Origin of the sequence: Halorubrum sp. T3 (genome assembly GCF_000296615.1) — an archaeon.
GTDB lineage: Archaea > Halobacteriota > Halobacteria > Halobacteriales > Haloferacaceae > Halorubrum > Halorubrum ruber.
Genome location: NZ_JH815329.1, coordinates 57672 through 113665 on the forward strand (window position 1 = coordinate 57672; position 55994 = coordinate 113665).

A 55994-nucleotide genomic window follows, 5' to 3' on the forward strand; every position below is an offset into this window, starting at 1 on the left:
GCTCGAAGTCTCCCTCGACATCAAGGACGAGCGCCTCCTCGACCCCGATGAGGACGAGCTCGAGGATGGCGACATCGAGGACTTCTACCAGACCGTGACCGCTCAGTTCAGCGTCGTGGAAGCCACTGGCGAGTTCGACACGCCTGTGGAAGTCACGGACGCTGAAGAGCAGGTCATCACCGGCACGACGAACGTCGCGCCCGGCAACACGCTTAACATCCGTGCCCGCTCGGCCGACGACGTCACGCCCGGATTCGTCGTCTCGCAGTCCGGCGTTGAAGTCTCGGCCGACGGCACGTTCACTGCCGACGAGATGGACTTCAGCGACGCCTCTGTGGGCAACAACTTCACCGTCCGCACTCAGAACTCTCCGTTCGCGGAGGAGGCTGAGGCCGACGGTACGGTCGTCGAATCGGTCGACGACGGCGAGGGTGAGGCGACCTTCGAGGTCTCCGACCTGAGCCCGCAGGAAGCCACCGCGACCGCTGGTGACTCGGTTGACGTCTCGGCGACGATCGAGAACACCGGCGACGCGGAAGGCACGCAGGACGTCGCGCTCACGCTCGACGGCGAGGAGCTCGACACGACTGAGGTCACGCTGGAATCCGGCGCGACCCAGACGGTTGAGTTCACCGCCGACACGTCCGGCCTCGAGGCCGGCGACTACGAGCACGGCGTCGCGACTGACGACGACGAGGCAACCGGCACGCTCACCATCGAAACCGACGGAGACGGCTCCGACGGTAGCGATGGGTCCGACGGCTCCGACGGCTCCGACGGTAGTGACGGGTCCGACGGCTCCGACGGTAGCGACGGGTCCGACGGCTCCGACGGTAGTGACGGGTCCGACGGCTCCGACGGTAGCGACGGGTCCGACGGCTCCGACGGTAGTGACGGGTCCGACGGCTCCGACGGCTCCAGCGAAGACGGCACGCCCGGCTTCGGTGCGCTCGTCGCCCTCGTCGCGCTCATCGCCGCTGCGCTGCTCGCGACCCGCCGCAACGACTAACGTCGTTGTCTAACGGTCGCGACTCGTAGCCTCGCAACCATCGGCCCACGCGGGCCGACCCACACGCGGTTTTTCTTTATCGCGCTCGACTGCTGAGCGACAGCGAGCGGCGGCGCTCGCGCTCGTCGTGATCGGGTGTCGTGTTCTGACGCCGAGTTCGCTCGTCGCTTCCGAGCAGAACGACTCGTGACCCGGTTCGGGATCTGGGATTTCTCCGGGCGGACGCGGATTTAAGAACGTCGGCGGGCAAAGACGCGGTATGGCTGCTGAGATATCCGACCGCGTACGCGAAATCGCGGCGGCTCGCGAGCTCTCCGAGTCCGAGGTCTTCGAGCGCGCCCTCGAACGAGGCCTCGAAGCCCTCTGGGAAGACCTCGTCCTCGCGCAATACCTCGCCGGCGACCTCGACCGTGCCGCGGCGATCGACCGTGTCGGGCGGGCGACGGTCGAGCGTGCCGACCGAGAGTGTTCGATCGTCGAGGACGACGTCGACTGGGGCCTGAACGCGTGACACTCGCGGCAGTCTCGGACGCGGGACCGCTCATTCATCTTGCCGAAATCGATTCGCTGGAACTACTCGCGACGTTCGACACACTCCTCGTTCCAAAGACTGTCTACGAGGAAGTCGAGTCCGGTGGTGTTCCTGCCGGGCTATCGGATCTCTCGTACGAACTCATAGACCGCACGTGTCGTCGATCGGGACGTGAAGAACGTCCACGAGGAACTCAGCCGGCTCACCCGACTGGGAATCATCTTCTTCGAGGAAGACGGCCAGCGCAAGCGCCCCGTCGTCTGGTTCGACGAGCTCGTCATCAACCTCCCGTTCGATCCGGAGGCCGACGACGCGGCCGCTGCCGCGCCGTGACTCCTCCCGAGAACGCGAAACGAACGCCGGCAGATCAGAAAATCGCTACTCTTCGTCGCGCTCACGCCGCCAGCGGCGGCGATCGCGCTCGCCGCGGACGATGCTCGGCGAGCGCATTCGGATCGAGTCGCACTGAGAGCCGGGATCCGGGATAACTGTTACAACTGTCTGCCCTCTACGTCCCTACAGAACCATGTCGGCAGACAAGCGCATCCCGGTGACCGAGGAAACCCGGAAAGAGCTCCACGAGCTGAAGGAACCGGGCCAGACGTACGACGACCTCCTGAAGCAACTCGCAAAGCAGCGACGTCGACGCGATCTCGAACGAGGATTTCGGGAGTTGGAGGACGCGGATCGAGCCGAGTTAACGTCCCTTTCGGACGTTTGACTACGGGGTTCTGATAGACTCGATACTATCCACCTGCGGCCGTCTCTCAACGCTCGGTGTATTTAATGTAGTACAGTACGTAGTACTTCGCATGAGTACTGACGATGAAAGCGACAATCGAACGACCCGTATCACACGAAAAGGGCAGGTGACTATCCCGAAAGCGCTCCGCGAGGAGTTCGGATTAGAGGAAGGCGACGAGCTTCGATGGGAGAAGACCGACGACGGAATTCGCGTCCGGAAGGCGACGGGGTCGGCGGGCCGCGGGATGCTCGTCGACGAGGACGTCTCCGAGGAGAAGCGTGAGGAGATGGCCGCGGAGATGGAAGCCGAGATCCGTGAGAAGCGTCGAAGCGAGTGGCAGCCGTGACCCGCTACACCGTCGATGGCGTCGCGATGGCCCGGTACCTCGTCGATAGCCTGCCGCCCGCTGCCGACGACGCCTTTGAACGCGCCGAGCGCGGTGTCGACATCGTTGAGGCGCCGACAGTCGCCGTCAGCGAGGCGATCTGGACTGCGGTCAACAAGGGATCGATCGCAGGCGTCGAGGTCGAAACGACCCCGAATGCGGTGTTACGTGGGCTCGTGACCGACGGACCGGTACGGATAGCTCCGAGCGACGACCACGACCTCGCGGTGTATGGGAGTCTGATCGACCAATACACCCTCCACGACGCCCTGCTCATTGCCAACCATCGCGTCCGGGGTACTGAAGCGATCGTCACCAACGACGAGAAGTTCGTGACTGAGTCGACCGTCTGGCGCTGAACGACGCTGCGACTCCCTACTCCTCGTCGCGCTCGACGACGACTGTCCGCCCGGTCAACGTCTCCGGCGTGAAGCGGTAGAGTTCGATGTCCAGCTCCGGCTTGTCGTCGGCCCAGATCTCGAACAGCGGGCGCTGCGTCTCGCCGTACTGCGCGATCGTCTCGGGGGTGAGCGCGTCGAGGTCGACCCGTTCGAGCGGGCCGACGCCGACGACGCTCGCGTACTCGTCGCCGTCCTCCTCGTAGACGACCACGCGGGCCTCCGGCGACGACGCGAGGAACTCGCGCTTCTCGCTGTCGGGCGTCGACACCAGCCGGAGGTACAACGCGCGCTCGTCCGCGTCGTAGCCGTAGGAGATCGGGATGGCGTACGGCGCGTCGCCGCGCGCGAGCGCGAGGACCCCCGTCTCGTGGCGGGACAGGTGCGCGTCCACCTCGGCCGGCGACATCTCGACCTCGCTGTTCGTCGGCATACCCGAATGTCTCCGCACGAGGTGATAAAGGGCACGAGACGACGCGCGACGGGGCGGGGGCTCGCGGGGGGCTGGCGCCGCTGCGCCGTGTCGACGACACTGGCGGAGCGCTCCGGATCGGTCGCCGACGGCGCCGCTCAGCCCATCTCCGGCGCCGAGCCCACGTCCTCCTCGGTGACCGGTGCCCCGCAGACGACGCAGCCCGTCTCGAGCAGCGTCTCCCGTATCGCGTCGTCCACCTCGATCGAGCGCCGACACTCCGGGCAGACGAAGGTGTGGGTGGATCGCCCCGCCATACCTGTGGGTACGCTCCCCACGCTCATCAAACGGGCCGCGGATTCTCGCGAGTTCGAAATGTGATGAACGATCGTTAATCCAGCAGCGCCCCGAACAGCTTCCGCTGGGCGGCCGAGACGTGCTCTGTGAACGTCGAGCGCCCGATCCCCAGCGACTCGGCGACCTCGCCGGCGTTGGCCCTCTTCGGGTGGTCGAAGTAGCCCGCCTCGTAGGCGGCCGCCAGCACCTCGCGCTGGCGCTCCGTCAGCTCGCTCCGGTCGACGGTCACGAGGTCCGACTCCGTCGGTGTCGTCGTCGACTGGAGTAAGCGCTTCACCTCCATGTCCGGACAGGCGTCGCGGAACGCCTCTAAGACCGACCGCAGCGTCGGCAGGTCGCTCGCGTGGAAGGTGATCCGGAGCCGGCCGTCGCGGACCGTCGCCTCCGAGACTGGCGTCTCGTGGCGGTCGAGGACGGCGAACGGCGAGTCGGGGTCGACGGCCGCGTCGAACCGGTACGCCGCCCGGCCGCCGTAGTCGAAGACGACCTCGACTCCCTCGGGGACCGGGAGGTCGGCGTCCGCGATGAACTCCACGACCACGCGCTCGCGGTCGTCGGCGGGCGCGCAGCGCGTCACCTCGGTGACCGGTGTCGCCCCGTCGACGACGCCGTCGAACGGGGACAGCGCGGTCGGCAGCGAGACCTCCGCCCGGATTCCCGATCCCATCTCGTTCGTCCGTACCCGCCCCGGGCAAAAACGTTGGCGGGCGCGCCGCCCAGTATAAAACACCCAGCATATGATGGGCCACTGTTCGGGGGCGTGGAGCCCTTCTCTACAGATATGAAACGCCCCCCGCGCACGACCGACGCGACGACGACCGAGGGAGACGCGGCGCTCGACGCCACGTTCGAGGCGCTCGCCGACGCCGACTGTCGGGCGATCCTTTCCGCGGCGGCGACGCCGAAGACGACGAGCGAGCTCGCCGACGACTGCGACATCGCGCTCTCGACCGCCTACCGGAAGGTCGAGCTGCTGAGCGAGACGCCGCTGCTCGCCGAGGGGGTCCGGTTCGACCCGGACGGCGACCACGCCGCCGAGTACGTCCGCGACGCCGGAGACGCCGCGATCGAGCTCGGCGACGACGGCGTGACGCTCACGGTCGACGACGGCGGGGCCGACCCTCTCGCCGCCGCGCTCGATGTCCCCGGCGTCTCGGCTGACTGACCGCCGTTCCCGGCGGTGGGTCGCCACGTCGCCGCCGCGCCGCCGCGCTACACCGCCGCGCCGCCGCCGCGCCGCCGCCGCGCCGCGCGGCTGCGTTTCGAATCTGATAATCGAACGGCCAACGTTTTATTTCAGTTCAGGGTGGTCCCCGATATGTCTCGCTCGCCGGAGCCAGAGACCCTCATCGATCTCGCGCAGGACAAAATCGCGGTGATCGACGAGGCGGGCCGGTTCCGGTACCTCAACGCGGCCACCCGCGACCTGCTCGGATACGACCCGGACGAGCTCGTCGGGACGGACGCGTTCGACCTGGTTCACCCCGACGACGTCGACCGCGTCCGGACGGCGTTCGAGGCGCTCGTCGCCGACGGCACGCGCCCGGACGCCCCCTTAGAGTACCGCTACCGGACCGCCGACGGCGACTGGGTGTGGTTCCGCACCCGCGTGTTTCCGCCGGCGGAGACCGGTCTCGACGGCTACGCGCTGAGCTCTCGCGACATCACCCTCGAGGTCGAGTCCCGACGGCGCTTAGAGACCATCGCCTCGACGTCGCCGGACGTGTTGTGGATGTTCAGCGCCGACTGGAGCGAACTGCTGTTCGTCAACGGTGCGATCGAGTCGGTGTTCGGAATCAACCCCGAGACCCTCGAGCGCCGGCCGCAAGTGTTCTTGGAGGCCGTCCACCCCGACGACCGGGCGGACGTCGAGTGCGCGATGGAGCGGCTCTCCGCCGGCGATCCGACGAACCTCGACTACCGGATCGGCTCCCCGGACGGCCCGACCACCTGGGTCAGGGTGCCCGCGCGCCCCGTGCGGGAGGACGGCGAGGTCGTCGCAGTCACCGGGTTCGCCCGCGACGTCACCGACGAGTACCGCCGCGAGCGCCAGCTCACGGTGATGGACAACCTGCTCCGGCACACCATCCGCAACGACATGAACATCGTCGACGGCACCGCCGAGCGGATCGCCGACCGCGTCGACGACGCCGTCAGCGCGGCCACGACGGCGACCGAGGGGGGCGACGCGGTGCCCGCGGACGTCGACCTGGCCGAGCTCGCCGCCGACCTGATCGACCACGCGGAGACGGTCCGCCGTGTCGCCGACGACCTGCTGACCACGGCCGAGAAGCAGCGCGGCGTGATCGACCTGCTCCGGGAACACGAGTCACCCCAGCCGCTCCGGGTCGCGCCGCTCGTCGAGCGCGCGGTGGCGGACGCCGTCGACGACGCGGGCGAGGCGCCCGCCGACGTCTCCGTCGCCTGTCCCGACGACGTGCGCGCGTTCACGCACCCCGAGCTCGACTACGCGATCGCCGAGCTGATCGAGAACGCGATCGAGCACGCGGAGGCGGCGCCGACGGTCGAGATCGAGGTCACCGCGCCCGCAGACCGCGTCGAGATCGCGGTCCGCGACAACGCGCCGCCGATCCCGCCGGCCGAGCGCGACCCCATCACCGACCGATGGAAGATGGACGACCTCAGACACACCGGCGGGATGGGGCTGTGGCTCGTCTACTGGATCGCGGACCGCTCCGGCGGCGACCTCGCGTTCGACGCCGGCGCCGACGGCAACGAGGTGACAATCAGCGTCCCCGACGCCGACGCCGACCCCTCCTTCCCGGCGGCCGACCGCGGCCTGCCGCCGGTCTCCGAAGTCCGGCCGGCCGCGGCCGAACCGGACGGCGGGGCGACGGCGCCGGTCGCCGGCTCCGAGGCGGTCGCCTCCGAGTCAACCGATATCGGGTCCGCCGCGGCCGAGTCCGCCGATACCGAGTCCGCCGATACCGAGTCCGCCGATACCGAGTCCGTTCCGGCCGAATCCGTCGCGGCCGAATCCGTCGCGGCCGAATCCGTCGTGGACCACGAATCCGCTGACTGTGAGTCGGCTCCGGACCGCGAGCCGACCGGAGACCGCGAGTCGACCGCGGACCGCAACCCCGACGACACCGACGCCGCCCCCGGTCCGCCGTGAGGATCGCCGGGCGGCCGAGCGAAACCCGATCGATCGTTCACCATAGGACCCGATTTCGAAGAACCTCCCACCGATCTTAAGCCGTCGCTTCGCGTACTCCCGCGTTGATGGGTACGCTCAACGATCTGTTCGACCCGGACCGGGTCGCCGTCGTCGGCGCGACCGCCCGCGAGGGCGCCGTCGGTCGCGCCGTCACGTCGAATCTCCTCGACGACTTCGACGGCGACACGGTCCCCGTCAACCCGAACTACGACGAGGTGCTCGGTACGCCGTGCGTCGACGAGGTCGCCGACGCGGACGCCGACGTCGCGGTCGTCGTCGTCCCCCCGTCCATCGTGCTGGACGCCATCGAGGCGTGCGGCGAGGCGGGAGTCCGTAACGTCGTCGTGATCACCGCCGGGTTCGGCGAGACGGGAGAGGACGGAGCGGCGAGGGAGCGTCGCCTCGCGGAGCTAGCCGACGAGTACGACCTCAACCTCGTCGGCCCCAACAGCTTAGGGATCATGTCGACCCCCTCGGGGATGAACGCGACGTTCGGCCCCGAGAACGCGCTCCCCGGTGGGCTCTCCTTCATGAGCCAGTCGGGCGCGTTCGTCACCGCGGTCCTCGACTGGGCCAACGACAACGGGATTGGCTTCAAGGACGTGGTCTCGCTCGGCAACAAGGCCGTCCTCGACGAGACGGACTTCGTCGACCACTGGGGAGACGACGAGGAGACCGACGTGATCATCGGCTACCTCGAGGGGATCGAGGACGGCCGCGAGTTCATCGAGACCGCCCGCGAGACGACCCAGGACACCCCGATCGTCGCCGTGAAGTCCGGGCGGACGAGCGCGGGCGCGCAGGCCGCCTCCTCGCACACCGGCACGCTCGCGGGCTCCGACAAGGCGTACGAGGCCGGCCTCGATCAGGCGGGCGTCATCCGCGCGGAGTCGGTCGACGAGCTGTTCGACTCGGCGGGCATCCTCGGGAGCCAGCCACTGCCCGACACCGACAGCGTCGCCATCGTCACGAACGCCGGCGGCCCCGGCGTGATGGCGACCGACGCCGTCGGGGACGCCGACCTCGACATGGCGTCGTTCACGGCCGAGACGAGCGATGCCCTCGCCGCGTCGATGCCCGAGGAGGCGAACATCCACAACCCGGTCGACGTGATCGGCGACGCCGACGTCGAGCGGTTCCGCGAGGCGCTGGAGATCACCGTCGAAGACGACAACGTCGGCGCCGCGCTCGTGCTGGCCGCGCCGACGGCGACGATCGACTTCGGCGACCTCGCGGACGCGATCGAGGCGGTCAGCGAGGAGATGGACGCGCCCGTCGCGGCCTGCCTGATGGGCGGCGACCGGACCCGCGAGCCGAAACAGCAGCTTCAGGCGCGGGGGATCCCCTGTTACTTCGACCCCGCCCGCGGGATCGAGAGCCTCGCGACGCTCGCGCGCTATCGCGACATCAAGGCGCGCGAGTACGCGCCCCCCATGTCGTTCGACGTCGACCGCGAGCGCGCCCGCGAGATCCTCGGGACGGTGCGCGACCGCGACGACAACCGCTTGGGCGTCGAGGCGATGGAGCTGCTCGACGCGTACGGGATCCCCACGCCCGACGGCGAGATCGTCGACTCGCCCGAGCGCGCCCGCGAGGTCGCCGAGGGCGTCGACGGCGACGTTGTGATGAAGATCGTCTCGCCGGACATCCTGCATAAGTCCGACATCGGCGGCGTCGCCGTCGGCGTCGCCGACGCGGACGTGGCCGACACCTACGAGGACCTGGTCACCCGCGCGCGCAACTACCAGCCGGACGCGACCGTCCTCGGCGTTCAGGTACAGGAGATGGTCGATCTCGACGACGGCGTCGAGACCATCGTCGGGATGAACCGCGACCCGCAGTTCGGCCCGCTGCTGATGTTCGGGCTCGGCGGCATCTTCGTGGAGGTGATGGAGGACACCACCTTCCGCGTCGCGCCCGTCTCCGAACCCGAGGCGCGCGAGATGACCGAGGAGATCCAGTCGGCGCCGCTCCTGCGCGGCGCTCGCGGCCGCGACCCCGTCGACGTCGACGCCGTGGTCGAGACGATCGGCCGGCTCTCGCAGCTGGTCACCGACTTCCCGGCGATCCTCGAACTGGATATCAACCCGCTCGTCGCACTGCCCGACGACGACGGCGGCACGAACGCCGCCGCCGTCGACGTGAGACTCACCGTCGATCCGGAGGAACTAAACTAATGACAGACACACCCACCACACTCGTCACCGCAACCGGAGACAGCGCCGGAAAGACAGCGATCACCGTCGCCTTAGCGCGGCTCGCGGCCGACCGCGACCGCAGCGTCGGCTACATGAAACCGAAGGGCACCCGACTCCAGTCGAACGTCGGCAAGACGCTCGACCAGGACCCCATGCTCGCCCGCGAGGTGCTCGGCCTCGACGCCGAGATGCACCAGATGGAGCCCGTCGTCTACTCCCCGACGTTCGTCGAGGGCGCGATCCGCGGCACCGAGGACCCGGCCGCGCTCCGCGACCGGATCCGCGACGAGTACGACGACATCGCCGCCGACAACGACCAGGTGTTCGTCGAGGGCGGCGGCAGCTGGACCACCGGCGGCGTCGTCGACCTCACCGACGTCGACGTCGCGGAGCTGCTCGACGCGCGCGTCGTCCTCGTCGCCGAGTACGGCTCGCCGAACGACCTCGACGAGGTGCTCGCGGCCGCCGACGCGTTCGGCGACCGCCTCGCCGGCGTCGTCTTTAACAAGGTGTCCGACGACGCCTTCGAGTCGCTCGACCAGGACGGGATCCCGTTCCTCGAATCGAAGGGGATCACCGTCTTCGGCGCGATCCCCCACGAGAAGGAGCTCGCGGGCGTCACGGTCGGCGAGCTCGCCGACGAGCTGGGCGCCGAGCTGCTCACCGACGCGCCCACGGACGCGTTCGTCGAGCGGTTCCTCGTCGGCGCGATGGGCGGCGACGAGGCGCTCCGCTACTTCCGGCGCGCCCGCGACGCCGCCGTCATCACCGGCGGCGACCGCGCGGACGTTCAGACCGCGGCACTCGACGCCTCCGGCGTGGCCTGTCTCGTCCTCACCGGCGGCCACCGTCCCTCCGGCGCGGTGCTCGGGAAGGCGGCGGACGCCGGCAAGCCCGTCCTCGCCGTGAACACCGACACGGTCACCGCCATCGACCGCGCCGAGGGGGTCATCCGCGGCGGCCGCACGCGCGACGTCCGGACGATTGACCGGATGGCCGAACTGCTCGGCGACCACGTCGACGTCGACGCGCTCGTCTGAGGGCGCGACCCCCGTCCGGTTCGGCCGCATCCTCGATCCGGTTCGGCCGCAGCGCCGGTCCGGTTCGGCCGCAGCGCCGGTCCGGTTCGGTCGAAGTTCGTGGTCGCGTTCGCCCGCGATCCGTGATCGTCTGACGTACTGTTTTCACGGTGGACGACGTACCCCGCCTATGACCAGTCTCTCGGAGGCGTACGGTGGACGGGGGCGCTCCGGGGCCGACCCGCGGCGGCTGTACCTCGGCGTGGGATCGTTCGCCACGGGGGCGCTGCTCCTCGTCGCGGGCATCCTCGCGGCGGCCGAGGTGGCGGTGCCTGCGGGGTACAGCTCCGCCGCGGCCCGGGAGCTCGGCGGGGTCCTCGGCGGCATCGGCGTCCCGCTCGTGTTGATCGGCGTGATGGCCGTGCTGCCGGCCGACCGCAGCACCTACGCAGCGGCGGTCGTCGGCGCGGCCGTCATGTGTCTCGGCGTGGCGGTTTTCACCTACGCGTACCCCGAACGGTGGGTCGGCGGACCGCGCCCGGACCTCCCGAACCTCACCCTCCACACCGCGGGCGTCTACTTCCTCGGCGCCGCGACGACGCTGTGGAGCGTGTTCGTCGGCGTCGCTAACTTCAAGACCCGCAACGACCCCGGCGGCACCGTCTCGATGGAGGTGACCCACAAGGGGGAGACGAAGGTGGTCGAAGTCCCCCGAGACCAGCTCAGCGGCCCCGGCGGCGTCGGCCTCCTCGGCGGCACCCCCGACGGCGACGTGGAGACGCAGACGAACCGTCCCGACGACGCGAACCGGTCGGCGCGCGACGCGAACCGGTCGACGGACCGAGACGCCGCCGGCGCGGCGTCCGGCCCCGGGACGACGGCCGACTCCGGAGCGGCGACCGGCACCGGCGCGTCGGACACCACCGGCGGCCGGTCGAGCGGCGCGGGAGGCTCCGGCGCGGGCGGGCGGACGACCGACGCGGGCCGGTCCGGGACGGGCGGATCCCCCATGCCCGGCTCGGCGGGCGTGAGCGACGGCGGCAGCGCCGACACCGACATCTCCTCGCCGCTCGACGAGGCGGGGCCGGCGGGGCCGTCCTCGCCGTCGACGCCGGAGTCCGCGCCCTCGCCCGGCTCCCCCGCCGCGCGCGACGGCCCGGGCGACACCTACTGCGGCAACTGCGCGAAGTTCGACTACGTCCGGACGGATGACGGGATGCGCCCCTACTGCGCGCACTACGACGAGCTGATGGACGACATGGAGGCGTGCGACTCCTGGACGCCGCGATAGGCGCGCTCGCCGCCGCGAGAACGCCGACGAGACCGTGCGACCGTCCGCGCTCGCCCGGCACAAGAGCTAACTCACGCTCCGCCGACGGGCCCGTATGGACGACCGCAGGACCCTCTTCCTCGCCGGATTCGTCGGGGCGTCGCTATCGTACATCTTCAACGTCCTCGCGTTCACCGGTACGTTCGACGTGTTCCGCTGGGTCGTGTTCGTCGCGCTGTACGTCGGGTTCACGTACGGATTCGACCGGTTCATCGGCTGGCAGACCGGCTCGGCCTGAGCGTCTCCGGTGCCGATATCGGTTGGTCCCGCTCCAACCCGAGGATTTCGGACGGGTCGAGGCGAGCGCCTCGGCGCAGAGGGCCTTACACCGGCTCCGCGGAGGGGAGCTGCGACTCCGCGACGGCGAACGCGAGCGTGCTCAACACGCCGATGAGCGTCCCGGCCGCGAGCGCCATCGCCAGCTCCGAGAGCCCGAGCGCCGTCACGCCGGGCGCGTCCGGGAGGAAAAAGCCGGAGACCGCGAACAGCACGACGGCGATGGCGGCCACGTAGAAGGGGGCGTTGAGGTAGCGCCACCGGAACCGACCGGCGAGGTACTCGTCGGTGATCTGCCCGAGGCTGGAGGTGACGCCCGCCACGCCGAGCCACTGGACGAACCCGTGGACGAACGCGGCGAGGGCGGTGCCGGCCGCGAGCGGGCTTCCCTGCGCGGTCCGGACGACGTCGACGGTGTCGACGCCCTGAACCCCGCCGACGACGACTAAGGCGAGCGCGACGACGTAGGTGACGAGCGTCACGCGGCCGGTGTAGAGGACGTTGCGGACGCTCTCGGCGGTCCCGTCGACGGTGTCTTCGAGCCCCAGCCCGCGGAACAGCGAGTAGAGCCCGACCGCGCCGGAGAGGATTCCCAGCACTGCCGCGCCGGCCACGTCGAAGAGGTTGGCGACGACGACCAACGGGTAGATGAGGAGGACCACGCCCAGCGGGATTAAGATTGTGCCGCGCGTCTCCGGGTCCGCGAGCACCTGCTTGATCGTGTAGTAGAGCGACTCGAGGTCCTGCGCCTGCCGGACGACGACGCGGCGCATCCCGTCGATCGGCATCCGCGAGCGGATCACGGGGAGGACGGACTCGTCTTGGGCGCCGTCGGTGATCACGACCGCCGACACCTCCTCGCCGGTCGACAGCTCGGCGAGCACGCGGTCGACCTCCTGGCCGACCGCGCGGTTCGCCTTCACGTCCGGGCCGTCGACGCCCGTGACGGCCGCGACCTCGACGGCCTCCCCCTCGGCGGCGAGCTCGTCGTGGACGTTGACGCCTTGGAAGAGGACGTTCACGTCGGAGTCCTCCGGGTCGGCGGTCGCGAGCGCGACCGCGGCCTCGGTGACGTCGTCGGCGCCGATGACGGGGGTGGGGATCCCCGTCTTGCGGCCGAGGTCGTCGTCGAGGTCGACACAGAGGACGAGCAGCATCGTTCGAGGCTACGCGGGGGGACGGCATATGTTTTCGGCTCGGGTCGCGCCCGGCGAACCCGGCGACCGCGTCGGCCCGAACGGTCGCTCCGTCACTCCTCCTCGTTTGGCTCGTGTTCGAGCCCGTTCATCATGCGGCGGACGTTCTCGCCGTCGCTGAACGCGGCCGGATACGCCGCCAGCGGGAGGACGAAGTCGTCCTCGACCTCGACCGGCTCGCCGATGTGAAGCTCCAGCTCGGTGTCCGCGCCGGTCCCCTCGATCTCGCCGTCGGCCGTGTACACGACGACCTCGGCGTCGGACCCGAGGACCTCTGTGGAGTACTCCGAGCCGCGTTCGAGGTCGCCGACCCCCTCGTACCGGCTCAGGATGAGCTCGGCGCGCTCGCGGGTGCCCAGCTCGGCGATCGGGTTGAGCGCCCGGCCGAGCACCTCGATCTGCGGCGTCGTCACCGCGGCGAAGACGGCGGCCTGGTAGCGCTCGCCGAACAGCTCGACGGCCTTGTCGTACTCGGCGACGGTGTTCGTCACGCGGACCTCGCGGGTCTGTCCGGCGACCTCCACCTCGCGCGAGATCACCTCGTCGGAGACCTCGTTGAGCTCGTATCCGCTCTCCGAGAGGGTCGCGTCGGCCACCGTCGCGGTGCCCGCCGCGAACTCCGCGGGCCCGTCGCCGGTCGCGACGTCGAGCGCGGTACAGCCGGCGAGGCTTGCGAGTCCGACCGCGCCGCCGGCGGCGAGCGCCCGGCGGCGCGTGACCGCGTCGCTCGGTGTCTCGTTCTCGGCGTCGTCGTCGGTCGGGTCTCGGTCCATGCCCGCCACTGGCGGCGGCGGGGGTACATACTTTGTGTTTGAACCGGTCGGTCGTCTCGGGCGCCGCTGACCGCTGGCCTGCCCGAACACGCCGCCGTGACAACCGCTCTCGCCCGACTCCGCGCTTCGCACGCTTTTTCACGTCGCGGCCGGTAGAAGGGGGTAGATGATCTCCAAGGGCTGTGAACAGTGCGCCAAGGGCGGGAAGATGGTGCTTTTCGTCTACGGGTACTGCGACCAGCGGGACTGCTTCTACTGCCCCCTCGGAGAGAACCGGAAGAACGTCACCGACGTGTACGCCAACGAGCGGAAAGTCGAGTCTGACGCGGACGTGATCGAGGAGGCCAAGCGCATGAGCGCGCTCGGCACCTCGATCACCGGCGGCGAGCCCCAGGAGGCGATGGCGAAGACGACCCGGTACCTCGAACTGCTGAAAGACGAGTTCGGCGAGGACCACCACACGCACCTCTACACCGGAATTACGGGCGGCCGCGAGAACATGCGGAAGCTCTCGGAGGCCGGCCTCGACGAGATCCGCTTCCACCCGCCCGTGGAGCTGTGGGGCGACATGCACGGCACCGAGTGGGAGGAGATCCTCCATATCGCCCGCGAGGAGGGGCTCACGCCCGCCTTCGAGATTCCCGGGATCCGCGCGGAGCCGGAGTTCTTGGAATTCCTCGACGAGGGCGCCGCGGAGTTCTGTAACATCAACGAGTTCGAGATGTCCGACGGGAACTACCGCCGGATGCAAGAGGAGGGGTTCGAGCTCCAGGAGGGACACATGTCCGCGGTCGAGGGGTCGAAGGACGCCATCCTCGAGGAGATGGCGAGCCACGAGCAGGTGTACTTCTGTACGTCGGTGTTCAAAGACGCCGCGCAACACCGCAACCGCCTGAAGCGCATGGCGAAGAACATCCGTCGGGAGTTCGACGAGGTGACGGACGACGGCACGCTCGTCTACGGGAAGGCGTTCGCCGCCCCCGAGCGCTTCGAGGCGCTGGGCGTCCCCGAGGAGTTCTACACCGTCAAGTCGGACCACGTCGAGGTCGCGTGGTGGCTCTTAGAGGAGATGATCGAGGACGGCGACCTCGACGAGGGCGAGATCGTCGAGCAGTACCCGACCGTCGACGGCACCGTCGTCGAGCGGACCCCGGTCGCCTGAACGAGCAGATTTCGATTCTCATTGTCAACGACTCTCGTTCGTTACCCGCGGGGACAGCGGTGGCGCGCGCCTGCGAGCGGCCGGAGCGAAGCGGAGGCCGCGAGTCAGCGCGTGCGAGGGAGTCAGTCGGCCGGAGCGTAGCGGAGGCCGGCTGACGAGGCTGGGGAGGCGTGAGGTGCAGTCGCCGTACGGGGTGGGACTCAAAGGGGCAGCCGGGAGGCCGCCGTAGGCGACGCAAGCACTGGAACGAGGGAGCGAACGGAGTGAGCGACCGAGTGAAGCGCGCAGCGAGCGTACGGCGGCCTCACGGCTGGGGCTTTGGCGGTGTTCACCGTCGATTCTCCGTCAGCGATTTATTACCGAGCGGCTGGGGCTTTGGCGGTGTTCACTGCCGATCCGTTGGCAGTCATTTATAAACAAGTGGCTGGGAATTTGGCGGCGTTCACCGTCGATCCGTGGTCGGACATTCATCACGAGTCGTGTTATCTGCTCCCACACTTATGAGGGATCAACGCGTACGGTCGCGCATGGCCACCGACGATCCCGTCTTCGCGAACGTGAGCATCGGACAGGAGGTGTACAACGAGGACGGCGAGCGCCTCGGGTCGATCCGGGGGGTCGACGACGACGGCTTCTACGTCGCGTCGCCGTCGGGCACGGACACGCTGGCGCTCACCGATGCGCGCGACGTGTTCGGCACCGCCTACGTGATGTGGCGCTGCTGGGAGTGCGGCGAGATGGGTGAGATCGGCGACCAGCTCCCCGCGAACTGCCCGAACTGCGACGCGCCCCGCGAGGAGCTGTACTACTGGGCCGAGGACTGAGACGACGACGGCGGGAACCCCGCTCTCGTTCTCGTCGTTTATTTATAAATAGCTGACCGCGTTGACGCAGCAAACACCATCGAAGCCCCAGCCGTTTATTTATAAATCGCCACTAGCGGATTCACTGCGAACACCACCGAAGCCCCAGCCGCTCGGCTGTACGACACTACAGTTTATAATCTGCTCATCGACACGAACACCGTCGAAGCCCCAGCCGTGAGGCGGGCGCACGCTCGCTGCGCGCTTCAGTCGCTCGCGTTGCTCGCTCCTTCCAGTGCTTACGTCGCCTGCGCCCGCCTCACGGCTGCCCCTTCGAGTCCCACCCGACCGCCCCGCACCGCAGCCTCACGCCTCCCCAGCCTCGCGGCTCCCTCCGCTACGCTCCGGTCGCCGCGTCCCTCGCACGCGCTCCTCGCGGCCGCCGGGGGCGGCCGCTCGGAGGCGCGCGCCGACCGCACGTCGTTTTATAAACAAACGATACCGCTTCCACAGTTGTTTATAAGTAACCGTCGCCGGCCGGCTCAGTCCGCGTCGACGAAGTCCCCGAGGTTCGCCTGGAGCCCGGCGGCCATCGTCGACTTCCGTCGGAGGCGGCCGAGCGAGACGGGGAGCTGGTCGGCGACGCCGCGGACCGCCTCGCCGAACGTCTCCGCGGCCCCGAACTCGCCCTCGAACGCGTTGCGGACGGCCTCGCGCACCTGCCACACGCCGACCGGTCCCCAGTAGTCGTCGGAGACGTGGCGGCAGACGAGCGCCTTCGCCTGCCGCCCGCGGTCGTCGAGGTGCTCTAAGACCCCCAAGCGAGACGCGTAGTAGGCGCCCGCCGTCTCCTCGACGTAGCCGGTCCGCCCCTCGCGGCCTTCGCTCGCGGCCGCGAGGTAGACGCCCGCCTCGGGGTCGGGATTCCAGATCGAGCCGGGCGATTTCATCTCGACGAGTTCGTACTCCCAGCGGCCCGGGACCAAGATCACCCAGAATGCGTTGCCGAGGTACTCGTTGCGGTGGACCTCGATCCGGTCGACGGTCGGGTTGTCGCGGATCGACCCGCGGAGGAACTGCCCGACCGTGTCGTCGACGGCCGTGATCGACCAGCGCGTCGGGACGAGCCGGCGGTTCTCGCCCTGCCCGAGCGCGCCCGCTGAAAGGATCGTGTTGATCTCGTACACGTCGAACCCGCGGCGGTAGAGGTACGTCATGGCGCCCTCGGCGCGCCAGTCGTCGTCCTCCAAGGTCTTCTTCACCGGCTGCGGGACGTGGGGGTTCTCGCCGAGGTCCGCGGTCCGCGCCGCGGCGCGCGGCCCGGTCGGCGTCTTGATGTCCTCGGTCCCGACTTCGAAGTCGAGGTCCGGCCGACCGTCGAGGCCGATCTCCACGTCGACCGGGCGGTCCGCGATGGCGATCTCGCGTTGGACGCCGAGCCAGCCGTTCCACGCGTCGTGGACGCTCTCGGCCGGGCCGCCGCCGTTCCCGACCGATTTCACCCCGCCGGTCACGCCGGCGTCCGCGACGTCGACGCCGCGCGTCGAGTTGAGCAGGCTGGTCCGGCGGTCGAACACGTCGGAGATGGAGACGCCCTCCTCGTACCACGCCGCGGAGGTCTCGAACGCCGCGGCGCGCTCCTCGCGGCCGACGGGCGAGAGCAGGCCGGTCGAGACGTTCGGGTAGTCCGCGCGGCCGACGAAGATAGAGGGCGAGACGCTGCCGACGACGGCGTCGTCGGAGACATGCTCGTCGAAGCGCCGCTCGAAGGAGTCGAGGTGGTCGAGAACCCCGTAGTCCTTCTCCGCGGCGAGGCGCCGCCGCTCGGCGCGCTCGTTCGCCTCGAACTCGATGAACTCGTCGAGCCGCATTCGGATCGGCGTTGGCGGCGCACCGGCTTGAACGTTTCCGGCGCGGCGGGACGCGAAGCCCGAAAAAGAAAGCAGGAAAGGGGAGAACCGACCACGAGACCGTCCTAACTGTGAATTCCCATCGCTTCGATCTGCTCTTGGTACCGGTTGCGGATGGTGACCTCGGTGACCTGCGCGACGTCGGCGACCTCGCGCTGGGTCTTCTTCTCGTTACAGAGCAGCGAGGCCGCGTAGATGGCGGCGGCGGCGTAGCCGGTGGGCGACTTCCCGGAGAGCAGTCCCTGCTCGGCGGTCGTCTCGATGATCTCGTTGGCCTTCGACTGGACCTCCTCGGAGAGCTCTAACTCCGAGGAGAATCGCGGGACGTACTTCTTCGGGTCGACCGGGCGCATCTCCAAGCCGAGCTCCTGGGAGATGTAGCGGTACGTCCGGCCGATCTCCTTGCGGTCGACCCGCGAGACCTCGGAAATCTCTTCGAGGCTCCGCGGAATGCCCTCCTTGCGACAGGCGGCGTACAGGGCCGCGGTGGAGACGCCTTCGATGGAGCGCCCCCGAATGAGGTCCTCGTTGAGCGCGCGTCGGTAGATGACGGACGCCACTTCGCGTACCGAGCGCGGCACGCCCAGCGCCGACGCCATCCGGTCGATCTCCGAGAGCGCGAACTGGAGGTTGCGCTCGCCGGCGTCCTTCGTCCGGATCCGCTCCTGCCACTTCCGCAGCCGGTGCATCTGCGACCGCTTCTTCGAGGAGATGGAGCGCCCGTAGGCGTCCTTGTCCTTCCAGTCGATCGTCGTCGTCAGTCCCTTGTCGTGCATCGTCTTCGTCGTCGGGGCGCCGACGCGCGACTTCTCCTGCCGCTCCGAGTGGTTGAACGCGCGCCACTCCGGGCCGGGATCGATCTGCTCGTCTTCGATGATCATCCCCGTCTCCTCGTGTATCAGCTCCCCGTCGGCCGTCCGGGTGAGGTCCTCCGGATCGAAGTCCTCGGGGTCCAACTCGTCGATGTCCTCGACCTCCTCGACGTCGATCTCGTCTTCCTCGGCCTCTTCGTCCCCCACGCGCTGCCGGTCGTGATCCCGTTGCCGGGTGGGCCGTGTCATCGCATTTATATACTATCCAAACGGTTTAACTTAAAAGTTCGTTACCGTGTGGGAGAGTACCACGGGTTGTGACCCCCGGTCGGTCTCCTGTGGACAGCGGACGGACAGCCCTTTGTTCGCCGGGCGCGGAACCCGGACGAATGCCGACGATCGACTGCGACCCGGCCGCCGCGCGCGAGCGACTCGCGGGCGAGGGCGTCCGGATCGACGAGGGGAACACCCCCCACGAGCGGTGGCGCGCCGAGCGAGAGGGGGCCGTCGCGGTCGCGTACGACGACAAGGTCGTCGTTCAGGGGAGCGACCCGACGCGGCTGACCGCCCTGCTGCGCGACGGCGGCGGCCGCGCGCACGTCTACTTCGACGGCGCCTCCCGCGGGAACCCCGGGCCGGCCGCGGTCGGCTGGTGTCTTGTCACGTCCGACGGCGTCGTCGCCGAGGGCGGCGAGCGGATCGGCCGCGCCACCAACAACCAGGCCGAGTACGCCGCGCTGATCCGCGCGCTGGAGGCGGCCGACGAGTACGGCTTCGACGCCGTCGACGTCCGCGGCGACTCCCAACTCATCGTCAAGCAGATCCGCGGCGAGTGGGACGCCAACGACCCGGAGCTCCGCGAGCGGCGGGTCCGCGCCCGCGAGCTGTTAGAGCGGTTCGACCGCTGGTCGATCGCCCACGTACCGCGGGAAATAAACGAACGCGCCGACGATCTGGCGAACGAGGCACTCGATGACGCGAACTGACGACGAGCCGCCGGAGTGGGCCAAGGAACGGGCGCGGGAGATGATGGCGGCGGAGAACGACGCGGAGGCGAACGGATCCGCCGACGCGGACGATCCCGCGGACGCCGCAGAGTCGCCCGACCGCGACGAGGAGCGCGTCCCGGACGTGCCGGTCGAGGCCGTCGACGAGGCGGAGCGGCTCACCCGGCTCGCCCGCGAGGCCGAGTCCGCGGAGCCGACGCCCGAGATCGAGGAGGCGGCCGACCAGTACCGCGAGCGGCGCGACGCGCTCGCGACCGAGTACGGCTACACCGCGCGCGTCCGCGGCGAGGACGACACGCTCGTGTTGTACCCCGACGAGTGGATGGAGGAGGGGACGGTCCAGCTCGACCGCGTCGAGGACACCGACCGCGCGGTCGAGGTGTCGCTGTCCGGCCCGGGCGACGCCGACCGCTACCGCGAGGTGGCCGCGTACAACGAGGCGGTCGCCGCGGCGGTCGGCGAGTGCGAGGCCGAGGTCCACGCGCGGACCGCGGAGACGTTCGCGTCGTTCATGAGCAACCACTACGTCCGCCCGGTCGACGACGCCACGCCGCAGATGCGCGCCGAGTTCCGCGAGGAGTACTTCGTCCGGAACGGGTGGCCGACCGACGAGCAACTGGCCGCCGTCGACGAGTCGCTCTCCGTGATCGAGTCCGTCGCCGCCGACGTGGACGAGTCCGTCGCGGTCGAGGCCCTCGACGACCGAGAGTCGGCCGACGACGACGGTTCGACGTAGCGGTCGCTCGGCGGAGAGAGAACGCGGCTTTCGCCGCGCCGTGTGCCAAAATTTCAGTTGGAAACCGATACCGCGCGGGTGCCGGCGCTCCGGCTTACTCGAGCAGCGCGCGGACCTCGTCCGCGCGTTCCTCGTCGGTGACGAACCGGTCGAGGACCCACTCGATCTGGCCGAGGACGACGTCGTGGCCCTCGTCGGTGAGCTCGTACTGGTTCGTCCGCTTGTCGAGTTCGCTCTTCTCGACGAGCCCGTGCTCGACGAGGTCGTCGAGGTTGGGGTACAGGCGGCCGTGGTTCACTTCGGAGCCGTAGTACGCCTCTAACTCCCGCTTGATGGCGAGGCCGTACATCGGCTCCTCGGCGAGGATCGTGAGGATGTTCTGTTGGAACGCCGTGAGATCGCTTGCCGCCGTCGATTCATCAGTGACTGTTTGTGCCTCTGACATGCCTGACGGGAGGGGACCCGAACTTATAATCTTTCTCAACATTCACGACCGTTGCGATGCGTAACCCCGCACGGTTGTCCGGATCTCTCGGTATCGACGGTCTCTCGGCGGACGCTCGTGGTATCCGGCGATGGAACGCGTTCGACTGATCGATTCCGCTTTCGGCGGGTGGACCGATGGATCGTCGGTCGCGCTCGGCGTACGGCTCACGATCGAAACCGCGGAGATCCGGCCTCGCCCGGTGTCCGCCCTCGCGACCTCGGTTCCTCGTGGTTCGGTGGCGCCGTCGTCCCGTCGTTGCGACGGGGGTCAGTGACGCCGGCTTCCCGTCGTTGCGACGGGGACCGATGATGGACGCGCTCGCGCGATCCCGAAAGGACTTTGGCCGACTTCCACCCACCAACGGACACATGGCCAACCTCTGGGAGGATCTCGAGACGGGACCGAACGCGCCGGACGAGATCTACGCCGTCGTCGAGTGTCTCAAGGGCGAGCGGAACAAGTACGAGTACGACAAGGACATCCCCGGCGTCGTGCTCGACCGCGTGCTCCACTCGAACGTCCACTACCCGTACGACTACGGCTTCATCCCGCAGTCGTACTACGACGACGAGGACCCCTTCGACGTGATGGTGCTCGTCGAGGACCAGACGTTCCCCGGCTGCGTCGTCGAGGCCCGCCCCGTCGCCATGATGAAGATGGACGACGACGGCGAGCAGGACGACAAGGTGATCGCGGTGCCGACCGAGGACCCCCGGTTCGACCACATCGAGGACCTCGAGGACATCCCCCAGCAGACCCTCGACGAGATAGACGAGTTCTTCGCGACCTACAAGAACCTCGAGGCCGGCAAGGAGGTCGAAACGCTCGGCTGGGAGGACAAGGCGGCGGCGAAGGAGGCCATCGAACACGCGCAGGACCTGTACGACGACCAGGTCGCCTAACGCCGATATAACCCGAGCGCATCCGTCGCCCGCGCCCGGATGCGTTATGCCTATGGGTAATTTTTAGGGTGAGAGTCGCGTACGATCGCGTAGAACCATGAGCGCCACCACGCCCTCCGTCGGCATCGATCACCCGACGGTCGTGCCCGCGAACTTCGACCCGGACGACGACGCGACGACCGAGACGGCCGCCGGCGACGACGACGCCGCGACCGACGAGGCGTAGCGGCCGCCGCTCCCCTTCTCAGGCGCGTTCGACGACCGCCGAGAGCCGCGTCGCGTCGTCTCGAAGCGACGCGAACGCGTCGTCGACCCAGTCGACCACCGGATCGTCGGTCGATTCGAGCACGCACCGCGGGTTGTTCCGCTCGTCGTACGCGGTCACGCACGCGACGTCGTCACACCGGACGAGCCCGTACTCGATCGGCTCGGCGCTCACGTACACCGTCGCGTCGTCGTCGGTGAGCGCGCGGTCGGTCGCCGGGCCGAACTCCGCGACCGACGCGTCGACCACGTCGCGGTCGACGATCAGCTCGACGCTCGCGCCGTCGTCCAGCGCCGCGGCCGCCGCGTCGTTGAACTGCTGGAGGACGACCGGAGAGACGGCCCGGATCTCCGCCCCGCGGCTCTCGCGTAAGAGCTCGGTGAGGCGGTCGACGGCCGCCAGCGGGTTCTGGTCGGACGCGACCGTGAGGTCGCTGTCCGGGATCCCCTCCGCGGGGAAGTCGACGCCGACGCGCTCGACCGTCTCGGCGAACCGGCCGTAGCGGTCGCCGCGTTCGACCTCCGTCAGAAGCGTCTCGTACGCGTCGTGGACGCGTTCCCCGGTCGGCGTCACCCGGTAGTCGGCGCCGCGTTTCACGACCCAGTCGCGCTCGCGGAACCCCGCGAGGATCCGCTGGACCGTCGTTCGGGTGGCGTCGACCGCGTCGGTCAGCTCGGCCGGGCGCCGCGGCTCCTCGCGCAGCGCCCGGAGTATCGCGACTCGAACGGGCGAGCCGGCGAGGTACTGTGCGCCGTCGTGTCCGTCCTCGGCCGTCATCGTATGATCCGTGTGTACGGGTACCGCCCTGTTAACCGTACCGCGTTGTAGGCCCGGGCGCCGCGCTCGGGTCCCCGCCCGCCCGTCGGCCACGTCAGTCCCGGTAGCGGAACGACACGACGGTGCCGACGGTGTCCTCGCCGGCGATGCGCTCCGTGGTTACCGTCACGGCCGCGAGCGCGTCCGCGCCGAGCGCCTCCTCTATCACCGCCCGCAGCGCGTCGGGGTCGGCGCCCTCCTGAATCACCGGCACGCGGACCTGTCGCCGGTTGACCGCGACGTCGCCGAGGTCGTACTCCGTGTGTTCGAACGCCTCTCGGATCGCGGATTCGATGTCGGTCATAGCACGGTCCGTTCCGCGCCGCGCGGTGAAAAAACGCGTCCCCGATTTCTCGTGTCGGTACGGAGAGCGTTTCGGTCTCACAACCGTGGGTGATGAATAAATACTCTCTCTTGACCGCTCTAAGAATTTAATACAAAAATATCGAGATTTAAATATCTACTACGTTCTACCGCAGAACAATCTTAATATTTATTTATCCTGATACTTTTCGAATATGCACGAAAGTGTGGCAGATTACGTGGCAGAGCACCCGAAGATGGCCGGCGTCCTGTTCACCGCCCTCCTGCTGCTGTCGCAGGCGGCGCCCGCGGCGGCAAACATGGCCGCTACGAACCCTGGTCCTTAATCAATAATAAACTCGTCACTCCAAGTTAATTCATCGTCAATAAAAATCGGTACTGTCTCAAGCTCAAGAAAGTTCTTAAGCTTATTTTTCTGAACATATTTTATAAATATTTTTGTGGGGATGTAGTGATTATCTGTCTCTCCAGATATATTTATTTTTGTAAGGGAGCCCTTTCCATAGGGCCCGTTCGGAAACATTTCCGCAGTTAATTTCCATGAATCGCTAGTCCTGTTTGAAATGTCGAGTACGACTACAGATCCACTCCGACTCTGACAGATCGTCGTCCCCCCGTCCCCCACCACGATGTACTGATGACCCGTAATCAGCTCGCGCTTCGCCACGTGAAGCGCGGTGCGGAGGTTGAACCCGCTGTTCATCAGGCGGGCGATGATCCGGCCGAGCGTCGTCGCGGGCGAGTTCGCTACGTCGGAGAGTGTGACGATGCCGCCGCGCGAGCCGCGGTGGACCAGGGCCTCGCCCTGCTGGTAGGACTGGCAGGCGTTGAGCAGGAAGGCGCTGACGCCGATCTCGAGATCTTGGTCAGTCAGATCCAGGTACTCCTCGGCGCACTGCATCCCGCGGTCGTCGACGTGGCCGATGTAGTGAAGGAAGTCGACGTCGGACTCAAGCACCTCGCGCATCTCCTCGCGGGTGAGGTCGTGGCGCACCTCGATGTCGAACTGGACCATGTCGCGGAGCCCGTAGAGGTCGGCGACGTTGCCTTCCTCTCGCATCTGCTCGTCGTTACAGACGACGAGGACGGAGATGCGGGACTGCTCGACCTGACCCGCTTCGAGCCGGCGGTGGTACGCGTCGAGCGTCGCCTTATTCGCGTCGAGCGGGACGCCGTCGCCGACCCACGCGTGCTCGACGGTGTCAACGGGCTCCGGCCGGACGAAGTCGGTCTGCGCCGCGACGGCGCCGCGGTTCTCGGTCGCGTCTGCGCCGCGGGTGGAGGCGTCCGCGCCGCGGGTGGCTCCCGAGCTCGTCGCGCCCGCGCTCGCGCCACCGCGCACGAACTCGGCGTCACCGAGGGCGCCGCCGTCGGGCGCGACGCCGCCGACCGGGACCTCTCGCCTCGTCGCCGGTGAGGGGTTTCGGTCCGCACCGCCGAAGAAGCCGACGCCGACGCCGCCGTCATCGTCCACCGGCGTGACGGTCTCCGGCGAGCGGACGATCGACAGCTCGCCGGCGACGAACGGGAGCATCTCCACGTTCGCCGGGTCGGGACGGACATCCGTCGTCAGCGTCCACTGCGGAAGCTCCGGCTCGACCGCCTCGAACGGGACGTCGAGGTACTCGCCGAGCCGCGCCGCGAGCGGGAGGTCGTACAGCCGCTCCCAGTCGAGGTCGAGGTCGGTCGTCTCGCGCTCGTGGAGGTCGACCGGGTAGAACCCCTCCGTGCGGGCGAGACAGTCCATGTGGAACGACTGCCTGAGCACCTGCGCGGTCCGCGCCTCGAACCCGGGTTCGAGCGGGTACGCCCACCCGTCGCCCTCGATCCGCGGCTCGTCGCCGGGGACCACGTCCGCCGCGAAGTAGTACGCCAGCGAGACGACCGGGAAGAGGTAGCGGTACTCCGGCGGAACAACGATCCGGACGCCGCTGTCGACCGGTTCGACCCGCTCGGGGACGCGGAACTCGTCGCCGGGTTCGATGAGCGGCGGGTGGCCCCGCAGGGTCGGGAACGACCGCTCGGGGCTCGTCGTCTGGAGCGCGGAGCCGAGCAGCGAGACGGCGTCCATCAGCGACTCCGGGTCCGTTGGCGTCGTGATCGTCCCCGCCGGCGTCTGGTGGAGCGACCGGAAACCGAGCCCGACGACGCCGGGCGTGTCGAGGTCGATCCGGGTTGTCCGGTCGGTCGTCGAGACGGAGAACCCGGAGTCGAAGGTGAGGTACAGCTTCGTCGGCGCCGGGTTGATTCCGACGTGGTACGTCCCGTCGGGCATCGCGTAACAGTCGCCGTGAGTCAGGAGCTCCCCGTCGCCGGCGCGCGTCTCGACGACCGCGACCCGAGGAATCTCGATCGACCCTGTCTCGACCGCGACGCTGGCGTCGACGGGGAAGTAGTGGTCGGACTCGGGACGCGGTCGCGGCTCGACCGGCCGATCGGTGTACACCTCGAACTGCGTGTTCTCGATGTGGTCGGTGACGGTGAGCCCGTCGGCCTCGCGCAGTGGATCGATGTCGATGCTCATGGGGACTCGCCGCGGTCGTTGAGGCGGACGGGAGACCGGCGCCGCGGCGGTTGTGGGTATCACTCATTGACGGAAAGCGGCGATAAAGCTTGCGTCGGCCGGATCGCCGCGGACCGAACGGATAAAGTCCCGGCCGCCCCACCTCCGCGTAATGATAACGCTGGGAACGGCCCGCGCCTCTCCGGGCGAGACGGACACGGGCCGTCTCGAGGTGGGGGAGATGCGGGACGGGAGCCCCGTCCGGCTGCCGGTCGCCGCGATCAACGGCGCTGCCGACGGGCCGACGCTGTACGTCCAAGCGGTGAGCGACGGCGACGAGCTGAACGGGTTAGGCGTCGTCAACCGTGTCGTTCCGCGGCTCGATCCGGCCGAGCTGTCCGGGTCGGTCCTCGTTGTCGGCATCGTGAACCACTTCGCGTTTCAGGCCGCGGAACACCGCAACCCCGTCGACGACCGGAAGATGAACCGCGGCTACCCGGGCGACGCCGACGGGACGACCAGCGAGCGGATCGCCCACGAGACGTTCCAGATCGCCAAGCGCGCGGACTACATCCTCGACCTTCACCAGGGGTCGACGAGCCGGATGATAAACGAGACGCGCGTGCGCTGCGGCGTCCGCCACCGCCTCCACGGCGAGTGCTTGGAGCTCGCGAAGGCGTTCGGCTGCGGGCACGTCCTCGACATCAAGGGCCCGGACGGCCAGCTCGCGCGGGCCGGCCCGGAGCACGGCATCCCCACCGTCGACCCCGAGCTCGGCGGCTGCGTCGGCTGGGACGAGGAGTCGATACAGTACGGCGTCGAGGGCGTGTTCAACGTGCTCCGCCACTACGGGTTCCTCGACGGCGACGCGTCCCTCGAATCGCAGACGCGCGCCCGCGGCTTCGACCAGTACGGCTCGCCGGCCGGCGGCTTAGTCCGCTTCGAGCGCGAGCTCGGCGAGCGGGTCTCCGCCGGCGATGTCCTCTTCGAGGTAACCGACACCTTCGGCGCCTTAGAGGGCCGCGTCACCGCCGACACGGACGGAATCTTCTGGCGGACGCGCCGGCTCCCGCAGGTGGCCGCCGGCGAGTACGTCTGCTCGATCGGCACCAACGTCGACGAGTACTGATGGGGCCCTCTGACGACGACACGGCCTCTCCGAACCCCGATCTCCGCGGACTCCGCTGTCCCGAGTGCGGCGAGACGTACCGCGACCGCTGGCGCTGTCGGTGCGGTTCCCCGCTCGACTTCGCTGACCCGCCGACCCCCGAGGGGCCCGCGCCCGACCCCGACTCGTTCGACGCGCGCGGCGGCTTGTGGGCGTTCGACGACTTCCTCGCCGTCGGCGACGACCCCCGCGACCGCGTGACGCTCGGCGAGGGGATGACGCCGCTCGTCGACGCCGACGAGGGGCGCGAGTCCGGTGGGAACGCGGAAACCGACCGCCCCCCGTGGAACGCGTCGTTCAAGCTGGAGTACGTCTTCCCGACCGGCTCGTTCAAGGACCGCGGCGCGACCGCGACGCTGACCCGCGCCCGCGAGCTGGGCGTCGAGCGCGTCGTCGAGGACTCCTCGGGCAACGCGGGCGCCGCGATCGCGACCTACGCCGCCCGCGCAGGCATCGACGCCGAGATCTACGTCCCCGTCGACGTCAAGGAGTCGAAGCTCCGCGCGATCCGGCGGGCGGGCGCGGAGCCCGTCCGGATCGAGGGGAGCCGAGGTGACGTGACTGACGCGTGCGTCGCCGCGCTCGGTGAGGGGGACGACGCCGTGGGTGACGACGCGGACGCCGGCGTCGCCGACGACGGCGACCGTGCTTGGTACGCCAGCCACGCGTGGAATCCGGCGTTCTTCGAGGGGACCGCCACGGTCGCGTACGAGATCGCCTACCAGCGCGGCTGGGAGGCGCCAGACGCCGTCGTAACCCCGCTCGGCCACGGGACGCTGTTCCTCGGCGCCTACCGCGGGTTCCGGCGGCTCGAACGGGCCGGCTGGACCGACTCCGTCCCGCGGCTCTACGGCGCGCAGGCGGCCGGCGTCGCCCCGATAGTTCGGGCGCTCCACGGTCCGGAGGCGGCTGCTCCCGACGGCACGGTCAACGAGGCGGCCGACGGGATCCAGATCGCAGAGCCGGTCCGCGACCGCGAGATTCGGGCGGCGATCGATGCGACCGGCGGCGACGCCCTCGCAGTTACCGAGGCGACCGCGACCCGCGAACTCGACCGGCTCCACGCGGCCGGCTTTTATACCGAAGCGACCTGCGCGGTCGCGCCCGCCGCGCTGCGGACCCTCCGCGAGCGCGGCGAGGTCGGGCCCGACGAGGACGTTGTCGTGCCGCTGACGGGGAGCGGCCTGAAGGGCTGAGCCGGGCGCTCTGCCCGGTGCGCGCAGGACGGCGACCGGCCGCACCGTTACCCCTATTCGGTCGGCGGTACTCGGTCCTCGCATGGAGGTGCTCGTCTACGGCGCCGGCGCGCTCGGGAGCCTCGTGGGCGGGCTGCTGGCGCGCGACCACGACGTGACGCTCGTCGGGCGCGACCCGCACATGCGGACGATCCGGGAGGACGGGCTCCGGATCGACGGCGAAGTGGACGTCCGCGTCACGCCGCGCGCGCTCACCGACGGGCGGCACCGCGCCGCGGACCTCGCGCTCGTCACGACGAAGGCGTACGACACCGACGCGGCCGCCCGGGCGCTCGCGACCGGCGAGTACGGGGCGGTCTGCTCGCTCCAGAACGGGCTCACCGAGGAGCGGCTGGTCGCCGCGCTCGACGCGACGGTGCTCGCCGGCACCGCGAGCTACGGGGCCCGCTTCGCGGAGCCGGGCCGGGTCACCTGTACCGGCGTCGGCGAGGTGGTCGTCGGGGCGCTCTCCGGCGGCGCGAGCCCCGTCGCCGCGCGGGTCGGCGCGGCCTTCGACGCGGCCGGTATCGAGACGGTCGTCGCCGAGGACATGCCGGTGCGCCGATTCGAGAAGCTCGCGGTCAACGCCGGGATCAACGGTCCCTCGGCGCTGGCGCGGACCGAGAACGGACCGACGCTCGACGGGCCCGCGGGCGACGTCGCCCGCAAGGCCGCCCGCGAGACGGCCCGCGTCGCCCGGGCGGTCGGGGTCGACCTGGGCGACGACCGCGCGGTCGCCGCCGTCGAGCGCGTCGCCGCCGACACCGCCGCGAACCGGTCGTCGATGTGCGAGGACGTCGCGAACGGGCGGCGCACCGAGGTCGACGCCGTCTACGGCGCGGTCGTCGACCGGGCGGACCGACACGGCGTCCCGGTGCCGACGTGTCGGACGATCGGGTCCCTGATCCGCGGCTGGGAGGCGGCGCGCGGGCTCCGTCAGGGGTAACGACGAACTCCGAAAAGAACACCGCGCGGTCGGCGATCCGGGCCGCTACGCGCTCAGCACCACTCCTCGAGGACGGTCGCGTCGGTCTCGTCGACCGACACCCACGCGTCCTCCCGCGAGACGTCCGCGATGACGAGCTCCGGCCGCGACGACGAGGAGTCGATGGACGCCATCACGTCCGGCGCGTCGGCGGCGTCGAGCGCTGGGTCCGTCGGTAGCGCCGTCCGGCGACGGTCGGGGTCCGGGTCGTCCCAAGGGGTGGAACTCCGTGACATGGTTGTGAATTGTTCACAGTACGTATAAGAGTTGCGAACCAGAGCGGGATCCGCCGTGGGATCGGGGATTCCGGGGACACGTCGCCGACGTATCTCTCGAAAATCCGCCGCTCGGGCGACGATATGCCCGAACGTGTCGAGTTTCTCATCGGCTCGCGTCCCCTCGCGGGACGCCGCCGGACGGCCCCGGTCGCCGCCGATCCGTCGTCGCCCCGCTGCCGCTCCGACGCCGCGGGTCGGTGGGCCGGCTCCGCACACCTTCGCAGTATACAAGAGGTGGCACGCTGAAAGACGGGCATGAACGTCGCAGACGCCATGACGCCCCGCTCGGAGCTCGTCGTCGTCGAGATCCCCGGGAGCCGGAACGACGTGCTGGAGTACATTCAAGAACACGGGTTTTCCTCGGTCCCGGTCGTGAAGGACGTCGACGGCGAGGAGGTGTACCGCGGGCTCGTCACGCGCGACGACCTGATCGACCAGCCGGACGAGGACCAGCTCGCGCTGCTGATGCGCGAGGTCCCGACGGCCGGGGCCGACGACGACATCGTCGACGCCGCGCGGACGATGGTCGCGGAGGGGTCGCGGCGCCTCCCCGTGGTCGACGGCGACGAGCTGGTCGGCATCCTCACCGTCACCGACGTGGTGCGGGCGATCGCCCGCGGCGAGGTCGACGGCGAGACGCAGGTGGGCAAACTCGCGACGCGCGAGGTCAACGCGACCCACGCCGGGACGCCGTTGCCGGTCGCCGAGCGCGAGATCGCGCTCTCCGGCGTCCCGTACGCGGTCGTCCTCGACGACGAGGCCGCGGTCGCGGGGATGCTCACCGAGGTCGACATCTTAGAGGTCGCCCGCGTCGTCGAGGGCGAGGCGAGCACCGGCGACTCGATCGCCGAGGAGGACTCCGAGTGGTCCTGGGAGGGGATCAAGGCGACCGGCGCCCGCTACCTCCCGACCCGGAACGTCGAGATCCCCGCGGAGGCGGTGCGCCACTTCATGACCGCTGACCTCGTCACCGTCAACGCCACGCGGACGGCCAAGGAGGTGGCACAGGAGCTCATCAGCAACGACATCGAGCAGGTCCCGCTCGTCTCGGGCACCGACCTCGACGGGATCGTCCGGGACGTCGACCTGCTGGAGGGGCTGTAGATGGCCGCGGACGCGCTCGCCGAACTCGCGAAGCGCCGCGGGTTCTTCTTCGGCTCGAACGGCGCGTACGGCGGCACCGCCGGCTTCTACACGTTCGGCCCGCAGGGGGCTGCCCTCAAGCGGAACGTCGAGGACGCGTGGCGCGACCGGTTCACCATCCGCGAGGGGAACCGCGAGATCGAGGCGCCTACGATCATGCCCGAGGCCGTTTTCGAGGCCTCCGGCCACTTGGAGGGGTTCGACGACATGCTCGTCGAGTGTCCCGAGTGCGGCGAGTCCCACCGCGCCGACCACCTCGTCGAGGACGCCACCGAGATCGAGGACGCCGAGGCGCTCCCGGGCGAGGAGGTCGCCGAGCTGATCGCCGATGAGGGGATCGCCTGCCCGGCCTGCGGCACCGAGCTCGCCGGCCAGCCGGTGGAGGCGTTCAACCTCATGTTCGCGACCGACATCGGTCCCGGCGACGCCCAGCCGGGCTACCTCCGCCCGGAGACGGCGCAGGGGATCTTCGTCGAGTTCCCGCGATTGAAGGAGTACGCCCGCGGGAACCTCCCGTTCGGCATCACGCAGATCGGCCCCGCCTACCGCAACGAGATCTCGCCGCGCGGCGGGCTGCTCCGCCTCCGCGAGTTCACGCAGGCCGAGTTAGAGCAGTTCATCGACCCCGAGGAAGACGAGCCGCCGCTCGACCGCGTGCGCGACGTCGAGGTCCGGCTGTACCCCGCGACCGAGCAGGAGGCCGACGACGGCGACTACCTCGACACGACGGTCGGCGAGGCGGTCGACGAGGGCGTCATCGGCTCCCCGTGGGTCGGCTACTACCTCGGCGTCGCCCAGGAGTGGTACGAGCGCGTCGGCGTCGACCTCGACCGGTTCCGGTTCCGCCAGCACCTCGCGGGCGAGCGCGCCCACTACGCGGCCGACTGCTGGGACGCCGAGAGCGAGGTCGACGGCGACTGGATCGAGATCGCCGGCTTCGCCTACCGCGGCGACTACGACCTCTCGAAACACGACGAGTACGGCGACGACGCGTTCACCGTGTTCAAGCGCTACGACGAGCCGAAGACGGTCGAGCGCGCGACCGTCGATCCCGACATGTCCGTCCTCGGGCCGGAGTTCGGCGGCGACGCGGGCGCAGTCGCCGACGCGCTCGAAGCGCTCGCCGGGCGCGACCCCGACGCCTTCGACGGCGAGACAGTGACAGTCGACGTGAACGGGGAAACGCGCGAGGTCGACGCCGACGTGGCGAACTTCGCCGTCGAGGAGGTGACCGAGAGCGGCGAGCACATCACGCCCCACGTCGTCGAGCCGTCGTTCGGCGTCGGCCGCACCGTCCAGACGCTGCTCGCGCACGCGTACAGCGAGGACGAGGTCGACGGCGAGGAGCGCACCTACCTCTCCCTCGAACCCGAGGTCGCCCCGCAGGACGCCGCCGTCTTCCCCTTAGTGACGAACGACGACCGCCTCACCGCGCTCGCCGACGAGGTCGCGGCCGACCTGCGCGCGGCGGGGCTCGCGGTCGCGTACGACGACTCCGGATCGATCGGCCGCCGCTACCGCCGGCAGGACGAGGTCGGAACCCCGTTCTGCGTCACGGTCGACCGCGACGGCATCGAGGGGGACGGCCCCGACACCGTCACGCTCCGCGAGCGCGACTCCGCAGCGCAGGTCCGGATCCCGGTCGACGACCTCGCTGATGAGCTGACCGCGCTCCGCGAGGGCGAGCCGTTCGCGTCGGTCGCAGACCGATACGACGCGGTCGACACCGACGTCGAGACCGAGGGGAACTGAGGGCGTGACGCTCCCGGCGGCGGCGTGGCGCGAGCGCGTGGAGTTCGAGCGGCGGCTCGTCCACGCGAGCGGTACCCTCTACCCGGTCCCGTACCTCTTAGGCTGGATCTCGTGGCGGACGACCGGGCGGCTGCTCCTCGTGAGCGTCGCGGTCGCGGCCGTCCTCGAAACCCTCCGGCTCTCCGACTCGGTCGGTCCCCTCGAACCGCTGTACGACGCGCTCGTCCGCGACTACGAGGCCGACGGGATCGCGGGGTACGCCCTCTATCAGGTCGGGATGGCGGTCTCCGCGCTCGCGTTCGCGCCCGTGTTCGCCGTGCCCGCGATGTGGATGCTCTCGGTCGGCGACCCGATAAGCGGCGGGCTCGGCGAAAACGCCGCGACGGAGCCGAAGCGGCTCTCCGTGGTGGCGGCGATGGTGTTCGTCTGCTTCGGGATCGCCGTCCCGTACGCGATCCCCGAGTTCGGCCCCGACCCCGGCGTGATCGTCGCGCTCGCGGGGGCGATCCCCGCGGCGATCGCCGACGGGCTCCCGCCGCTCATCCGGGGGGTCGCCGTCGACGACAACCTCACCATCCCGCCCGCAGCCGCCGGCGGGATGTTCCTCGCGGCGTCGCTGATCGCGTAGGGGACGACCGAGCGAACGGACACGGCAGCGCCGCCGCTCGCCGAACGGGACTGAGAGAAGCGCCGAGGCGGAGATTTGAACTCCGGTGTCCGAATGGACAGTAGATTTCGAATCTACCGCCTTGGCCAGGCTAGGCTACCTCGGCTCGTCTCGTCGTTGGCCGGTTCCGCTGTTATGCGTTTCGATCGCGTTCGCGTCGCGGTCCCCGGATCTCTTCTCGACCGCGCCGCGGTCCGGGTGTCTCCGCCCAACCGCACTGCGGTCCGAAGTTCCGGCAACGCTTTTCGGCCCGGCACCCGTGCGGCCGGTATGGACGTCCCCGAAGCGGCCGACGCCTGCGCCCGCGTCGTCGACGAGGTCGGCGGCGCGGTCGTCGCCGACCGCGAGTTCCTTGACCGCGTCACGCTCGGCATTCTCGCCCGCGGTCACGTCCTCTTAGAGGACGTGCCCGGCACCGGCAAGACCCTCTCCGCGCGCTCGTTCGCGACCGCGCTCGGTTTGGAGTTCTCGCGGATCCAGTTCACCCCGGACCTCCTCCCCGCCGACGTCACCGGGACCAACGTGTTCGACGAGCGCGACGGCTCCTTCTCCTTTTCTCCGGGGCCGATCTTCGCGAACGTCGTCCTCGCCGACGAGATCAACCGCGCGCCGCCGAAGACGCAGGCCGCGCTGCTGGAGGCGATGGAGGAGGGCCAGGTGACCGTCGACGGCGACACCCACGAGCTGCCGAGCCCGTTCTACGTGATCGCGACCCAGAACCCGGTCGAGAGCGAGGGCGCGTTCCCGCTGCCGGAGGCCCAACTCGACCGGTTCACGATCAAGACCTCGATCGGCTACCCCGACGAGGACGGCGAGCTTGAGCTGCTCCGGCGGCGCGCCGGTCGCGTCGAGCAGTCGCCGACGGTCGACCGCGTGCTTGACCCCGACGCGGTGGCGGCGCTGCGGGAGGTGCCCGAGTCGGTCCGGGTCGAGGACGACCTGCTGCGCTACGCGGCGTCGCTCGCGCGGGCGACCCGCGAGGACCGCCGCGTCGAGGCCGGCGTCTCCCCGCGCGGCACCCAGCGCCTCTTCGAGACCGCCCGCGCGGCCGCGGTGATCGCCGGCCGCGAGTTCGTCACGCCCGATGACGTGAAGCGCGTCGCGGAGCCGACGCTCGCCCACCGGCTCGTGTTGACGCCGGACGCGGCGGTCAACGACGTCGACGAGCGCGACGTGATCGCCGACGTGCTCGACCGCGTCGCGGTACCGACGGTGGAGGCGCCGGAGGCGTGAGGCGTCAATTTAAAAAGAAGCGGCTTTGTTGAAAATCTCAGAAGTTGACATTTTCACACCCCCAATCGCTCAGTACAGGGGTGGTGGTGAGCGATAGCGGGAGTGGGTATCGCAGATCGCTACAACGATTCGATATTTAAATAGTCGCCAACGGCACCGACGGCCGTTTATAAATGGCAGGCGGTGGCGTCGCCGGCGGCTGCGCCGCCGGCTGCCAGAGGCGCGTCGCGCCTCGCTGCGCCTGCGAGCGGCCGGAGCGAAGCGGAGGCCGCGAGTCAGTCCGCGAGGGACGCCGCGAACGCCCGCAGGGCGTGAGCGGCGAGGCTGGGGAGGTGTGAGGTGCGGTTGCGGGGCTGTGCGAGGCAGGACTCAAAGGGGCAGTCGCGAGGCGGGCGCAGGCGACGTAAGCACCGCAACGAGGGAGCGGTAGCGACCGAGTGAGGAGCGCAGCGAGCGTGCGGCCGCCTCGCGACTGGGGCTTTGGAGGGATTCACCGCGGCCGCGTCGATCACTTATAAACAGCAGACAGTAACACCGCGCTCCGACTTATAAACGACCACACTCACGACGTACTATACCTACTCCCGCACAAGATCAAGAAGCAATTCTCATCGAACAGCTGTTTCAGATGAGAATATGTCTGGAGAATAGAATTTTAACAAAGCCGAAGAAGCCGCGATCTACTCCGCGTCCCGCTCCGCCAGCAGCTCCGTCGCCGTGAGCAGCGACTCCAGCTCGATGTCGTGGTCGGCTAGCAGCTCTTCGGCGCCCTCCTCGCGGTCGACGACGACTAACACGCGGTCCACCGTCGCGCCCGCCTCGCGAAGCGCCTCGACGGCGTCGACCGCGGACTGGCCGGTCGTCGCGATGTCCTCGATCACGACGACCTCCTCGCCGTCGTCGAGTCGGCCCTCGATCCGGTTGCCCGTGCCGTACTCCTTCGCCTGCTTGCGCGCGATGACGTACGGGCGACCCAGCTCCGCGGCCGTGACGGCCACCAGCGGGACGGCTCCGAGGGCGACGCCCGCCAGCTTCGCGTCCGTGTCCGCGAGCCGGTCGGCGAACGCCTCGGCGACGAGCGTCAGGGCGTCCGGGTCGGTCTCGAAGAGGTACTTGTCCACGTAGTAGTCGCTCGTGCCGCCGTGCGACAGCTCGAACTCGCCGAACCGGACGGCGTCGGCGGCGGTGAGCGCCGCGATCAGCTCGCGTCGTCGGTCGTCGTCGGTCATACGCCGAACAGGGCCCCGGCCGACAATAAACGGGTCGGAACGCGGGGACGCGTCGCACCGCGTTACGGGGCAGGTCGGGCCCGCAGCCGCGGCCGCCGCCGCCCGCTCCCGCCTACTCCGCCGCGGGAAGCGCGAGCGTCACGGCCGCTCCGCGGCCGTCGAGGCCGTCGCCGAAGCGGATCGCGCCCCCGTACGCCTCGACGACCCACGCGACGATCCACAGGCCGACGCCGGTGTTGTGCCGGAGCTGCGTCACCTCCCCCTCGCCGGTGATCACCTCGCGCACCGCGTCGGGGATCCCCGGGCCGTCGTCGGCGACGGTCACCGTCACGACCCCCTCGTCGAGGTCGCGCTCGGCGGTCACCGCGACTCGGGGCTCGTCGCCGCCGTGGTCGACCGCGTTCTCCACGAGATGGTCGATCGCGGTCGCGAACCGGTCGTCGCCGCGGACCGCGACGCCGTCCGGGATGTCGGCCTCGATCCGCGCGTCGGGGCGTCGCTCGGCGTGGCGCGCGACCGCCTCGTCGACCACTCGCGAGACGGAGACCGGTTCCGGGTCGGTCACGTACCCCTCCTCGACCACGCGACGGATCGCCGCGGCACCCTCGGTGACGTCGATCAGCCGCTGGCCGGTCGCCTCGATCCGCTCGGCGTAGTCGCGGACCCGCTCGTCGTCCGCCAGCTCCGCGATCTCGCCCGCGAACCCGAACACGACGTTCAGCTCGTTGCGCAGGTTGTGCCTGAGGATCCGGTTGACGATCCGGACGTACCGCTCCCGCCGCTTCCGGTCGGTGATGTCGGTGTAGATGCCGAACGCCCGGCGGGTCCCCTCGGTTTCGTAGCTGAACCCGCGGAAGAGGAACTCGCGGGGGCCGTCGACCGTCTGCCGGCGCAGCTCCGCCGTGACGAACCCCTGCTCGCGGACCGTCGCCGCGAGCGACTCGCCGTCGGTCCGATCGCCCCGTTCGTCGCCCAGCCGCCCGACCTCGATGTCGAGCGCGGCGATGCGCTGGCCGCGGACGGCGGACTCGTCGACGCCGAACTGCGACTCGAACGCGGGGTTGATCCCGTCGATCACCGTCTCGTCGTCGGCCATGACGACCTCCAACACCGGGTCCGGGATCCGCTCGAACAGCTGTCGGAAGCGGTCCCGTTCCGTCGACAGCTCCGCACGCGTCCGGCGGAGGTCGGTGGTGTCCGACAGCGACCCCACGACGCCGCTCCCCGGGCCGGACAGCGCGGACAGCCGCAGCTCGCCGTGTCGCGGGCGCTCATCGCCGTCCCGGTCGCGCGTCAGGTCCACCGTGCGGGTGGCGCCGGGATCGCTCTCGCCCCCGTCGGCGGCGAGCGCCGCGACCGCGTCCGCAACCCGCTCGCGGGAGGTCGGGGAGACGAGCTCGTCGAGCCGGCGGCCGACGACCGGCCCGTCGGCGTCGCCGTCGAGGCCCCGTCGCCCGTCGGCCTCGCGACCGGCGACCCACGAGACGAACGGCCGAGTCGCGTACGTGACGGTTCCCTCGCGGTCGAGCACGCACACCATGTCGTCGACGTTCTTCAGCGCGTTCTCGTAGGTTCGCAGCCGCTCCCGGCGGTCGTTGGCGTCCATCGTCGCGACGGCGTTCGTCGCCAGCAGCTCGAGGACGGTGACGTCGCTCTCGTCGAACGCGTCCGGCTCCGTGGAGCCGACGACGAAGACGCCGTGGTCCGCGAGCGGCACCGCGACGAACGAGCGCATGCCGTGGTACTCGTAGCGCTCGCCGCTCCCCGCGTCGCCGTCGCGCGCCACCGGCCCCTCGACGGCCGCGATGTCGTCGCACACACGGGTCTCGCCCCGCTCGAACACCTGGCCCGTGATTCCCTCGCCCGGCGGGCGCGGTCGTCGGCTCTCGGCGAACGCCTCGCCGATCCCGTCGCTCGTGACGGCGAGCCGGAGCTCGTTTTCGGCCGCGTCGAACAGCCGCACCGCGCTGATGCGGTAGTCGAGCACCTCGTCCGCGGCCTCGACCAGCCGCTCGGCCACGGCCTCGGCGTCGGACTCGCGCTGGATGCGCTCGACCGTTCCCAGCAGGCGTTCGAGCGTCTCCTCGCGTCGCTTGCGGTCCGTGACGTCGACGAAGAACACGGAGAGGCCGTCCTGAGAGGGGTAGGCGGTCACCTCGGTCCAGAGGTCGAGCGGCTCGTAGTGCGCCTCGAACGAGACCGTCTCCTGTTCCGCCATGGCCCGCCGGTAGTTCCGCTCGTACTCCTCGCCGATCGCGGCCGGGAACTCCTCCCAGACGTCGGCGCCGAGCAGCTCGTCGGGGTCGCGCTCCAGAAGCGTCGCGGCCGTCTCGTTGACGTAGGTGAACCGCCACTCGTCGTCGAGCGCGAAGAACGCGTCGTCGATCCGTTCGAGCGTCTCCTCGTACCGCTCGACCGCCGCCTCGCGCTCCTCGAAGGCCAGCCGACGCTCTATCGCGCGGCCGAGCCACTCGGCGAGCAGCTCCACGAACAGCTCCTCGGCCGCGTCGAACGGCCGGTCTCGCGACTCGGGGTCGAGGAAACAGATCGTGCCGAACACCTCCTCGTCGACGACGACGCGCCCGCCGACGTAGCTGCCGAAGCCGAACTGCTCGTACGCCGGGTCGCCGACCATCCCGGCGGCCTCGGGGTCGGTGAACGCGAACACGTCGGGACGACCGGTTCGCTCCCGGCCTCCGTCGTCCCCGTCGTCGCCGCGCCCGGCCGGCTCCCCGTCGGTTCCCTGCCCGACCGGCTCCCCGTCGGCGTCGCGCCCGGCGGCGCGACCGCTCACCGTCCGCCGGCAGTAGGTCAGCTCCAGCGGGACCGACCCGTCGCCGTCCGCGTCGTCGCCCGCGATCGGGTCGAGGACGCCCGTGGCGTCGCTGTACTGTCGAATTTCGAGACGGTCGCCGGCGATCCGCGACGAGTACCCGATCGACAGCCCGAGGTAGTCGCGGCCGAGTTCGAGCAGCGCGTCGATCTGCTCTTCGAGGTCGGCGCGCCGATCGGAGACGATCCGCACGAACGGTTCGAGGAACGCGCGGTCGGCGTCGTCTCGGCCGTCGGCGTCGTCGCCGTGCCCTCCGGAGGGGGCCACGCGGTCCGCGAGCGTCTCGCCGTCGGCCGCGAGCCGCCGGCCCGAGACGTACTCGACCCCGAGCCGGCTCGCGTCGATCGCGGCGTCGGGGTCGTCGCGGACCGTGTACGCGAGGATCCGCGCGTCGCGGTAGCGGTCGCGGATCGGTTCCAGTCGCTCGACCGGAACCGCCCCTTCGGTCACCGCGAGGTCGGCGGCCGCGGCGGCGGTGCCGCCCGGGTCGCGGCCGTTCCGTCGCTCCTCGTCGCCCCGTCGCTCCTCGTCGCGCAGTCGGACGACGACGCGGTCCGGCCGCTCGTCGCCGTCGCTCGCGGCGTCGCCCGCCGGACGGACGACCGTCTCCTCGGGGAGCTCGCCCCACCCGGCGGCGACCGGCTCTCCGACGTGAATCGGCGGGTCAGCGGACATTCGTGGCGGGGACGGTCCGCGACGTCCGTCCGTGGCGGAAACGGTGTTCGGCGGTCATTCCGCTCTCGGCCCTCCCGTCTCGCGCGGTCGGGCGGACGCCCGACGGAACCACTCCGGGGCGTCTCCGCCGCCGGCCCAACGGATTCTCGGTTCGCTCATCGGGAGGGATACGGCCGTCTCACTAATAATCGTTCCTGCCGGGTTTTCGGATCTGAGAGCCGCGTTCGACGCCCGCCGCGGTGGCGCCCGTCCCGACACGATTTAGGCGGCCCGCTCACAACGGACCGGTAATGAGCACGCAGGCCGCGACGGCGGACCGGACAGTCGTGATCGGGCTGGAGGTCCACGTCCAGCTCGAGACCGACACGAAGATTTTCTGCGGCTGCTCGACGGAGCCCGCCGAGGACGAGGCGCCGAACACGCGCACCTGCCCGACCTGCCTCGGGCTGCCGGGCGCGCTCCCCATCCTCAACGAGGCCGCCGTCGAGGCCGCCGTGAAGGTCGGGAAAGCGATCGACGCCGACATCCCCGAGACGACGACGTTCCACCGGAAGAACTACTACTACCCCGACCTCCCGAAGAACTTCCAGCTCACCCAGTACGACGCGCCGATCTGCGCGGACGGCGAGCTGGAGATCCGCGTCGACGGCGAGCCGCGGACGGTCGGGATCACCCGCGCGCACTTAGAGGAGGACCCCGGCAGCCTCCAGCACGCCGGCGGTTCCATCGAATCGGCGACCCACACCCTCGTCAACTACAACCGCGCGGGCACCCCGCTCATGGAGATCGTCACGGAGCCCGACTTCCGCTCGCCGGCCGAGACGCGCGCGTTCCTCGCGAAGCTCGAGGAGGTCCTCGAATATCTCGGCGTGTTCGACCCCGGCCGCGACGGGAGCTTACGCGTCGACGCCAACGTCTCTCTCGTCCCCGACGAACACGTCGCGGACGACGGGACGATCGACGGCGACGCGCTCGACGACGTGAACCGCGCCGAGGTGAAGAACATCTCCAGCCACAAGGGCGCGGAGCAGGCGCTCGCCTACGAGGTCACCCGCCAGGAGAACGTCCTCCGGCGCGGCCGCGAGATCGAACAGGAGACCCGCCACTGGGACGAGGACCGCGGCGTCACCGTCGGGATGCGCTCGAAGGAGGCCGAGAAGGACTACCGCTACTTCCGCGAGGGCGACCTCCCCGCCCTGGAGGTGGCCGACTGGAAGGAGCAGATCGCGATTCCCGAGCTGCCCGACGCCCGCCGCGAGCGCTTCCGCGAGGAGTACGGGCTCGACCGCGAGGCGGCCTCGAAGCTCACCTCCACGAAGGCGGTCGCGGACTTCTTCGAGGACGTGGCGAGCGAGTTCGACCCCGACCTCGCCGCGACGTGGGTCGCCGACAACCTGCTCGGCGAGCTCAACTACCGCGAGATGGAGATAACCGACGTCGAGGACCGCCTCGACGAGTTCACGCGCCTGATCGAGTTAGTCGCCGCCGACGAACTCACCGTGAAGAACGCCGAGGAGGTCGTCCTCCGCGAGATGCTCGACGAGGGCGACGACCCCGAGACGGTCATCGAGCGCGAGGGGCTCGGGAAGGCCGAGAGCGGCGAGGTCGAGGCCGCGGTCGAAGCCGCCATCGACGAGAACCCCGGCGCCGTGAGCGACTACCACGACGGCGACGAGGGCGCGATCAACTTCCTCGTCGGGCAGGTGATGCAGGCGACCGGCGGCAGCGCCGACCCTGGCCAGGTGAACGGGCTGCTGCGCGAGGAGTTAGACGGCTGAGACGGTCGAGTGTCGGCCGATTTCGGGAGCGGACGAATTAGCTCGGCGGCGGCGATACTGTATTTAAATACCCATGAGCAGCGACGACTACTTATAAAGAACGACGCGGTCGGCGCGTGCCGACGAGCGGCCGAAGGCCGCGAGTCGCACGCGCGAGGGAGTCGGTGGTCCGGAGCGAAGCGGAGGACCACCGACGAGGCTGGGGAGGCGTGAGGTGCGGGGCGGTGCTGTGCGGGGTGGGACTCAAAGGGGCAGCCGCGAGGGCGAAGGCGCGCGACGTAAGCACCGAGGGAGCGAACGGAGTGAGCGACCGAGGCGCGCAGCGAGCGCACCGAGCCCTCGCGGCTGGGGCTTTGGAGGTGTTCTCCGTCGATCTCCGGTCAATCATCTATAACCGAGCGGCTGGGAATTGGGAGGTGTTCTCCGTTGATCTCCGATCAATCATTTATAAACGAGCGGCTGGGAATTGGGAGGTGTTCTCCGTTGATCTCCGGTCAATTATTTATAAACGAGCGGCTGGGGCTTTGGAGGTGTTCACCGCCGTTCTACGTTCAGTCATTTATAAGTGAGCGGCTGGGGCTTTGGAGGTGTTCACCGCCGTTCTACGTTCAGTCATTTATAAGTGAGCGGCTGGGGCTTTGGAGGTGTTCATCGCAGCGTCGTTGTTCGCTTATAAACAGCCGCAAGCGATGTCGCTCGGTCGATCCGATTCACCGACGTCAACGATCAGCCGATTTTATCCCAATCACACGGTATACCCCGCGTATGGCCCTCGCTGCCACCCTCCTGTCAGCCGTCCCGATCGGCGTCTGTCTCCTGCTCGCGTGGGCGATCCGCGCCCGCGGGAAGGTCGGACTGATCGCCGGCTACGACGGCGGCCTCCCGCCCGAGCGCGAGGCGGAACTCGCCCGCGACGCGGCGGCGGTCCTCGTCGTCGCCCCGGCCGCGACGAGCCTCCTCGTCGCCGACGCGTGGACCGGCGCGGTCCCCCGTCCCGGCGTGGTGGTGACGCTCGCGATCGTCGCCGCAGTCGGGTGGTTCATTTGGAAGTGGAACGCGGGCGAGCGCGACCTCGACTGAGCCGACCGCGCCCGAACCGTGCGATTGACGCCCGCCCGCCCGCTACCGCGCCCATGGACGTGACCGTTGAGGTCGTCGGCGAGGGGAGCGAGGAGCACAGCCTCGCCGCCGACGCGACGTATGACGACCTGATCCGCGCCGCGGGCTACCACCCGCAGGAGGCGTCGGCGCTGGTCGACGGGTCGCCGGTCCCGGGCGACCGCGTCGTCGACGCCGACGAGGTCCGGCTCCTGCGGCTGATCAAGGGCGGCGCGACGGACGACGGCGCGTGACCGAAGAGCACGGTCTCCCGGACCCGCCTGACGACGTGACCGTCGAGCCCGCGACCCCCGACAACCGCCTCGACGTCCTCCGAATCCTTGACGCCGCGATGCTGGAGACCGACGCGGACGCCGTCGACGACCGGATCGCGGCCGGCGACGCGCTCGTCGCGCGCTCGACGAGAACCGGCGGGGTCGTCGGCGCGCTGCTCGCCGTGCGACCCGACCCCGACCGGCTTCACGTCGACGCCGTCGCGGTCAGACGAGCGCGTCGCGGCCGGGGGATCGGTTCCGCGCTCGTCGCCGCCGCGGTCGACCGCGGCGAGTCCGACCCCGCGGTCGACGCCGTCACCGCGACCTTCGACGCCGACCTGCGGACGTTCTACGAGGGCCTCGGGTTCACGATACGACCGGCGGGAGCGGCGGCCGACGGTGCCGAGGAGGAGGTCGCCGACGGTGCCGACGGGCGTTCGACCCGTCTCGAAGGGCGGACGTCGGTCGCCGGCGACGGGCCGCCGTGAACCGGGCGCAAGCGGCGCGTCCGACCCGCGTCCGACTGGGCTTTTTCAGTGTGGTACGTGTACACATGACTCCCTACAGATGATGCCCTCAGCGCCCGGTTCGCCCGACCCCGGTAGCATCGACGTCGAGGCGGTGGACTCGATCGACGGTCCCCGGTTCCGACCGACCGCGTCCGCGGACGACAGCCCGAACGCCGGCGATCGGTCCGCCGCGGACCGACGCGCCCACCGCGACGCCTCCGCGGCCGAGCGCGACCTCCCCGAGGATCGTGTGGAGCGACTCGCGGACGAGGTGGCGACGCTCGAAGCGGAGGTCGCGGCGCTGGAGGCGGAAGTCGAGTCGAAGGAGCGACAGCGCCAGCAGGTGATCGACAACTACGAGTCGATCGTCACGGCCCGACGGGCGCCCGACCGCTCGTCCGAAACGGACGCCGCGCCGTCGGAGCCGAGCGACGGACGGGGACCCCTCGCCGCGGTCGCGTCCGGGATCGGGCGGATCGCGGGGTGGCTGCGACCCGGGCGCGAGTAGCCGCCCGCTGCCGGCCTCCCGGCGAACCTGACCGCGGAGAGCGGCCCGCGCCCGCATTCGACGTTCATTTCCGGGTCGCCCCCGTCGTTACGGGTATGAGCGCTACTTCGCCCTCGATTTCGGCGACTCCCTTCCGAGCCGCGGTGATCGAGATATGAGCGGAAAAGACGACTACTACAACCGGTCCAAACAGCAGGGGTACCGCGCCCGGTCCGCCTACAAGCTGAAACAGATAGCCGAGGAGGCGGACCTGCTCGCCCCCGGCGACACCGTGGTCGACCTCGGCGCCGCCCCCGGTGGGTGGCTTCAGGTCGCGGCCGAGGAGGTGGGCGACGGCGGCACCGTCGTCGGCGTCGACCTCCAGCGCATCGACGAGTTCGACGAGCACGACGTCGAGACGCTCCGCGGCGACATGACCGAGGAGCGCACCCGCCACTACCTGCGCGAGGCGGTCGGCGAGGGCGGCGCGGACGCGGTCCTCTCGGACATGGCGCCGAACATGACCGGCGAGTACAACCTCGACCACGCCCGGTCGGTCCACCTCGCGCGGCAGGCGCTGGACACCGCGGACGAGCTGCTCGCGCCCGGCGGCGACTTCGTCGTGAAGGTGTTCCAAGGGGAGGACCTCGACACCTTCCGCGACGACGTGGCGGACTCGTTCCAGTACGTTCGCACGGTCTCCCCGCCCGCCTCGCGGGACTCGTCCTCGGAGGTGTACCTCGTCGCGAAGGGGTACACGACCTCGCCGGTCGCCGAGGGCGACCGGGTCGAGGTGACCGTCGAGGAGGAGGGCGACGAGGGCGACGGCATCGCCTACGTCGAGGGGTACACGCTGTTCGTCGACGGCGACGTGGGCGAGACGCTCACGGTCGAGGTCACCGACGTCAAGCCGCGGTTCGGCTTCGCCGAGCCCGTCGACGAGGGCGGCTCGGACGCGTCGAACTGAGTCGCCGCGGTCGGCGAACGCTCGCGGCGGCGCCGCCGCGGCCGCCCCCACTCCCGCACCCGCCGCTATCAGCCGGGATAATTCGACTCTGATTCTTATATACCCCCGCGGGCGAGTGACGACGAATGAACAGTGACGACGCGAGACGCCGGTCCGAGCGGGGTTCCGCCGACGGGGACGGCTCGACGGCATCGACGAACGTGGACCGTTCGGCGGCATCGACGGACGCGGACGCGACCACCGACGGCGGGGTTGCGTCCGGCGAGACGGCGGCGGCCTCCGGCGCCGCCGCGGGCGACGACGTTCCGGTCTCGGCGTTCCGTGAGGCCGCGGAACAGTTGGCCGACGGCGACCTCGGAGCGCGGTTCCCGGCCGAGGAGGCCGACGGCGAGGCGGCGGCGCTGGCGGCGACGCTCAACGAGTTCGTCGACGGGGTCGCCGAGACCGTCTCCGCCGTCGACGGCTTCGGCGACGAGGTGGCGGGCGCGACCGAACACGTCCGGTCGAACGTCGACCGCGCGAAGGCGCAGAGCGACGAGGTGTACGCCGCGGTCGACGACATCGAGGCGGCCGCGACCCGCCAGCGCGACGACATCGCGGCCGCGACGAGCGAGCTCCAGACCGTCTCGGCCGCCACCGAGGAGGTCGCCGCCTCCGCGGACGAGGTGGCCGAGACCGCGGCCGGCGTCGCAGAGCGGACCGACGAGGGGACCGACGCCGCGACCGCCGCCATCGAGGAGCTCCGCGTCGTCGACGAGCGGACGGAGGAGGCGCTCGACCGGGTCGAGACGCTCGAATCCGAGGTGGCGGCGATCGAGGACGTCACCGACCTGATCCAGGACATCGCCGACGAGACGAACATCCTCGCGCTCAACGCCTCGATCGAGGCCGCCCGCGCGGGCGAGGCCGGCGCGGGCTTCGAGGTGGTCGCCGAGGAGGTCAAGAGCCTCGCGGAGGAGGCGCGGGACGCGACCAGCGAGATCGAGTCGTCGATCCGGTCGGTGCGCGCCGAGACGGACGCGACCGTCGACGAGATGGCCGAGATGCGCGAGCGCGCCGACGAGGGGATAACCACCGCCGAGGAGGCACTGGAGGCGTTCACCGACCTCGCCGCCGACGTCGAGGAGACGACGAGCGGCGTCGAGGAGATCCGCGACGCCACCGACGACCAGGCGACCTCGATCGAGGCGGTGGTCGACGCGGTCGAGTCGGTCGGCGACCTCGCGGAGGAGACGGCCGCGGACGCGGGCGACGCCACCGCGGTCGCGCACGCGCAGAAGACGTCGCTGGCGGAAGTAGCCGCCGGGGCCTCGACGCTCGCCGACCGGACCGGCACCCTCGACGACGCGCTCGACGCCTACGACGCGGACGGCGCCGCGGCCGACGACGCGGTCGTCCTCGACTTCTGGCACGCGTTCGGCGGCCGCAAGGCCCGGCTCCTCGACGAGTTCGCGGCCGAGTTCGCGGCCGAGACCGACGGGGTCGCGGTCCGGCCCGCCTCGAAGGGGAGCTACCGCGGCGTGTTCGAGGCGACGCTCGCGGCGGCGGACCGGGGCGACCCGCCCGCGATCGCGCACCTCTACGAGATCGGCACCCAGCGCGCGCTCGACAGCGGGGCGTTCATGCCCGTCGAGCGCCTCCTCGATCCCGACACCGCGGCCGCAGGCTTCTCGCCCGACGACCTGCTCGACCCCGTGGCCAACTACTACCGGACCGACGGCGTCCTCCACTCGATGCCGTTCAACGCGTCGACGCCCGTGCTGTACTACGACCGCGCGGCGTTCGAGCGCGCTGGGTTAGACCCCGACGACCCGCCGGAGACGTTCGACGAGGTCCGCCGCTGCGCCGAGCAGCTCGTCGAGCGCGGCGCGACCGAGACGGGGATCACGTTCGCGACGTACTCGTGGTTCGTCGAGCAGTGGTTCGCCGAGGCCGGCGAGCCGCTCGTCGACGCCGACAACGGGCGGGGCGGCACGCCGACCGAGAGCCGGTTCGACGGGCCGGTCGGCGAGCGGGTCTACCGCTGGATCGCCGACATGGCGGCCGACGGCCTCTACCACGACCCCGGTATCGAGGCCCGCGGGCAGGCCCGGGAGGCGTTCCACGAGGGGCGCGCCGGGATGCTGATCGGCTCCACCTCCGCCATGGTCGACGTCCGGGAGGGCGCATCCTTCCCGGTCGACGTCGGCTACTTCCCGGTCGCCGACGAGCGACACGGCGTCGTCGTCGGCGGCGGGTCGCTGTGGGTCGCGGACGGCGCGTCGCCGGCCGAGCAGCGCGCCGCCGCGTCGTTCCTCGGCTGGCTCGCGGCGCCGGAGCGACAGGCGCGCTGGCACCGCGAGACCGGCTACTTCCCGGTCCACGAGGGCGCGGTCGACCGGCTCGACCGCGACGGGTGGTTCGACGAGAACCCCGGCTACCGCACCGCGATAAACCAGCTGCTCGACGCCGAGGACGCGGTCGCCACGACCGGCGCCCGGATCGGCCCGTTCGACACGGTTCGGACGCTCGTCGCCGAGGCGTCCGTCGACGCCCGCGAGCACGGTGTCGAGTCCGCGGTCGAACGGCTCGCCGACAGCACCGCCCTGCAGCTCGAACGGTACGCCGAGGAGCGTGCCGACGGGTCGTAACCCCGACTATCGTTCCCTGTCGGGGGCAGAGCCGCTCAGCGCTCCCGACGCGCCCACTCGCGCAGCGTGAACCGGTCGTACGCTGTTTCCTCCGCGATCTCCCACTCGCTTTCGTCCCACTCGGGGTAGCGCGTATCGCCCTCGTAGGCGCCGTCGACGTGGCTGAGGACCATCTCGTCGAGGTGCGGCTGGAACAGCTCGTAGATCCCGCCGCCGCCGAGGACGTAGACGACATCGTCGGTCTCTCCGGGGGTGCCGGTCCCGCCGGCGTCCGCCGACTCCTCGGGTATCGGGTCTGCCTCGGCGGCGACTCGGTCCGCCTCGGCGGCGACCCGGTCCGCGTCGGTGCCCGCTTCGGCCGCCTCGGCGTCCGCGGTTGGGCCGGCTGCCTCCTCGTCCGCCGTCGGGGCGGGCGCCGACCCGACAAGGTCACGGGCCAGGTCGAGCGCCTCCTCGACGCCGTTCGCGACGACCGCGGTCGGGGCGTCGACGGCGTCGACGCTGCGGCTCACGACGATCTGCCGGCTCCCCGGGAGGTCGCCGCGCATCGAGTCGAAGGTGCGGCGGCCGAGGATTACCGGCGAGCCCGCGACGCGCTCGCGGTACTGCCTGACGTCCGCCTCGATGTGGGGCCACGGCACCTCGCCGTCTCTCCCGATCACGCGGTTCTCCGCGAGCGCGGCGACGCTGACGAGTCTCACGGGTCGGATACGGGACGGAGGGGCAAAAGCGACGCGTCGAGTTCAGCCGTCGAGGCCGAGCAGGTCGAACGGGTAGCCGTTGTCCAGTTCGTCGGCGCGCTCGTAGACGACGCGCGCGGCCGCCACGTCCTGGATCGCGAGCCCCGTCGAGTCGAAGACGCTGACGCCGCGCACGCCGTCGGCGTCGGCCGGCGTGCCTGACGTGCCGGGCCGGCCCGCGCGGCGGCCGACGACGATCTCGCCGATCTCGCCGTAGATGTCGTCGTCCGTGAGCGTCCCCGCGGCGTAGGGGACGTTGATCTCGCCGGAGTGGGTGCACTGCTCGTGGTCGTCGATGACGACGGTAGCGTCTAAGAGGAGGTCGTCCGCGAGCTCGTGTTTGCCCTCGGCGTCCGCGCCCATCGCGTTGATATGAGTGTGATCGCCCACGTCGTCCGGACCGACGATCGGGTCCTCGACGGGGGTCACCGTCGAGAGCACGTCGCAGTGGCCCGCCTCCGAGATCGAGCCCGCGCGCACGTCGAACCGGCCTTCGAACGCGTCGACGAAGTCGGCGACGCGCGCCTCGTCGAGGTCGCTGATCACGACCTCCTCGATGTCTCGTACCGTCGAGATCGCTTCGAGCTGCGTGTACGACTGGACGCCGGCGCCGACGATCCCGAGACTGCTCGCGTCGGGGACGGCGAGGTGGTCGGTCGCGACCGCGGCGGCCGCGCCCGTCCGCTTCATCGTCAGCGTCGTCCCGTCGAGGACGGCGAGCGGGAACGCCGTCTCCGGGTCGGAGTAGATCATCGTCCCCATCACGGTCGGGAGGTCGTGGTCGGCGGGGTTGTCGGTGTGGACGTTCACCCACTTGATCCCGGCCGCGTCCCACCCGTCGCCGGCCGCGGTCTCCTCGGCGACGTCCTCCTCGCGCACGTCGAGGTACGCCGGCATCGAGCGGAAGTCGCCGTTGTACTCGGGGAGGTCGATGTACGACTTCGCCGGCATCTTCGCGTCGCCGCGCTCGTAGGCCGTGAACGCGCCGCGGACCGCGTCGATCACGCGGTCCATCTCGGCGTTCTCGTCGACGTCGTCCGCGTTGAGGAGCAGCGTCTGCATGCCGCAGAATTTGCCAGCCGCTACTTAGTGTCTTCCGAACGCAGTTCGGGCCCCGAAATCACGATCGCGCGCAGGTCGTTGACGTTCGTCCCGGTCGGCCCGGTCCGGAGCAGCGCGCCCACCTCGTCGAGGAGCGGGTACGCGTCGTGCGCGTCGAGCGCGTCCGCGGCCGCCTCGCGGTCCAGCGACCCGTCGCTGCCGCCATCGTCGGCGCCGCCGTCGGGGCCGTCCCCGACGAGGCGGTCGTCGACCAGCGCGCCCGCGGCGTCCGTGGCGCCGTCGATCCCGTCGGTGTCGACGCTCGCGACGGCGACCGCGGCGTGGCCCGCCTCTCTCGCGCCGTCCGGGCCCGCCGCGTCGAGTTCGAGCGCGGCCGACAGCGCGAACTCCTGATTCGGGCCGCCTTCTCCGGCGTCGTCGCCGAGCGTCACCGTCACCTCGCCGGCCGAGAGGATGACCGCGGGCGGCTCTGCGGGCTCGCCGGCCGCGTGGCACTCCTCTGCGACCGCCGCGTGGGTCTTCGCCGCCTCGCGCGCCTCGCCGCGCACCCGCGAGGAGAGCACGAGCGGCTCGTACCCGCGCGCCGCGGCGACCCCGCGGGCGGCGTTCAGGGCGGTGCGCGCGCTTGCGACGATCCGGATGTCGACGCCGTCGCCGTCGAACGGGGGATCGCCCGGTCCCGGGGTCTCCGCGAGCTCGCCCGCGGCACCGCGTTCGAGCCGGTCGGTCGCGGCGGCCGGGGCGTCGATCCCGTATCGGTCGAGCACCGCGAGCGCGTCCGCGTACGTCGTCGGATCGGGCGAGAGGGGGCCGCTCGCGATCACGGCCGGGTCGTCGCCGGTGACGTCGCTTATCGCGAGGCCGAGGACGTCGGCGGGGGCGGCCGCCCGCGCGAGGCGTCCCCCCTTCACCGCCGAGCAGTGTTTCCGGACCGCGTTGATCTCCGCGATGGTCGCGCCGCTCGCGAGCAGCGCCTCGGTCGTCTCGCGGAGGTCGTCGAGGCCGATCCCCGCGGCGGGCGCGGCGAGCAGCGCGCTCCCGCCGCCGGTGAGCAGGCCGATCACGAGGTCGTCCTCGCCGGCGTCGACCGCGACCTCGCGGACCTCCCGGGCGCTCTCGACGCCCGTCTCGCTCGGCGTGGGATGGTCGCCGGCCAGGACCGCGACTCGATCGGTCTCGACGGGGTCGTCCGTGACGACCGCGCCGCCGTCGATCCGGTCGCCGAGCAGGTGCTCGACTGCGGCCGCGAAATGCCCCGCGGCGTTGCCGGCGCCGACGACGAGGACGCGATCGTACGCGTCGAGGTTAACGGTCGTCGAGGTGTCGTCGACGGCGGTGACCATCAGGGTCTCATCGTGGAGAGAAAGCGCGTCCGCGACCACTCGCTCCGGGTGGGCCGCCTCGATCCCCGCGGTAACGCAGTCGAGCGCGAGTTCGCGAGCCGGGTCGCTCGCGTGTCGCTCCCGGTCGGCGACGGTTACGCGGAACTCGTCGGACTGATCGGGCATTGGTTCGGTCGCCTCGGTCGGGATGCGTGCCGGCAGCTCAAGAGCGTTCTGCCATTATAAATAGCTGAGAGCGGACTGACGGCGAACACCACCAAAGCCCCAGTCGCTCGTTTATAAATAGCTGAGAGCGGACTGACGGCGAACACCACCAAAGCCCCAGTCGCGAGGACGGCGCACACTCGTTGCGCTCCTCGCTCGTTCGCTCCGCTCACTCGCTGCGGTGCTTACGTCGTCTGCGCCGTCCTCGCGACTGCCCCTTTGAGTCCCACCCGACCGCGACCGCACAGCGCCTCACGCCTCCCCAGCCTCGTCGGTGGTCCTCCGCTTCGCTCCGGACCACCGACTCCCTCGCGCGTGCGACTCGCGGCCTGTCGGCCGCTCGTCGGCACGCGCCACCGCATCTGTCTTTTATAAGTGCCGACGCTCCCGCTCGTGGATCTTTATAAGCTCAAAAACGGTGTGCGGAACGGCCGTCGCGGCTCGTCGACCGCCTTAGAAGATGACGCCGCGCGTCTGGAGCACGTAGTAGGCGGCGAGCAGCGCCGCGATGACGTACTGCCCGAGCGCGACCTCGTCGTACTCGCCGACCGCGACCTTGATCAGCGGGTAGGCGACGATGCCGGCCGCGAGTCCGTCGGCGATGGAGTAGGCGAACGGCATCACGGTGACCGTGAGCCCCGCGGAGACGGCCCACGCCGGGTCCTGCCAGTCGACCTCGACGAGCCCTTGGAGCATCATCACGCCGACGACGATCAGCGCGATGAAGGAGGCGTACGCCGGGATGGCGGCGACGACGGGGATCACCGCGAGCGACGCGAGGAAGAGGAGCGCGACGACGAGGGCGGTGAGGCCGGTGCGGCCGCCCTCCTCGACGCCGGTCGACGACTCGATGTACGTCGTCACCGTGGAGGTGCCGAGCACCGCGCCGGCGGTCGTCCCCACCGCGTCGGCCATCAGCGGCTTGTCCATGTCCGGGAGGTCGCCGTCCTCGTCGAGGAAGTCACCGAACTGCGAGACGCCGATGAGCGTCCCGGCGGTGTCGAAGAAGTCGACGAAGAAGAACGTGAACACGACGAGGACGAACGTGAGCGGGTCGATCTGTCCCAGCCCGTCGACGAACGCGCCCGCGAGCGGCGTGATGTCGTACTGCGCGCTCGGCAGCGACTCCGGGGTGACCGTGCCGCGCCCGAAGACGCCGGCGAGGGTGAGCCCCCAGCCGACCAGCGAGGTCGTCACGATGCCGATCACGATCGAGCCCGTGATCCCGCGCGCCCAGAGGGCGAAGGTGAACGCGAGCCCGAGCAGCCCGAGGATCGCCCACGGATTCCCGAAGATCCCGCCGAGCGTGACGAGCGTCGCGTCGTCGGGGACGACGAGTTGGAGCTCCTGAAAGCCGATGAACAGCAGGAACAGTCCGATACCGGCGCCGACGGAGCGCTTCACCGGCTCGGGGAACAGCCGGATGACGTACTCTCGTGCGCCGACCGCGGTCAGGAGCATGAACAGGACCCCCTCGACGAAGACGGCGGCGAGGGCCGTCTGCCACGGGACGCCGAGTCCCAGCACGACCGTGTACGCGAAGAAGGCGTTGAGCCCGAGCCCGGGCGCGAGCCCGAACGGCCGGTTCGCGTACAGCGCCATCACGGCCGTCGCGATCGCCGCCGAGAGGATCGTCGCGATGGCAATCATCTGGAACACCTCTCCCTGCCCGTACCCCTCGATCTGGATCGCCTCCGAGAGGATGGCGGGGTTCACGACGATGATGTACGACATCGCGAGGAACGTCGTGAGCCCGGCGATTATCTCCGTCCGAACGTCCGACCCGTGCGACTCCACGTCGAACCGCGCGGCCAGCGTGTCTGAAAGGCCCATTGAACGGGTGAGTGTTCCCCGGGATCGGATGATAAGCCTTGCTGAACGCCGCGCTTAGTTATCCACGAGTGTGGATCGAAAAGGGGATATCTCCTGTTTATGAACAAATAGTATGCGCGAACGTGGCTACTCGAACGTCGTCAGCGCCCCGACCGGCGCGTCGGTGATCGCTCGCGCGCGGTCCATCCCCTCGTCGCCGACGGCGATGAGCGCGAACACGCCGGTGACGTCGGCGTCGCCCTGGAGCGCGATGTCCAAGAGGAGCTCTTGGGTCTCGCCCGAGCGGATGAGGTCGTCGACGACTAACACCGTGTCGCCGGCGTCGATCGCGCTCGCGGGGAGGTAGTAGGTGAGCTCGATGCCGGAGGCGAGCCGCTGGCGCGACTCGATGAACTCCTCGACGGCGGTCTCTTTCGACTTCTTCGCGTACGCCAAGCGCGCGTCGAAGAAGGAGGCCATCGCCGCGCCGAGCGTGATCCCGTCGGTCGCGGCAGTCAGGACCACGTCGGGCGACTCGAACTCGAACGTCTCCGCCGCGACCGGCGCCACCAGATCGAGGAACGACTGGTCGAAGACGACGCCGGAGTTGTCCACGTACCCCTCGTCGTCGAACTCGACGCGCGCGACCAGCTCGTCGGCGAGCGCCTCGCGGCCGACCGACTCGACGACCTCGCTCGCGCGGTCGGTGCCGGGCAGCACGTGCCCGTTCACGTACCGGTTCAGGTCGCCCGCGGGCAGCCCGGTCACCTCCGACAGCTCCTCGTACGTTCGCGTCTCCTTCAGCATCCGCAACACGGCGACCGCCTGTAGCTGGAGGGCCGCCTTCTCTGCGCGGTTCATGGGAATGATCGCGATCGCACAACTATGAATACGTCGAAGTCGATCGTGGCGCCGATACGCACGAGCGTGCGTCCCAGGGCGATGCGGTCGGGACTCGTGTCGACCGCTGCGACCGCCTCACGCCTCGGGCGCGTCGAAGAAGACGGCGGGCTCGTCGATCGCGATCTCGACGTGGTCGCGGTCGTCGAGGGGGCGCAGCCGCACGGTGAGCGTCCCCGCCGCCTCGGCGGCCGCGCGCAGCGCGGCGAGGTCGTCGCTCGCGAGGTACGTCGGCACGCACAGCGCCACCTGTGCCGCCTCGTCGGTCGCGACCACCAGCCGGTACGCGACCCTGTCGGCGGCGCCCGCGTACACGTCGACGCCGTCGATCGCGGCGTCGTCGACAGCGGAAAGCGCCGCGTCGAACTCCGACTCGGGTAAGAGTACGTCGATCCGGCCGGCGTCCGCGACGGGGTTCACCTGTCCGGGGTGCCCGGCGATCGCGGTCCAGCCGCGCTCTCGGTACGCCGCCGCCGTCGATTCCGCGTCCTCCTCGACCGCGTCCCACCGCGGTCCGGGATCGGGTGCGTCCATACCGCTCGTCTACCGCCGGCCCCCCTACATAGGCGTCGGTTTCCCTTCGCGTCGGTTTCCGCTTTCCCCCTCACACCCGCACTCCGGTGCGTCGTTTCGTCAACCGGTCTCCGGCGGCCGGTCGAAAAAGGAGCGACCTCTGCCGGTAGGTTCATAACGCTCTATGGTTTGGTATCGCCTATGCCTACTGACAACGACGATCACGTCGACAGGCGGACGGTGCTCAAGTACGCGGGAACGGCCGGTGCGGTCGGCCTCGCTGGCTGTTCCGGAAACGGCGGCGACGGCGGTGACGGCTCGGACGGCTCGGACGGCGAGGACGGTATGGACGGCGGGGACGGCTCGGACGGCGAGGACGGCTCCGACGGGGGCGACGACGCGTTCGAACTCGGCGTCACCATGGGCCAGATGGACTCCGGACTCGACCCGCAGGACCACGCCGAGACGAACACCGAGATCATCACCGGGCAGATGTACGAGGGCCTGCTCGACCGCGACAAGGAGGGCGGCATCATCGCCGGGCTCGCCAACGAGTGGGAGCGCACGGACGACGGCAGCGTCCGGTTCGTGCTGCGCGACGGCGTCACGTTCCACAACGGCGACGACCTGACCGCGGAGGACGTCCGGTTCAGCATCCGCCGGATCGTCTTCAACGACGTCGGCATCGTCAGTCCGCAGACGAACGACCTCGGCTCGGTCTCGGAGGTCACGACCGGCGACGGGGAGGTGACGGTCTCCTTCGAGGGGTACAACCCGATCGCGTTCCAGCTGTTCGCGACGAACGGCGACATCATGCAGCAGTCGTGGGTCGAGGAGAACGGCACCGACTACATCAACCGGAACGCGAACGGGACGGGGCCGTTCCGTCTCACCGAGTACCAGTCTGGCAACGTGGTCCGCTACGGGCCGAACGAGGACTACTGGGACGGCGCGCCGGCGGTCGACGAACTCTCCATGACCGCCTCCAGCGAGTCGAGCACGCGGGTCAACCAGCTGCTCGCCGAGGAGACGGACATCGTGACGAACGTCCCGCCGAACGAGGTCTCTCGGGTGAACAGCTCCGACGTCGCGACGATCAACTCCGTGGCGAGCGCGCGGATCATCTTCCTCCAGATGCGCTACGACGTGGAGCCGTTCTCCAGCCAGCAGTTCCGGCAGGCGATGAACCACGCGGTCGACGTCGGGAGCATCATCGAGAACGTGCTCAACGGCTTCGGCAACATCACCGGACAGCCGACGCTGGAGGGCCACGTCGGCTACAACCCCGACATCGAGCCGTACCCGTACGACCCCGCCGAGGCCGAGCGGCTCGTCGAGGAGTCGGGATACGCCGGCGCGGAGATCACGCTTCAGACGCCGATCGGGCGCTACCTCCGCGACGTCGAGATCGCGCAGGCGGCGGCCAACCAGATCGACTCGCTGTCGAACGTCTCCTGTGAGCTGCAACAGCGCGAGTTCTCCTCGCTCGTCCAGGACGTCACCGCGCCGAACATCGAGGACCGCCCGCACTTCACCCTCCTCGGGTGGGGGAACGCCGAGTTCGACGGGAGCCAGACCCTGACGCCGTTGCTCTCCTCCGAGGGCGCGCTCACGATCTTGAAGAACGACGAGCTCGACGGGCTCCTCGAAGAGGCGGAGTCGACCCGGGATCCCGACGAGCGGGTCGACATCCTTCAGGAGGCGAACCAGCTCGCCCACGACCTCGCGCCGTGGGTGTTCATGCACCAGCAGTTCAGCGTCTACGGCGTCTCCAGCGATATCTCTTGGGAGCCGCGGGCCGACGAGTTCATCGACCCGGACACCGCCACGCAACAGTAACGCGACCCCTACCCCCACCGCTCTACATCGTTATTAATGTCACTCGGAAGATTCGCACTCAAAAGAAGCCTCCAAGGGATCGGCGTCGTCTGGGGCGTCGTCACCGTCGTGTTCGCGCTCCGGTTCGTCACGCCCGGCAGCCCGATCAACGCGGTCGCACCGCTCGACGCTTCGCAGGAGACGCGACAGGCGATCGCCGCCGAGCTGGGGCTCGACCAGCCGCTGTACGTCCAGTACGGGCAGTACATCTTCGACCTCCTTCGCGGCGACATGGGGTTCTCCTACATCCGCGGCCAGGACGTCGCGACGCTCGTGTTCGGTCGCCTCCCCGCGACGGTCGAACTGGCGGTCGCCGCCAGCGTCGTCGCCATCGTCCTCGCGATCCCGCTGGGCGTGATCAGCGCCACCCGGCGCAACGAACCGGTCGACTACGGCGCGACGCTGCTGTCGCTCGGCGGTATCTCGACGCCGAACTTCTGGCTCGGGATCATGCTCATCCTCGTGTTCGCCGTGGAGTTCAACATCTTCAACACCAGCGGCCGCGGGGCCACCGTCGTCGACGTCGCGCTGTCGGTCGTCAACGCCGAACCGTTCGTCGGGACGCTGCTGACGTGGCTCGCGTACATCACGCTGCCCGCGATCGCCCTCGGCACGTACTTCATGGCGCTCATCACCAGACTGACGCGGTCGGGAATGCTCGACGAGCTCAGCAAGGGGTACGTTCAGGCCGCGCGGGCCAAGGGGCTCCCGCAGACCCTGATCCGGTACAAGCACGCGCTCCGGAACACGCTGATCCCCGTGATCACCGTCCTCGGGCTCCAGCTCGGGACGCTGATCGGCGGCGCCGTCATCACGGAGGCGGTGTTCTCGTGGCCGGGACTCGGCACGCTCGTCATCGACAGTATCAACACCCGAGACTGGCCGACGCTACAGGGCAGTCTCATCGTCATCGGGACGAGCTTCGTCCTCGTCAACATCCTCGTCGACGTGGTGTACGCCTACCTCGACCCGGAGGTGGTGAACGACTAACATGGTCTCTTCACGTGTCATACGCAATCTCAAGAAGGAGTTCAGACAGAGCGGGCTCGCGAAGCTCGGGCTGGC

55 protein-coding genes, 1 tRNA gene and 1 pseudogene (2 of these 57 cut by a window edge) are annotated in these 55994 nt (G+C 69.9%); 36 read left to right on the top strand and 21 right to left on the bottom strand.

Annotation, left to right across the window (positions count from 1 at the left end):
* The 6 genes and pseudogenes from B378_RS17445 to B378_RS0102440 form a co-directional block, all read left to right on the top strand.
* A protein-coding gene (locus B378_RS17445) for a BGTF surface domain-containing protein (protein WP_082224231.1) crosses the window boundary here: on the top strand, positions 1–1009 show its end. It extends 1610 nt beyond the left edge of the window; the window shows 1009 of its 2619 coding nt (coding positions 1611–2619); its start codon lies off the left edge, out of view; its stop codon occupies positions 1007–1009.
* Between the two features lie 259 nt (positions 1010–1268).
* Positions 1269–1520 carry a hypothetical protein gene (locus B378_RS0102420; RefSeq protein ID WP_017342237.1) on the top strand — a complete coding sequence of 84 codons (252 nt, stop codon included), beginning with the start codon at positions 1269–1271 and terminating at the stop codon, positions 1518–1520.
* Between the two features lie 168 nt (positions 1521–1688).
* Positions 1689–1874: pseudogene (locus tag B378_RS15750) on the top strand (hypothetical protein); the annotation flags it as partial.
* Positions 1875–2067: 193 nt separating this feature from the next.
* A complete protein-coding gene (locus tag B378_RS0102430; protein ID WP_017342239.1) occupies positions 2068–2262 on the top strand; it encodes a hypothetical protein in 195 nt (64 codons plus the stop codon).
* Between the two features lie 91 nt (positions 2263–2353).
* Entirely contained in the window at positions 2354–2632 is a 279-nt protein-coding gene (locus tag B378_RS0102435; RefSeq protein WP_017342240.1) for an AbrB/MazE/SpoVT family DNA-binding domain-containing protein, read from the top strand.
* Entirely contained in the window at positions 2629–3030 is a 402-nt protein-coding gene (locus B378_RS0102440) for a hypothetical protein (RefSeq protein WP_007345026.1), read from the top strand. The genes B378_RS0102435 and B378_RS0102440 overlap by 4 nt, the downstream gene beginning before the upstream one ends.
* A 16-nt stretch (positions 3031–3046) precedes the next feature.
* On the opposite strand, the gene B378_RS0102445 is transcribed toward B378_RS0102440, so the two are convergent.
* The 3 genes from B378_RS0102445 to B378_RS0102455 all read right to left on the bottom strand — a co-directional run bounded on the left by B378_RS0102445 (position 3047) and on the right by B378_RS0102455 (position 4505).
* Positions 3047–3502 (bottom strand): pyridoxamine 5'-phosphate oxidase family protein, encoded by a 456-nt coding sequence (locus B378_RS0102445; protein WP_017342242.1) that lies wholly within the window; start codon positions 3500–3502, stop codon positions 3047–3049.
* A gap of 137 nt (positions 3503–3639) precedes the next feature.
* Positions 3640–3798, bottom strand: a complete 159-nt coding sequence (locus B378_RS16980) for a hypothetical protein (protein ID WP_017342243.1) — start codon at positions 3796–3798, stop codon at positions 3640–3642.
* 74 nt (positions 3799–3872) lie between these two features.
* Positions 3873–4505 carry a helix-turn-helix domain-containing protein gene (locus B378_RS0102455; RefSeq protein WP_017342244.1) on the bottom strand — a complete coding sequence of 211 codons (633 nt, stop codon included), beginning with the start codon at positions 4503–4505 and terminating at the stop codon, positions 3873–3875.
* A gap of 114 nt (positions 4506–4619) precedes the next feature.
* Between B378_RS0102455 and B378_RS0102460 the strand changes: the two genes are divergently transcribed.
* The 6 genes from B378_RS0102460 (at position 4620) to B378_RS0102485 (ending at position 11801) form a co-directional block, all read left to right on the top strand.
* Positions 4620–5003: a helix-turn-helix domain-containing protein gene (locus B378_RS0102460; protein ID WP_017342245.1), complete on the top strand. Its 384-nt coding sequence runs from the start codon at positions 4620–4622 to the stop codon at positions 5001–5003.
* Positions 5004–5156: 153 nt separating this feature from the next.
* Entirely contained in the window at positions 5157–6974 is a 1818-nt protein-coding gene (locus B378_RS0102465; RefSeq protein ID WP_017342246.1) for a PAS domain-containing protein, read from the top strand.
* Positions 6975–7081: 107 nt separating this feature from the next.
* On the top strand, positions 7082–9193 hold the full coding sequence (locus B378_RS0102470; RefSeq protein WP_017342247.1) for an acetate--CoA ligase family protein: 2112 nt from the start codon (positions 7082–7084) through the stop codon (positions 9191–9193).
* Positions 9193–10254, top strand: coding sequence for a phosphotransacetylase family protein (locus B378_RS0102475; RefSeq protein WP_017342248.1), 1062 nt, complete (start codon positions 9193–9195; stop codon positions 10252–10254). The genes B378_RS0102470 and B378_RS0102475 overlap by 1 nt, the downstream gene beginning before the upstream one ends.
* Before the next feature lie 169 nt (positions 10255–10423).
* Entirely contained in the window at positions 10424–11524 is a 1101-nt protein-coding gene (locus tag B378_RS0102480) for a hypothetical protein (RefSeq protein WP_017342249.1), read from the top strand.
* Between the two features lie 94 nt (positions 11525–11618).
* Entirely contained in the window at positions 11619–11801 is a 183-nt protein-coding gene (locus tag B378_RS0102485; RefSeq protein ID WP_017342250.1) for a hypothetical protein, read from the top strand.
* Positions 11802–11886: 85 nt separating this feature from the next.
* On the opposite strand, the gene B378_RS0102490 is transcribed toward B378_RS0102485, so the two are convergent.
* Together B378_RS0102490 and B378_RS0102495 are read right to left on the bottom strand one after the other, a co-directional pair.
* Positions 11887–12996 (bottom strand): DUF373 family protein, encoded by a 1110-nt coding sequence (locus B378_RS0102490; RefSeq protein WP_017342251.1) that lies wholly within the window; start codon positions 12994–12996, stop codon positions 11887–11889.
* Between the two features lie 92 nt (positions 12997–13088).
* Positions 13089–13808 carry a DUF6517 family protein gene (locus tag B378_RS0102495; protein ID WP_017342252.1) on the bottom strand — a complete coding sequence of 240 codons (720 nt, stop codon included), beginning with the start codon at positions 13806–13808 and terminating at the stop codon, positions 13089–13091.
* Positions 13809–13974: 166 nt separating this feature from the next.
* Here B378_RS0102495 and B378_RS0102500 point away from each other — a divergent pair, with 166 nt between their 5' ends.
* Positions 13975–14970 carry a radical SAM protein gene (locus B378_RS0102500; RefSeq protein ID WP_017342253.1) on the top strand — a complete coding sequence of 332 codons (996 nt, stop codon included), beginning with the start codon at positions 13975–13977 and terminating at the stop codon, positions 14968–14970.
* A 527-nt stretch (positions 14971–15497) separates the two neighbouring features.
* Positions 15498–15794, top strand: a complete 297-nt coding sequence (locus B378_RS0102505) for a hypothetical protein (protein ID WP_017342254.1) — start codon at positions 15498–15500, stop codon at positions 15792–15794.
* A 521-nt stretch (positions 15795–16315) separates the two neighbouring features.
* Here B378_RS0102505 and nreA read toward each other — a convergent pair.
* Both nreA and B378_RS0102515 read right to left on the bottom strand, forming a co-directional pair.
* Positions 16316–17644, bottom strand: a complete 1329-nt coding sequence (gene nreA / locus B378_RS0102510) for a DNA repair protein NreA (protein ID WP_017342255.1) — start codon at positions 17642–17644, stop codon at positions 16316–16318.
* A gap of 104 nt (positions 17645–17748) precedes the next feature.
* Positions 17749–18744 (bottom strand): transcription initiation factor IIB family protein, encoded by a 996-nt coding sequence (locus B378_RS0102515; protein ID WP_017342256.1) that lies wholly within the window; start codon positions 18742–18744, stop codon positions 17749–17751.
* A 140-nt stretch (positions 18745–18884) separates the two neighbouring features.
* Between B378_RS0102515 and rnhA the strand changes: the two genes are divergently transcribed.
* On the top strand, positions 18885–19481 hold the full coding sequence (gene rnhA / locus B378_RS0102520; protein WP_017342257.1) for a ribonuclease HI: 597 nt from the start codon (positions 18885–18887) through the stop codon (positions 19479–19481).
* Positions 19468–20238, top strand: coding sequence for a hypothetical protein (locus tag B378_RS0102525; protein WP_017342258.1), 771 nt, complete (start codon positions 19468–19470; stop codon positions 20236–20238). Before rnhA ends, B378_RS0102525 begins: the two co-directional genes overlap by 14 nt.
* Positions 20239–20332: 94 nt before the next feature.
* Here B378_RS0102525 and B378_RS0102530 read toward each other — a convergent pair whose 3' ends face one another.
* Positions 20333–20683, bottom strand: coding sequence for a PadR family transcriptional regulator (locus B378_RS0102530; RefSeq protein WP_017342259.1), 351 nt, complete (start codon positions 20681–20683; stop codon positions 20333–20335).
* Positions 20684–21093: 410 nt separating this feature from the next.
* Between B378_RS0102530 and B378_RS0102535 the strand changes: the two genes are divergently transcribed.
* The gene (locus B378_RS0102535) at positions 21094–21627 is read left to right on the top strand and encodes an inorganic diphosphatase (RefSeq protein ID WP_017342260.1); all 534 of its coding nucleotides are present in this window, start codon (positions 21094–21096) and stop codon (positions 21625–21627) included.
* 97 nt (positions 21628–21724) lie between these two features.
* Complete coding sequence (locus tag B378_RS17395) at positions 21725–21853, top strand: hypothetical protein (protein ID WP_017342261.1); 129 nt, start codon at positions 21725–21727, stop codon at positions 21851–21853.
* Positions 21854–21871: 18 nt separating this feature from the next.
* Here the strand turns inward: B378_RS17395 and B378_RS0102545 are convergent, their stop codons facing one another.
* The 3 genes from B378_RS0102545 to B378_RS0102560 all read right to left on the bottom strand — a co-directional run bounded on the left by B378_RS0102545 (position 21872) and on the right by B378_RS0102560 (position 25556).
* Positions 21872–22669 (bottom strand): winged helix-turn-helix domain-containing protein, encoded by a 798-nt coding sequence (locus tag B378_RS0102545; protein ID WP_017342262.1) that lies wholly within the window; start codon positions 22667–22669, stop codon positions 21872–21874.
* A 94-nt stretch (positions 22670–22763) separates the two neighbouring features.
* A complete protein-coding gene (locus B378_RS0102550) occupies positions 22764–23012 on the bottom strand; it encodes a hypothetical protein (RefSeq protein ID WP_017342263.1) in 249 nt (82 codons plus the stop codon).
* A gap of 342 nt (positions 23013–23354) precedes the next feature.
* A complete protein-coding gene (locus B378_RS0102560) occupies positions 23355–25556 on the bottom strand; it encodes a caspase family protein (protein WP_017342265.1) in 2202 nt (733 codons plus the stop codon).
* Positions 25557–25707: 151 nt separating this feature from the next.
* Between B378_RS0102560 and B378_RS0102565 the strand changes: the two genes are divergently transcribed.
* The 3 genes from B378_RS0102565 to B378_RS0102575 all read left to right on the top strand — a co-directional run bounded on the left by B378_RS0102565 (position 25708) and on the right by B378_RS0102575 (position 28884).
* The gene (locus B378_RS0102565) at positions 25708–26664 is read left to right on the top strand and encodes a succinylglutamate desuccinylase/aspartoacylase family protein (RefSeq protein WP_017342266.1); all 957 of its coding nucleotides are present in this window, start codon (positions 25708–25710) and stop codon (positions 26662–26664) included.
* Positions 26664–27899 carry a pyridoxal-phosphate dependent enzyme gene (locus B378_RS0102570; protein WP_017342267.1) on the top strand — a complete coding sequence of 412 codons (1236 nt, stop codon included), beginning with the start codon at positions 26664–26666 and terminating at the stop codon, positions 27897–27899. Before B378_RS0102565 ends, B378_RS0102570 begins: the two co-directional genes overlap by 1 nt.
* Before the next feature lie 82 nt (positions 27900–27981).
* On the top strand, positions 27982–28884 hold the full coding sequence (locus B378_RS0102575; RefSeq protein ID WP_017342268.1) for a ketopantoate reductase family protein: 903 nt from the start codon (positions 27982–27984) through the stop codon (positions 28882–28884).
* 53 nt (positions 28885–28937) lie between these two features.
* Here B378_RS0102575 and B378_RS0102580 read toward each other — a convergent pair whose 3' ends face one another.
* On the bottom strand, positions 28938–29159 hold the full coding sequence (locus tag B378_RS0102580; protein ID WP_017342269.1) for a hypothetical protein: 222 nt from the start codon (positions 29157–29159) through the stop codon (positions 28938–28940).
* Between the two features lie 297 nt (positions 29160–29456).
* On the opposite strand from B378_RS0102580, the gene B378_RS0102585 reads away from it, so the two are divergent.
* From B378_RS0102585 to B378_RS0102595, 3 genes are read left to right on the top strand one after another with little or no spacing between them, the layout of a single operon-like run.
* Complete coding sequence (locus B378_RS0102585; protein ID WP_017342270.1) at positions 29457–30305, top strand: CBS domain-containing protein; 849 nt, start codon at positions 29457–29459, stop codon at positions 30303–30305.
* Positions 30306–32096: a glycine--tRNA ligase gene (gene glyS, locus B378_RS0102590; protein ID WP_017342271.1), complete on the top strand. Its 1791-nt coding sequence runs from the start codon at positions 30306–30308 to the stop codon at positions 32094–32096.
* A gap of 4 nt (positions 32097–32100) precedes the next feature.
* Positions 32101–32724 carry a hypothetical protein gene (locus B378_RS0102595; RefSeq protein ID WP_017342272.1) on the top strand — a complete coding sequence of 208 codons (624 nt, stop codon included), beginning with the start codon at positions 32101–32103 and terminating at the stop codon, positions 32722–32724.
* A gap of 60 nt (positions 32725–32784) precedes the next feature.
* Here B378_RS0102595 and B378_RS0102600 read toward each other — a convergent pair.
* Positions 32785–32869, bottom strand: a tRNA-Ser gene (locus B378_RS0102600).
* A 164-nt stretch (positions 32870–33033) separates the two neighbouring features.
* On the opposite strand from B378_RS0102600, the gene B378_RS0102605 reads away from it, so the two are divergent.
* A complete protein-coding gene (locus B378_RS0102605; RefSeq protein WP_017342273.1) occupies positions 33034–33996 on the top strand; it encodes a MoxR family ATPase in 963 nt (320 codons plus the stop codon).
* A 680-nt stretch (positions 33997–34676) separates the two neighbouring features.
* Here the strand turns inward: B378_RS0102605 and pyrE are convergent.
* Together pyrE and B378_RS0102615 are read right to left on the bottom strand one after the other, a co-directional pair.
* A complete protein-coding gene (gene pyrE / locus B378_RS0102610) occupies positions 34677–35225 on the bottom strand; it encodes an orotate phosphoribosyltransferase (RefSeq protein WP_017342274.1) in 549 nt (182 codons plus the stop codon).
* 112 nt (positions 35226–35337) lie between these two features.
* A complete protein-coding gene (locus B378_RS0102615) occupies positions 35338–38733 on the bottom strand; it encodes a PAS domain-containing protein (protein WP_017342275.1) in 3396 nt (1131 codons plus the stop codon).
* Positions 38734–39023: 290 nt separating this feature from the next.
* On the opposite strand from B378_RS0102615, the gene gatB reads away from it, so the two are divergent.
* The 8 genes from gatB to B378_RS0102650 all read left to right on the top strand — a co-directional run bounded on the left by gatB (position 39024) and on the right by B378_RS0102650 (position 46477).
* Positions 39024–40511, top strand: coding sequence for an Asp-tRNA(Asn)/Glu-tRNA(Gln) amidotransferase subunit GatB (gene gatB, locus B378_RS0102620; RefSeq protein ID WP_017342276.1), 1488 nt, complete (start codon positions 39024–39026; stop codon positions 40509–40511).
* A gap of 416 nt (positions 40512–40927) precedes the next feature.
* Entirely contained in the window at positions 40928–41080 is a 153-nt protein-coding gene (locus B378_RS16285; protein ID WP_237738316.1) for a hypothetical protein, read from the top strand.
* Between the two features lie 196 nt (positions 41081–41276).
* Positions 41277–41591, top strand: coding sequence for a hypothetical protein (locus B378_RS0102625; RefSeq protein WP_017342277.1), 315 nt, complete (start codon positions 41277–41279; stop codon positions 41589–41591).
* A gap of 53 nt (positions 41592–41644) precedes the next feature.
* Positions 41645–41863, top strand: a complete 219-nt coding sequence (locus tag B378_RS0102630) for a ubiquitin-like small modifier protein 2 (RefSeq protein ID WP_017342278.1) — start codon at positions 41645–41647, stop codon at positions 41861–41863.
* Positions 41860–42372 carry a GNAT family N-acetyltransferase gene (locus tag B378_RS0102635; protein WP_017342279.1) on the top strand — a complete coding sequence of 171 codons (513 nt, stop codon included), beginning with the start codon at positions 41860–41862 and terminating at the stop codon, positions 42370–42372. The genes B378_RS0102630 and B378_RS0102635 overlap by 4 nt, the downstream gene beginning before the upstream one ends.
* A gap of 79 nt (positions 42373–42451) precedes the next feature.
* Positions 42452–42901 (top strand): hypothetical protein, encoded by a 450-nt coding sequence (locus tag B378_RS0102640; protein WP_017342280.1) that lies wholly within the window; start codon positions 42452–42454, stop codon positions 42899–42901.
* Between the two features lie 154 nt (positions 42902–43055).
* A complete protein-coding gene (locus tag B378_RS0102645) occupies positions 43056–43847 on the top strand; it encodes a 23S rRNA (uridine(2552)-2'-O)-methyltransferase (RefSeq protein WP_017342281.1) in 792 nt (263 codons plus the stop codon).
* Positions 43848–43972: 125 nt separating this feature from the next.
* Positions 43973–46477, top strand: coding sequence for an extracellular solute-binding protein (locus tag B378_RS0102650; RefSeq protein ID WP_017342282.1), 2505 nt, complete (start codon positions 43973–43975; stop codon positions 46475–46477).
* Between the two features lie 35 nt (positions 46478–46512).
* Here the strand turns inward: B378_RS0102650 and B378_RS0102655 are convergent, their stop codons facing one another.
* From B378_RS0102655 to B378_RS0102680, 6 genes are all read right to left on the bottom strand, one after another.
* Positions 46513–47178 (bottom strand): dihydrofolate reductase, encoded by a 666-nt coding sequence (locus tag B378_RS0102655; protein ID WP_017342283.1) that lies wholly within the window; start codon positions 47176–47178, stop codon positions 46513–46515.
* A gap of 42 nt (positions 47179–47220) precedes the next feature.
* Positions 47221–48279, bottom strand: coding sequence for an alanine dehydrogenase (locus B378_RS0102660; RefSeq protein WP_017342284.1), 1059 nt, complete (start codon positions 48277–48279; stop codon positions 47221–47223).
* Between the two features lie 20 nt (positions 48280–48299).
* Complete coding sequence (locus tag B378_RS0102665; protein ID WP_017342285.1) at positions 48300–49787, bottom strand: glycerate kinase; 1488 nt, start codon at positions 49785–49787, stop codon at positions 48300–48302.
* 492 nt (positions 49788–50279) lie between these two features.
* Positions 50280–51659, bottom strand: a complete 1380-nt coding sequence (locus tag B378_RS0102670) for an NCS2 family permease (protein WP_017342286.1) — start codon at positions 51657–51659, stop codon at positions 50280–50282.
* Positions 51660–51785: 126 nt separating this feature from the next.
* Positions 51786–52499, bottom strand: coding sequence for a phosphoribosyltransferase family protein (locus tag B378_RS0102675; protein WP_007344990.1), 714 nt, complete (start codon positions 52497–52499; stop codon positions 51786–51788).
* A gap of 117 nt (positions 52500–52616) precedes the next feature.
* Positions 52617–53072 carry a hypothetical protein gene (locus B378_RS0102680; protein ID WP_017342287.1) on the bottom strand — a complete coding sequence of 152 codons (456 nt, stop codon included), beginning with the start codon at positions 53070–53072 and terminating at the stop codon, positions 52617–52619.
* A gap of 180 nt (positions 53073–53252) precedes the next feature.
* Here B378_RS0102680 and B378_RS0102685 point away from each other — a divergent pair, with 180 nt between their 5' ends.
* The 3 genes in view from B378_RS0102685 to B378_RS0102695 are tightly spaced (at most 36 nt apart) and all read left to right on the top strand, a layout consistent with a single transcriptional unit that may run on beyond the window.
* Positions 53253–54890, top strand: a complete 1638-nt coding sequence (locus B378_RS0102685; RefSeq protein ID WP_017342288.1) for an ABC transporter substrate-binding protein — start codon at positions 53253–53255, stop codon at positions 54888–54890.
* Positions 54891–54926: 36 nt separating this feature from the next.
* Positions 54927–55919 carry an ABC transporter permease gene (locus tag B378_RS0102690; protein WP_017342289.1) on the top strand — a complete coding sequence of 331 codons (993 nt, stop codon included), beginning with the start codon at positions 54927–54929 and terminating at the stop codon, positions 55917–55919.
* Position 55920: 1 nt separating this feature from the next.
* Positions 55921–55994 carry the 5' end (the start) of an ABC transporter permease gene (locus tag B378_RS0102695; RefSeq protein ID WP_017342290.1) on the top strand. 946 nt of this gene lie beyond the right edge of the window, so only the first 74 of its 1020 coding nucleotides appear in the window; its start codon is at positions 55921–55923; the stop codon falls past the right edge of the window.

Excerpts from the sequence above, each read along its gene's own strand:
- B378_RS0102420 (WP_017342237.1), top strand. The coding sequence starts at position 1,269 with ATGGCTGCTGAGATATCCGACCGCGTACGCGAAATCGCGGCGGCTCGC.
- B378_RS0102430 (WP_017342239.1), top strand. The coding sequence starts at position 2,068 with ATGTCGGCAGACAAGCGCATCCCGGTGACCGAGGAAACCCGGAAAGAG.
- B378_RS0102435 (WP_017342240.1), top strand. The coding sequence starts at position 2,354 with ATGAGTACTGACGATGAAAGCGACAATCGAACGACCCGTATCACACGA.
- B378_RS0102445 (WP_017342242.1), bottom strand. The coding sequence starts at position 3,502 with ATGCCGACGAACAGCGAGGTCGAGATGTCGCCGGCCGAGGTGGACGCG.
- B378_RS16980 (WP_017342243.1), bottom strand. The coding sequence starts at position 3,798 with ATGGCGGGGCGATCCACCCACACCTTCGTCTGCCCGGAGTGTCGGCGC.
- B378_RS0102455 (WP_017342244.1), bottom strand. The coding sequence starts at position 4,505 with ATGGGATCGGGAATCCGGGCGGAGGTCTCGCTGCCGACCGCGCTGTCC.
- B378_RS0102460 (WP_017342245.1), top strand. The coding sequence starts at position 4,620 with ATGAAACGCCCCCCGCGCACGACCGACGCGACGACGACCGAGGGAGAC.
- B378_RS0102465 (WP_017342246.1), top strand. The coding sequence starts at position 5,157 with ATGTCTCGCTCGCCGGAGCCAGAGACCCTCATCGATCTCGCGCAGGAC.
- B378_RS0102470 (WP_017342247.1), top strand. The coding sequence starts at position 7,082 with ATGGGTACGCTCAACGATCTGTTCGACCCGGACCGGGTCGCCGTCGTC.
- B378_RS0102475 (WP_017342248.1), top strand. The coding sequence starts at position 9,193 with ATGACAGACACACCCACCACACTCGTCACCGCAACCGGAGACAGCGCC.
- B378_RS0102480 (WP_017342249.1), top strand. The coding sequence starts at position 10,424 with ATGACCAGTCTCTCGGAGGCGTACGGTGGACGGGGGCGCTCCGGGGCC.
- B378_RS0102485 (WP_017342250.1), top strand. The coding sequence starts at position 11,619 with ATGGACGACCGCAGGACCCTCTTCCTCGCCGGATTCGTCGGGGCGTCG.
- B378_RS0102490 (WP_017342251.1), bottom strand. The coding sequence starts at position 12,996 with ATGCTGCTCGTCCTCTGTGTCGACCTCGACGACGACCTCGGCCGCAAG.
- B378_RS0102495 (WP_017342252.1), bottom strand. The coding sequence starts at position 13,808 with ATGGACCGAGACCCGACCGACGACGACGCCGAGAACGAGACACCGAGC.
- B378_RS0102500 (WP_017342253.1), top strand. The coding sequence starts at position 13,975 with ATGATCTCCAAGGGCTGTGAACAGTGCGCCAAGGGCGGGAAGATGGTG.
- B378_RS0102505 (WP_017342254.1), top strand. The coding sequence starts at position 15,498 with ATGGCCACCGACGATCCCGTCTTCGCGAACGTGAGCATCGGACAGGAG.
- nreA (WP_017342255.1), bottom strand. The coding sequence starts at position 17,644 with ATGCGGCTCGACGAGTTCATCGAGTTCGAGGCGAACGAGCGCGCCGAG.
- B378_RS0102515 (WP_017342256.1), bottom strand. The coding sequence starts at position 18,744 with ATGACACGGCCCACCCGGCAACGGGATCACGACCGGCAGCGCGTGGGG.
- rnhA (WP_017342257.1), top strand. The coding sequence starts at position 18,885 with ATGCCGACGATCGACTGCGACCCGGCCGCCGCGCGCGAGCGACTCGCG.
- B378_RS0102525 (WP_017342258.1), top strand. The coding sequence starts at position 19,468 with ATGACGCGAACTGACGACGAGCCGCCGGAGTGGGCCAAGGAACGGGCG.
- B378_RS0102530 (WP_017342259.1), bottom strand. The coding sequence starts at position 20,683 with ATGTCAGAGGCACAAACAGTCACTGATGAATCGACGGCGGCAAGCGAT.
- B378_RS0102535 (WP_017342260.1), top strand. The coding sequence starts at position 21,094 with ATGGCCAACCTCTGGGAGGATCTCGAGACGGGACCGAACGCGCCGGAC.
- B378_RS17395 (WP_017342261.1), top strand. The coding sequence starts at position 21,725 with ATGAGCGCCACCACGCCCTCCGTCGGCATCGATCACCCGACGGTCGTG.
- B378_RS0102545 (WP_017342262.1), bottom strand. The coding sequence starts at position 22,669 with ATGACGGCCGAGGACGGACACGACGGCGCACAGTACCTCGCCGGCTCG.
- B378_RS0102550 (WP_017342263.1), bottom strand. The coding sequence starts at position 23,012 with ATGACCGACATCGAATCCGCGATCCGAGAGGCGTTCGAACACACGGAG.
- B378_RS0102560 (WP_017342265.1), bottom strand. The coding sequence starts at position 25,556 with ATGAGCATCGACATCGATCCACTGCGCGAGGCCGACGGGCTCACCGTC.
- B378_RS0102565 (WP_017342266.1), top strand. The coding sequence starts at position 25,708 with ATGATAACGCTGGGAACGGCCCGCGCCTCTCCGGGCGAGACGGACACG.
- B378_RS0102570 (WP_017342267.1), top strand. The coding sequence starts at position 26,664 with ATGGGGCCCTCTGACGACGACACGGCCTCTCCGAACCCCGATCTCCGC.
- B378_RS0102575 (WP_017342268.1), top strand. The coding sequence starts at position 27,982 with ATGGAGGTGCTCGTCTACGGCGCCGGCGCGCTCGGGAGCCTCGTGGGC.
- B378_RS0102580 (WP_017342269.1), bottom strand. The coding sequence starts at position 29,159 with ATGTCACGGAGTTCCACCCCTTGGGACGACCCGGACCCCGACCGTCGC.
- B378_RS0102585 (WP_017342270.1), top strand. The coding sequence starts at position 29,457 with ATGAACGTCGCAGACGCCATGACGCCCCGCTCGGAGCTCGTCGTCGTC.
- glyS (WP_017342271.1), top strand. The coding sequence starts at position 30,306 with ATGGCCGCGGACGCGCTCGCCGAACTCGCGAAGCGCCGCGGGTTCTTC.
- B378_RS0102605 (WP_017342273.1), top strand. The coding sequence starts at position 33,034 with ATGGACGTCCCCGAAGCGGCCGACGCCTGCGCCCGCGTCGTCGACGAG.
- pyrE (WP_017342274.1), bottom strand. The coding sequence starts at position 35,225 with ATGACCGACGACGACCGACGACGCGAGCTGATCGCGGCGCTCACCGCC.
- B378_RS0102615 (WP_017342275.1), bottom strand. The coding sequence starts at position 38,733 with ATGTCCGCTGACCCGCCGATTCACGTCGGAGAGCCGGTCGCCGCCGGG.
- gatB (WP_017342276.1), top strand. The coding sequence starts at position 39,024 with ATGAGCACGCAGGCCGCGACGGCGGACCGGACAGTCGTGATCGGGCTG.
- B378_RS0102625 (WP_017342277.1), top strand. The coding sequence starts at position 41,277 with ATGGCCCTCGCTGCCACCCTCCTGTCAGCCGTCCCGATCGGCGTCTGT.
- B378_RS0102630 (WP_017342278.1), top strand. The coding sequence starts at position 41,645 with ATGGACGTGACCGTTGAGGTCGTCGGCGAGGGGAGCGAGGAGCACAGC.
- B378_RS0102640 (WP_017342280.1), top strand. The coding sequence starts at position 42,452 with ATGATGCCCTCAGCGCCCGGTTCGCCCGACCCCGGTAGCATCGACGTC.
- B378_RS0102645 (WP_017342281.1), top strand. The coding sequence starts at position 43,056 with ATGAGCGGAAAAGACGACTACTACAACCGGTCCAAACAGCAGGGGTAC.
- B378_RS0102650 (WP_017342282.1), top strand. The coding sequence starts at position 43,973 with ATGAACAGTGACGACGCGAGACGCCGGTCCGAGCGGGGTTCCGCCGAC.
- B378_RS0102660 (WP_017342284.1), bottom strand. The coding sequence starts at position 48,279 with ATGCAGACGCTGCTCCTCAACGCGGACGACGTCGACGAGAACGCCGAG.
- B378_RS0102665 (WP_017342285.1), bottom strand. The coding sequence starts at position 49,787 with ATGCCCGATCAGTCCGACGAGTTCCGCGTAACCGTCGCCGACCGGGAG.
- B378_RS0102670 (WP_017342286.1), bottom strand. The coding sequence starts at position 51,659 with ATGGGCCTTTCAGACACGCTGGCCGCGCGGTTCGACGTGGAGTCGCAC.
- B378_RS0102675 (WP_007344990.1), bottom strand. The coding sequence starts at position 52,499 with ATGAACCGCGCAGAGAAGGCGGCCCTCCAGCTACAGGCGGTCGCCGTG.
- B378_RS0102680 (WP_017342287.1), bottom strand. The coding sequence starts at position 53,072 with ATGGACGCACCCGATCCCGGACCGCGGTGGGACGCGGTCGAGGAGGAC.
- B378_RS0102685 (WP_017342288.1), top strand. The coding sequence starts at position 53,253 with ATGCCTACTGACAACGACGATCACGTCGACAGGCGGACGGTGCTCAAG.
- B378_RS0102690 (WP_017342289.1), top strand. The coding sequence starts at position 54,927 with ATGTCACTCGGAAGATTCGCACTCAAAAGAAGCCTCCAAGGGATCGGC.